This is a genomic window from Rhodopirellula sp. SH410, from assembly GCF_055811895.1.
On sequence record NZ_CM147949.1, the window covers coordinates 804,053 to 861,723 of the forward strand.

The 57,671-nt window shown below is 55.3% G+C and carries 42 protein-coding genes (2 of these 42 running past the window's edge); 35 read left to right on the forward strand and 7 right to left on the reverse strand.

The annotated features are described in order from the left end of the window. The 3 genes from SH410x_RS03235 to SH410x_RS03245 form a co-directional block, all read right to left on the reverse strand. A protein-coding gene (locus tag SH410x_RS03235; RefSeq protein ID WP_473674561.1) for a TolC family protein crosses the window boundary here: on the reverse strand, window positions 1-648 show its 5' portion. The gene continues 1,335 nt to the left of window position 1, outside the view; the window shows 648 of its 1,983 coding nt (coding positions 1-648); the start codon lies at window positions 646-648; its stop codon lies beyond the left edge, outside the window. Window positions 649-1,237: 589 nt separating this feature from the next. Beyond that, window positions 1,238-4,705 carry an efflux RND transporter permease subunit gene (locus SH410x_RS03240; RefSeq protein WP_473674563.1) on the reverse strand — a complete coding sequence of 1,156 codons (3,468 nt, stop codon included), beginning with the start codon at window positions 4,703-4,705 and terminating at the stop codon, window positions 1,238-1,240. Window positions 4,706-4,798: 93 nt separating this feature from the next. Next, window positions 4,799-5,965, reverse strand: coding sequence for an efflux RND transporter periplasmic adaptor subunit (locus tag SH410x_RS03245; protein WP_473674565.1), 1,167 nt, complete (start codon window positions 5,963-5,965; stop codon window positions 4,799-4,801). 667 nt (window positions 5,966-6,632) lie between these two features. Here SH410x_RS03245 and SH410x_RS03250 point away from each other — a divergent pair. After that, entirely contained in the window at window positions 6,633-7,733 is a 1,101-nt protein-coding gene (locus tag SH410x_RS03250; RefSeq protein ID WP_473674567.1) for a cellulase family glycosylhydrolase, read from the forward strand. A gap of 225 nt (window positions 7,734-7,958) precedes the next feature. On the opposite strand, the gene msrA is transcribed toward SH410x_RS03250, so the two are convergent. Beyond that, a complete protein-coding gene (gene msrA, locus SH410x_RS03255; protein WP_473674569.1) occupies window positions 7,959-8,456 on the reverse strand; it encodes a peptide-methionine (S)-S-oxide reductase MsrA in 498 nt (165 codons plus the stop codon). Window positions 8,457-8,684: 228 nt separating this feature from the next. On the opposite strand from msrA, the gene SH410x_RS03260 reads away from it, so the two are divergent. The 9 genes from SH410x_RS03260 (at window position 8,685) to SH410x_RS03300 (ending at window position 18,269) form a co-directional block, all read left to right on the forward strand. Continuing rightward, window positions 8,685-9,656, forward strand: coding sequence for an alpha/beta hydrolase (locus SH410x_RS03260; RefSeq protein ID WP_473674571.1), 972 nt, complete (start codon window positions 8,685-8,687; stop codon window positions 9,654-9,656). Between the two features lie 275 nt (window positions 9,657-9,931). Then, window positions 9,932-10,828: a universal stress protein gene (locus SH410x_RS03265; protein WP_473674573.1), complete on the forward strand. Its 897-nt coding sequence runs from the start codon at window positions 9,932-9,934 to the stop codon at window positions 10,826-10,828. Between the two features lie 259 nt (window positions 10,829-11,087). Then, the gene (locus SH410x_RS03270) at window positions 11,088-12,326 is read left to right on the forward strand and encodes a cofactor-independent phosphoglycerate mutase (RefSeq protein ID WP_473674575.1); all 1,239 of its coding nucleotides are present in this window, start codon (window positions 11,088-11,090) and stop codon (window positions 12,324-12,326) included. Window positions 12,327-12,616: 290 nt separating this feature from the next. Continuing rightward, on the forward strand, window positions 12,617-13,294 hold the full coding sequence (rplA, locus tag SH410x_RS03275; protein WP_473674577.1) for a 50S ribosomal protein L1: 678 nt from the start codon (window positions 12,617-12,619) through the stop codon (window positions 13,292-13,294). Window positions 13,295-13,387: 93 nt separating this feature from the next. Then, on the forward strand, window positions 13,388-13,915 hold the full coding sequence (gene rplJ, locus SH410x_RS03280; protein WP_473674579.1) for a 50S ribosomal protein L10: 528 nt from the start codon (window positions 13,388-13,390) through the stop codon (window positions 13,913-13,915). Window positions 13,916-13,992: 77 nt separating this feature from the next. Next, the gene (gene rplL / locus SH410x_RS03285; protein ID WP_473674581.1) at window positions 13,993-14,406 is read left to right on the forward strand and encodes a 50S ribosomal protein L7/L12; all 414 of its coding nucleotides are present in this window, start codon (window positions 13,993-13,995) and stop codon (window positions 14,404-14,406) included. Between the two features lie 346 nt (window positions 14,407-14,752). Next, window positions 14,753-15,763: an NADPH:quinone reductase gene (locus tag SH410x_RS03290; protein ID WP_473674582.1), complete on the forward strand. Its 1,011-nt coding sequence runs from the start codon at window positions 14,753-14,755 to the stop codon at window positions 15,761-15,763. Next, window positions 15,760-16,170 carry a phosphoribosyl-AMP cyclohydrolase gene (gene hisI / locus SH410x_RS03295; protein ID WP_473674584.1) on the forward strand — a complete coding sequence of 137 codons (411 nt, stop codon included), beginning with the start codon at window positions 15,760-15,762 and terminating at the stop codon, window positions 16,168-16,170. The genes SH410x_RS03290 and hisI overlap by 4 nt, the downstream gene beginning before the upstream one ends. An 863-nt stretch (window positions 16,171-17,033) precedes the next feature. Next, window positions 17,034-18,269, forward strand: coding sequence for an MFS transporter (locus SH410x_RS03300; RefSeq protein ID WP_473674586.1), 1,236 nt, complete (start codon window positions 17,034-17,036; stop codon window positions 18,267-18,269). Between the two features lie 164 nt (window positions 18,270-18,433). Here SH410x_RS03300 and rpoC read toward each other — a convergent pair whose 3' ends face one another. Together rpoC and rpoB are read right to left on the reverse strand one after the other, a co-directional pair. Beyond that, window positions 18,434-22,720, reverse strand: a complete 4,287-nt coding sequence (gene rpoC, locus SH410x_RS03305) for a DNA-directed RNA polymerase subunit beta' (RefSeq protein WP_473674588.1) — start codon at window positions 22,718-22,720, stop codon at window positions 18,434-18,436. Window positions 22,721-22,952: 232 nt separating this feature from the next. After that, window positions 22,953-26,672, reverse strand: coding sequence for a DNA-directed RNA polymerase subunit beta (gene rpoB / locus SH410x_RS03310; RefSeq protein ID WP_473674590.1), 3,720 nt, complete (start codon window positions 26,670-26,672; stop codon window positions 22,953-22,955). Window positions 26,673-27,231: 559 nt separating this feature from the next. Between rpoB and malQ the strand changes: the two genes are divergently transcribed. Next, on the forward strand, window positions 27,232-28,782 hold the full coding sequence (malQ, locus tag SH410x_RS03315) for a 4-alpha-glucanotransferase (RefSeq protein WP_473674592.1): 1,551 nt from the start codon (window positions 27,232-27,234) through the stop codon (window positions 28,780-28,782). Between the two features lie 182 nt (window positions 28,783-28,964). Here the strand turns inward: malQ and xylA are convergent, their stop codons facing one another. Continuing rightward, complete coding sequence (xylA, locus tag SH410x_RS03320) at window positions 28,965-30,284, reverse strand: xylose isomerase (RefSeq protein ID WP_473674594.1); 1,320 nt, start codon at window positions 30,282-30,284, stop codon at window positions 28,965-28,967. Between the two features lie 187 nt (window positions 30,285-30,471). On the opposite strand from xylA, the gene SH410x_RS03325 reads away from it, so the two are divergent. The 24 genes from SH410x_RS03325 to SH410x_RS03440 all read left to right on the forward strand — a co-directional run. Then, window positions 30,472-31,476 carry a GDP-mannose 4,6-dehydratase gene (locus SH410x_RS03325; RefSeq protein ID WP_473674596.1) on the forward strand — a complete coding sequence of 335 codons (1,005 nt, stop codon included), beginning with the start codon at window positions 30,472-30,474 and terminating at the stop codon, window positions 31,474-31,476. 55 nt (window positions 31,477-31,531) lie between these two features. Then, on the forward strand, window positions 31,532-32,488 hold the full coding sequence (locus SH410x_RS03330; RefSeq protein ID WP_473674599.1) for a GDP-L-fucose synthase family protein: 957 nt from the start codon (window positions 31,532-31,534) through the stop codon (window positions 32,486-32,488). A gap of 154 nt (window positions 32,489-32,642) precedes the next feature. Then, the gene (gene gmd / locus SH410x_RS03335; protein ID WP_473674601.1) at window positions 32,643-33,647 is read left to right on the forward strand and encodes a GDP-mannose 4,6-dehydratase; all 1,005 of its coding nucleotides are present in this window, start codon (window positions 32,643-32,645) and stop codon (window positions 33,645-33,647) included. 66 nt (window positions 33,648-33,713) lie between these two features. After that, window positions 33,714-34,301: a cupin domain-containing protein gene (locus SH410x_RS03340; protein ID WP_473674603.1), complete on the forward strand. Its 588-nt coding sequence runs from the start codon at window positions 33,714-33,716 to the stop codon at window positions 34,299-34,301. After that, entirely contained in the window at window positions 34,294-35,088 is a 795-nt protein-coding gene (locus SH410x_RS03345; protein ID WP_473674605.1) for a class I SAM-dependent DNA methyltransferase, read from the forward strand. Before SH410x_RS03340 ends, SH410x_RS03345 begins: the two co-directional genes overlap by 8 nt. Next, entirely contained in the window at window positions 35,085-36,203 is a 1,119-nt protein-coding gene (locus SH410x_RS03350) for a DegT/DnrJ/EryC1/StrS family aminotransferase (RefSeq protein ID WP_473674607.1), read from the forward strand. The genes SH410x_RS03345 and SH410x_RS03350 overlap by 4 nt, the downstream gene beginning before the upstream one ends. A 475-nt stretch (window positions 36,204-36,678) precedes the next feature. Beyond that, on the forward strand, window positions 36,679-37,584 hold the full coding sequence (locus SH410x_RS03355) for an ABC transporter permease (RefSeq protein ID WP_473674609.1): 906 nt from the start codon (window positions 36,679-36,681) through the stop codon (window positions 37,582-37,584). Between the two features lie 131 nt (window positions 37,585-37,715). Next, window positions 37,716-38,774, forward strand: coding sequence for an NAD-dependent epimerase/dehydratase family protein (locus SH410x_RS03360; RefSeq protein WP_473677233.1), 1,059 nt, complete (start codon window positions 37,716-37,718; stop codon window positions 38,772-38,774). 21 nt (window positions 38,775-38,795) lie between these two features. After that, window positions 38,796-39,851, forward strand: a complete 1,056-nt coding sequence (locus tag SH410x_RS03365; RefSeq protein ID WP_473674611.1) for an NAD-dependent epimerase/dehydratase family protein — start codon at window positions 38,796-38,798, stop codon at window positions 39,849-39,851. Window positions 39,852-39,920: 69 nt separating this feature from the next. After that, entirely contained in the window at window positions 39,921-40,892 is a 972-nt protein-coding gene (locus SH410x_RS03370; RefSeq protein ID WP_473674612.1) for a KpsF/GutQ family sugar-phosphate isomerase, read from the forward strand. A gap of 5 nt (window positions 40,893-40,897) precedes the next feature. Next, entirely contained in the window at window positions 40,898-42,043 is a 1,146-nt protein-coding gene (locus SH410x_RS03375; protein ID WP_473674614.1) for a polysaccharide pyruvyl transferase family protein, read from the forward strand. Then, the gene (locus SH410x_RS03380) at window positions 42,044-43,222 is read left to right on the forward strand and encodes a hypothetical protein (protein WP_473674615.1); all 1,179 of its coding nucleotides are present in this window, start codon (window positions 42,044-42,046) and stop codon (window positions 43,220-43,222) included. It begins immediately after the preceding gene. Window positions 43,223-43,224: 2 nt separating this feature from the next. Then, entirely contained in the window at window positions 43,225-44,025 is an 801-nt protein-coding gene (locus tag SH410x_RS03385; RefSeq protein WP_473674617.1) for an FkbM family methyltransferase, read from the forward strand. A gap of 6 nt (window positions 44,026-44,031) precedes the next feature. Then, window positions 44,032-45,246 carry a glycosyltransferase gene (locus tag SH410x_RS03390; protein ID WP_473674619.1) on the forward strand — a complete coding sequence of 405 codons (1,215 nt, stop codon included), beginning with the start codon at window positions 44,032-44,034 and terminating at the stop codon, window positions 45,244-45,246. After that, the gene (locus tag SH410x_RS03395; protein WP_473674621.1) at window positions 45,247-47,268 is read left to right on the forward strand and encodes an acyltransferase family protein; all 2,022 of its coding nucleotides are present in this window, start codon (window positions 45,247-45,249) and stop codon (window positions 47,266-47,268) included. It begins immediately after the preceding gene. Further along, the gene (locus SH410x_RS03400; RefSeq protein ID WP_473674623.1) at window positions 47,265-48,140 is read left to right on the forward strand and encodes an ABC transporter permease; all 876 of its coding nucleotides are present in this window, start codon (window positions 47,265-47,267) and stop codon (window positions 48,138-48,140) included. The genes SH410x_RS03395 and SH410x_RS03400 overlap by 4 nt, the downstream gene beginning before the upstream one ends. A 44-nt stretch (window positions 48,141-48,184) precedes the next feature. Beyond that, on the forward strand, window positions 48,185-49,480 hold the full coding sequence (locus SH410x_RS03405; RefSeq protein WP_473674625.1) for an ABC transporter ATP-binding protein: 1,296 nt from the start codon (window positions 48,185-48,187) through the stop codon (window positions 49,478-49,480). Beyond that, on the forward strand, window positions 49,477-51,450 hold the full coding sequence (locus tag SH410x_RS03410; protein WP_473674627.1) for an acyltransferase family protein: 1,974 nt from the start codon (window positions 49,477-49,479) through the stop codon (window positions 51,448-51,450). The genes SH410x_RS03405 and SH410x_RS03410 overlap by 4 nt, the downstream gene beginning before the upstream one ends. Before the next feature lie 59 nt (window positions 51,451-51,509). Continuing rightward, complete coding sequence (locus SH410x_RS03415; RefSeq protein ID WP_473674629.1) at window positions 51,510-52,448, forward strand: class I SAM-dependent methyltransferase; 939 nt, start codon at window positions 51,510-51,512, stop codon at window positions 52,446-52,448. Between the two features lie 138 nt (window positions 52,449-52,586). Continuing rightward, window positions 52,587-53,705: a glycosyltransferase gene (locus SH410x_RS03420; RefSeq protein ID WP_473674631.1), complete on the forward strand. Its 1,119-nt coding sequence runs from the start codon at window positions 52,587-52,589 to the stop codon at window positions 53,703-53,705. Between the two features lie 48 nt (window positions 53,706-53,753). Next, window positions 53,754-54,938 (forward strand): glycosyltransferase family 4 protein, encoded by a 1,185-nt coding sequence (locus SH410x_RS03425; RefSeq protein ID WP_473677234.1) that lies wholly within the window; start codon window positions 53,754-53,756, stop codon window positions 54,936-54,938. 11 nt (window positions 54,939-54,949) lie between these two features. Continuing rightward, complete coding sequence (locus tag SH410x_RS03430) at window positions 54,950-55,939, forward strand: glycosyltransferase family 2 protein (RefSeq protein WP_473674633.1); 990 nt, start codon at window positions 54,950-54,952, stop codon at window positions 55,937-55,939. 92 nt (window positions 55,940-56,031) lie between these two features. Further along, window positions 56,032-56,778 carry an FkbM family methyltransferase gene (locus tag SH410x_RS03435; protein ID WP_473674635.1) on the forward strand — a complete coding sequence of 249 codons (747 nt, stop codon included), beginning with the start codon at window positions 56,032-56,034 and terminating at the stop codon, window positions 56,776-56,778. Then, on the forward strand, window positions 56,775-57,671 hold the 5' portion of the coding sequence (locus SH410x_RS03440; protein WP_473674637.1) for a glycosyltransferase. The gene runs 312 nt beyond the window's last position; 897 of the gene's 1,209 nt are visible here — the first part of the coding sequence; the start codon lies at window positions 56,775-56,777; its stop codon lies off the right edge, out of view. Before SH410x_RS03435 ends, SH410x_RS03440 begins: the two co-directional genes overlap by 4 nt.

The following is a 57,671-nucleotide window of genomic DNA, read 5'->3' on the forward strand; positions in this document are numbered from 1 at the left end:
GCTCATCGAATCAAATTCCAGCTCGGTCGTCGTGCCATCTGCCGCGATCGGTGGCACCGTGGGATCGACGGTCCCGTTGTCGTCGTCGCTCAAGTCCAATGAGCTGTCGACCGCGTTGACTGCGGCGGTGGCATCACTGCTCGCCACGGCACCACTGCTCGCGGTGTTCAGGTTGATGATACCGTCGATGGGACTGATCGGTTCAGCGATGTCGACTGAGACCATCTCGCCGGTACGAGTGCTCAGATAGTTGTCATCCGATACCGCCGTGCCGACATCCGTACTCAGTTCCGCCGCGGTCCCGTCGTCTTTGATGTCGAGTTCGCCACTGCTCTTCAGGAAGCTGGCAAAGGTGACCGCGCCATCGGGGCTCTTTCCTGTGGCGGGGTGATCATCCGCTTGGCTGGTCATGCCCGTCGGCTCGAGCGTCTGGTCGGCGGGGTCGATCGGCACATCGTTCTTCTCGCCATCGTCGGTTTCGACGCTGATGACACCGTTGTTGCCGGCCGGGTAGGCTTGCGGCAACATCGCTTGCGCCTGCGGGCCGCGAAGAGACGGAATGTTGCACGAGGGCAGGACCAAGAGGGAGCCTGACACTATCGCAGCGGTAAGAGCGATATGTTTATGCTTCGTTAACGTAAATTTCATGAAGGGGTTCATCCTTGTACTCCTTGACGTCTTGACGCAGAAGCTTCAGCTCCTGGTTGCTCGGTCGCGTCTGGCGAAGCAAACGTGTAACTCATCGGATCACTAAATGTTACTCAGGTGTCCGTACCTGAACGATTGTTCCGAGCTGGTCGCTCCATGAAGGCCTGCCGGCAGTGGCCGGCAGCATGATATAAGCGATCGATACTGGTTTCTTCTATCGACCATACCGGTGATTCGTCTTTATCGGTCATGCCTGCGGTAAGGCTAATTTGCATGGAAACGAGCGAGTCGGAACGTCACAATCGGCACAACCGAAACGTGGAAAATAGTCCTGAGACGCTTCGCAATCTCGATAGAAAGAGAGGTCCTAAAGCTCCCTTTCAAGAGGATGGGTTAGGTGGATTGGAGCGAGTTTTTGGTCCGTCCGGTCCTATCCTGCGTTTCGCAGCGATGAACCAGCGAAGCGTGATTTTCAAGGCCTGGCGGCGGTATCCAGAATTTTGGTCCGTCGGATGTCACTGTGGAAGGATCGGTGCGTCGGGAGACGCGGTAGCGACGCTCTGGCGAGGGTCGCCATCCAAGCGTGGACTCATTCGTGTGGGCTTTCACTCGCCACGTGGGGTGTGCTTTCAAAAATCTCGCTTAATGGTCCGTCGTGTTCATCGCGAAGGAGGGTCTTTCCATCGGCCATCTTTGCGAAAATGTAATAGAGCCCAGGAATCAAGAAGACACCGATCACCGTACCCAGAAGCATCCCGCCTACGGCAGTGGTGCCAATCGTGCGGTTTCCAATCGCCCCTGGACCGGTGGCTCGGACCAAAGGGATCAGGCCCGCGATGAATGCGAACGAGGTCATCAGAATCGGTCGGAATCGCAATCGCCCACCTTCAATACCCGCCTCGATCAGCGACAGGCCATCTTGCCGGCGTTGGACGGCGAATTCAATAATCAAAATCGCGTTCTTGCCCAGCAAACCGACCAGCATGACCAAGCCGATCTGGCAGTAAACATCATTGGCGAGTCCCATCGCTTTGAGGAAGAGGAATGACCCGAACAGGCCCACCGGTAGTGATGTGATCACCGCCAGCGGCAGCAGGAAACTCTCGTACTGGCCCACGAGCACGAGGTACACAAAAATCACCACGATCAAGAAAATATAGATCGCCGTGTTGCCCTTGCTCGCCTCGTCATAGGACAAACCCTGCCAGCCGATGCCGTACCCGTTTGGCAGTGTCGCTTCGGCGACTTCTTTGATTGCCTCGATTGCTTGGCCGGTGCTGTAGCCTTTGGCGGGTGCACCTTGGATCATTGCGGTCAAGTACAGGTTGTATCGGTTGATCTCGTTGAGCCCCTGCATCTTCTCGATCTTCATAAACGCCGAGTACGGAACATTGTCGCCCTTATCGTTGATGACAAACAGATTTTCAAGATCTTCGGGGTACCGCCGGAACTCGGGCAAGGCCTGTACGTAGACCTTGTAGAACTGATTGAAGCGGACAAAGCCTTGCTCCCAGGTACTGCCTACGACGATCGAAAGGTTTTCCATCGCATCACCAATTGACACGCCTTTCTGCATCGCCTTGTCGTTGTCAATCTTGATCTCGTACTGTGGATAGTTACTTGCAAAGAATGTGAATAACCCTTTCATCTCTTTGCGTTTGCCCAATGCGGCCATGAAGTCATCGGTTATCTGGCCGAATCGCTCGTAGTCATCGCTGTTTGTTTTATCAAGCAAGCATAGCGAGAATCCACCGGCCGCACCAAAGCCTGGAACCGCAGGCGGCTCAAAGAACTCTAGCTTCACGTTAGAAATATCCGCTCCTTTTTCTTCGAGTTCTTCAATGATTTCCTTGGACGTCCGTTCGCGATCAGACCAGTTTTTCAAGTTGATAATACACGTTCCGGCATTGGACCCCCGCCCTTCGGTCAGAACCTCGTAGCCGGCCAGCGACGAGACCGACGTAACTTCTGGAATGGCTTTACAAATCTCTGCCAACTCGTGTGACTTTGAGTTCGTGTATTCGAGTGTCGAGCCGGGCGGTGTCTGAACAATTCCATAAATCATGCCCTGGTCTTCGAGCGGAATAAAACCGCTCGGCAACACTGTATTGACGAAGACGATCCCGTACGCGAAGGCACCGATGAGGATCATTGTCACCAGGCGTCGCGTCACGATCCGCCGCAGGATGGCGGCATAGCCTCCTGTCACCGCCTCGACGCCGCGGTCGAATGCGTGCAGGAAGATTCCCAGCGGTCCACGTTTCTTTTGCTCGCCCGGTTCACTGCCCGACAGCACTGATCGCACAGTGAAGGCGAACAGCACGCCGAAGACGGCCGCAATTACCATTTCCTTCGTCGGAGTAACTTCGATCTGCTCGGCGACCAATTCGTGCAAAAACTCTACATGCAGCAGATAGAAAAGTCCGATGCCCGCGGCCGCACCGAACAGCACGGCCAATATTCCCCGCATGACATCGGCGCCACTGCCAAACATCCTTTTGATTGAGCGGTTGGTGAATCCGACCAAACCGTGCTGTTCTTGGTGGCCGTGAGTATGCGGTTTGAGAATCATCGCGCAGAGCACGGGCGTGAGCGTGAGGGCTACCACACCGGAGAGCACGATGGACATGGCCATGGTCAGGCCGAACTGGCGATAGAACACGCCGACCGGACCGGGCATGAATGTCACGGGGATGAACACCGCTGTCATCGTCATCGTGATGGCGATAATGGCGCCGCTGATTTCGTGCATCACCTCTCTCGTTGCCGCATACGGCGACATATGCTTGGCAGCCATCTTCTCATGCACCGCTTCGACCACCACGATCGCGTCATCGACCACCACCCCGATCGCAAGCACCAATGCAAAGAGCGTGATCAGGTTGATCGACATGCCGAACATCAACATGAAGAAGAACGTTCCGATCAGCGAGACGGGAACGGCCAGTGTGGGAATCAGCGTGCTTCGGAAGTCTCCCAAGAATAGGTAGACGACCAACGACACGAGCACAAAGGCCTCTAGCAAAGTATGCAGCACCTTCTCGATCGATGCGTCGAGGAAGCGAGAAACATCATAGGTGACGGCATAGTCCATGCCCGGTGGAAATGATTTCTTCATCTCCTCGAGTTTCTCTTTGACCTTGTCAATGATCTCCGTGGCATTTGAACCCGGGGTCTGCTTGAGAACGATAGCTGCCGAGGGCAAGCCGTCTAGGTCGGAATAAAGGTCGTAAAACGATGAACCCAACGTGACTTTCGCGACGTCTCTTATCCGCAGAATCTCCCCTTTGGGATTGGACCGTAAGATGATATTCGCATACTGCTCCGGCTTGTTGTACCGGCCGATCCAGGTCAATACATACTCGACCGTTTGTGACGTGGTTCCTGTTGCTTGCCCCAGTCGTCCGGGCGAGCCAATCATGCTTTGTTCTTGAATCGCCTCCATGACATCTTTAGTAGAGATCTTATAGGCACGCATGCGTTCTAGGTTGAGTTCGACCCGCATCGCATAGGCGCGATTACCTAGGATTTTTGCGCTACCGATCCCAGGCGTTCGATACACCTCCGGCAGGATGTTGCTGGACGTGTAGTTGTAAAGGAAATTCTGATCGACGTTTTTATCCGAGCTGAAAATGTTCACATACATCAACATGCTCGTCATATTCTGCATAACGATGATGCCTTCACGCTCCACAATCGGCGGGAGTTGGTTCCGGATCATTTGAATCCGATTGTTGACGTTCAGCACCGCCACGTTCGGGTCCGTACCGGGCTCGAAAATGATCTGGATCGTTGCCTCTCCTGCACTGGTAGCAGCAGAACTCATGTAACGCATGTCTTGGACGCCGTTGATGGCTCGTTCCATGATCACCAGCGTCGAGTTCACCAAGATCTTTGCACTCGCTCCAGGATAGGAGACAGAGACGATGACACTTGGTGGCGCGACCGAGGGGAACTGAGAAATCGGCAGCGTTATGATCGCCAGACCTCCCAGAAACAGGATCACGAGCGAGATGACAATGGCCAAGGCTGGCCGGTGGAGAATGCGTGCAAACATGATGGAATGGTGGCGTGGTAGCCGGAGTCACGAGGCGATCAGGAAACGTTAAGTTCACTGGGCTCAGACGCGAGCCCAGTGCGGCAGCGGTGATTATTCAGCGTGGTATTTCAAGTGCTTCATCACGTCTTCAGGAGACTCGTATTCGTATTCAATCTTATCGCCGTCGCGAACCTGCCGAATCCCTTCCAGAATGATTCGGTCGTTAATATCGAGACCATCTTCGATCATGTAGATGTCATCTTTTTCACTCGCAATGGTGATGTCTCGTTGGCGTACGATGTTATCCTCACCAACGACGAATGCATATTTCTTGGCCAGGATTTCGTAGGTCGCCCGTTGCGGAATGACGAGGGCCTGCTTGACAACGTGGCTCAGTAGAATGGTGCCGGTCTGGCCATGACGCAGTAGACGGTCGGAATTCTGAAAGTCAGCACGAAAGGAAATGTTCCCTGTTTCGTTATTGAAGTCAGCCTCGATTGCACCGATTTCGCCGTCGTGTTCAAAAATATTGCCATCGGCAAGCCGAAGCTGAACAGTCAGTTCGTCATTTTTGGTGGTCGTCTGGTATTCCAGATATCGAGCCTCGGGAACGTTGAAGTACACCCACATCAAGGAATTGTCTGACAGAGTCGTCAATACATCTCCTTCCGAGATTAAGCTGCCCGGTTGGTGGTACTGACGATCGACGATGCCGTCAAACGGTGCCTTCACATTGGCGAAATTCAATTCAGCCTGCGATAATTTCACCTTGGCTTCCGCCTTGGCAAGCTCGGCATTGGCCAGTGCCACTTCGGGCTGAGCGACGATATTCTGCTTGAACAGCCGTTGGGTGTTGTCTCGCTTGATTCGCATCAGATCGGCGTCGGCAATATCCGCATCTAACTTGGCTTCATACAGAATCGGTAAGATTTTGAATAGCAGATCATCCTGCTTCACCAGCTCGCCTTCTTTCACCAAGATCTTTTCGAGATAGCCACCCTCGAGCGCGCGAACCTCGATATGTCGCCACGAGTGAATCTGGCAGACGTACTCTTGCGTGCTGACGACATCCTCACGCATCGGGCTGGTGACCACGATCTTATGTGCCAGCTCCTCTTCCTCTTCGCCTCCCTCGGCATGCTCGCCCTCGGCATGCTCGCCCTCGCCGCTCGAATGTCCCCCAGTGTATTGTTCCTTGAGCTGTTCGATCTTGTCACATGCAGGGAGGCAGAGGACTAAGGACAGGATGATGAATACTGGGAAGGGTGCGATTTTCATGATTGGATACTTGAGGGTTGCTGGCCGGGTCGCGGCCCGGGTCACTTGGCAGATCGGAGGGGGAGGGGCGAGGAGATCAGCTCGTGTCAGAGGTCCTCATAGCCCTTCGTGACACAGCGGGATGGACCCGTCTTCGGAATACTCCGCTGCGCTCTGATTGCGATCACTGCGAAATGTGTCCGGGCGAGGTCTGCAATCGAGTGACGGTTTTCACTGTGCAAGGAAGTGGTCTGCAAAAAAAAGGTAGGGTCTGCAAGCGATGGTTGAAGTGTGCAAGATCTTGCATGCAATGTTTGTGAGGCGGTCGGCATGCATCTGCCTGCGATTAACGGTTGTTACGGGGAATTCGCACGGAAAACGCATCATTTTTAAACAGAGATGCTATTTGCCGTTGAGATATCTCGGTCCATCGCATGGAAAGCAAATGATGGGCCAAACCGAAGTGGGGGTGTTTGGGTGGCCCGTTGGGTTCGCCCGTTGGGTTCGTGCTCGTTTTCCCCTCAGCGCGGCTGGGGGCCGCGATCGCCAAGTTGCCCCTCGATCTGTCCCTGGTCGCTACCTTTTTCGTCGTCCGAGGCGCCGGCGAAGTGATACGATAGGTGTCTGATCCGCACGGATGCGTTGGAGTGCCGCTCACCCAAACCCCAAAACCACGACCGAGAAACTCATGCGATTGATACTGCTCGCTATCGTGGGGTGCTTTACCTCGCCCCTCCTCGCTCAGATCTCTCAGCCCATTGGTGTCTCCTCCGACGGGACGCATTTCGTTCGCGGGGATGCAAACGAGCGTTTTGTGATCTGGGGAGTGAACTACGATCACAACTCGTCAGGAGAATTGCTCGATGAATACTGGATCGACCGCTGGGAAGAGGTGGTCGAGGACTTCGCCGAGATCAAATCGCTTGGCGCCAATTGCGTGCGTATCCATCTGCAGCTCGGCAAATTTGTAGAGGCACCCGGCCGAGCCAATCAAGCGGCACTGGATCAACTGAGCCAATTGCTGGCGCTTGCCGAACGCACCGGTTTGTACCTCGATATTACCGGATTAGCGTGCTACCACAAATCGAACGTCCCGGCGTGGTACGACCGCCAGAGCGAGCAGGAACGCTGGGGCACGCAAGCGTTCTTTTGGGAGTCGGTGGCAGCGGTTTGTCACGACAGCCCCGCGGTGTTCTGCTACGACCTGATGAATGAACCTATCTTGGCGGGCGGCCAACCGGAGACCGAATGGCTGGGGGGGGAACTGGGGGGCATGTTTTTCGTTCAGCGGTTGACACTCGATCTGGCCGGTCGGTCCCGCCAAGAGGTTGCCAAAGCGTGGGTCGACAGGATGGTCGACGCAATCGAAAAACACGACACCCAACACCTGGTGACCGTTGGTGTGATCCCATGGGTGTTTGTCTTCGGTGGTGGGAAACCGTTGTTTTACTCGCCCGAAGTCGGTGAGCGATTGGACTTTGCAGCAGTGCATTTCTATCCCGAGAAAGGCAAAGTCGAGGGGGCGATCGAAGCACTCCAGCAATACGACGTCGGCAAGCCGTTGGTGATTGAAGAAATGTTTCCGATGAAATGCTCGGAAGACGAACTCGCTGAATTTGTTTCACAGTCGGCAGCGATCGCCGACGGTTGGGTCAGTTTCTATTGGGGGCAAACCGCCCAGCAGTTGCGTGAATCATCCGACGTGACCATGGCCCAGGCGATCACAGCGTCATGGTTGGAGCGTTTTGAGTCGCTGTCGCCGCAAGTGACACGAGCGAATGGTCGGTAGTGGTGCTCCGCCTGGGACGCTTTCGAGCCGATCCGAAAACCGAAAAGCGATCGCAGCTGCCGTCGCCAGACAGCGGAATCGCTACGCTCTGGCGGGCGTAGCTAGTGGTTCTCGGATAGGAACCTAGGAGCGAGCGGGAAATTACTGTCTGAAATGGTGGTCGAACGCTCCGCGGTCGACTATTCCGACTGCGGAGCGTTCGGCCACTTATTTTCCGCTTGTCGCTTAGTCACGCTTGGGCAGGACCCAATCAGGGCGAGGGAAGTGGCAGGTGTAACCATTCGGGATGCGTTTTAGGTAGTCCTGGTGCTCTGGTTCCGCTTCCCAAAAATCGCTCACCGGCTCCACTTGCGTGACGACTTTGCCGGGCCAAACTCCGGCCTCGTTCACGTCGGCAATGGTATCGATGGCAACCTGACGCTGCGCATCGTCGACATAGTAGATCGCTGACCGGTAGGATGTGCCGCGGTCATTGCCTTGCCGGTTCAACGTGGTGGGGTCATGGATCTGGAAGAAAAGTTCCAGCACTTGGCGGTAGCTAACTTGCTCCGGATCAAACAGGATTTCGATGGCCTCGGCATGCGTGCCATGATTGGGATAGGTCGCATTGGGCACGTCACCGCCGGTGTAGCCGACACGGGTTTGTTTCACACCTGGCAGTTTGCCAATGAGGTCCTGCATGCCCCAAAAACAGCCGCCGGCGAGTACTGCACGCTGAGTCATCGTTTGATTCTCTCATTCAGATGGGTTTGTTCGACAAGCAATGATGGTCGCCGAGTTGACTCACGCGGGCAATCCCCATCGATCTGCTGATCCGCGCCCGTCGGGTGAATTGCCTGCAAACGGGAACGCAATGGGTTAGAATGTTAGCAGTCGCTCGTTCAGCGGTACGCAAGTACCCGTTTGGTGCCGCTCGACTCTCTTTCGCCTTTTTACTTGCCATTGATGATCATGTCGCATCGTTGTCGTTTTGATCGTGAGTCCTTTTTTCGAAGTCGCCGTTTCGTGTGGGCGGCAGGATTGTTGTTCGTCGTCGCCCTGGTTGGCCCGACGGATTGGGCTGTGGCGCAGCGTGCGGCCAAGTCTGGGGCGCAGAAGCCGAAGGACCCGGCATTGGAGCCGCGTCCTGAAATGTTGACCACCAAGGACGGCGTCAACATCACCGCGTATTACTTTCCTTCGGACCAAGCGAAGGATGCGATCCCTGTGATGATCGTGCATGAATGGAAAGGGCAGGCGGCGCCCTACTTGAAGTTGTGCAAGGCTCTTCGCAAGGCGGGTTTTGCGGCAATCGTGGTCGAGTACCGTGGCCACGGCAACAGCAAGTCCTATCGCGGTCTGACTGGGGCGGAACACGACTTCAATATCTCGACGATGGGGCGACGCGATGCGGATGCAATCATTCGCTATGACATCGAAGAAGTAAAACAGTTTCTCAAGGAGGAAAACGACGCTGGCCGCTTGAATCTGAATGCTTTGTGCATGATCGGCGTCGAGGAGGGTGCGATCCTGGCGGGGTTCTGGGCCGTGCGAGACTGGGGGATTCCGAGTGTCGGGCGGATGAAACAGGGGCAAGACGTGAAGGGGCTGATCTACGTTTCACCGGAGAAAAATCTTCACGGACTCGCGATGAGTACCCCGATCACCGAACCGATACTGTTAGGTCTACCGACCATGATCGTGGCGGGCTTGAGCAGTCCTCAGGGCAGCGAGGCTGAACGGATGGGGAGCCGGCTCGAGATAATGAAAAAACGATTCAATCGAGGCGTCGCAACCGGTTTCGAAATGCTCCTGCCAAAAACCAGTTTGAGTGGCGCCGCGCTCATCAATGACGACGCCACCGTGATCCCGGGGATCATCAAGTTCCTGCAAGAAAACGTCCGGGTGAGCGAGACGGAAAATCCTTGGATCGACCGTCCCTGAAACCGGCGTCGTTTGGCAACGATGCAAAATCGCCCGCGAGCGATTGATCTCCGCCGCAGCGGTAAGGAAACGAGTCTTCAAGCCAGGAAAACAGAACCGCCTGAGTGACAGGGGGCTCGGGCAGCCATTTGATGTTGCCATGCCGTTGCAAATCCGCAAACATATCCGTTGACGGAAACAGCAGCTCACAAGTAAGAAAACCGCGGTTTTTGCCACCTCAAAATGCTTTCCAGCGTTGCCCGTTGGGGCTATTCCGCTCAACAAGAGAAACTCCGATGAAAATTTTGCTTGCCGTCGATGGGTCGGCTCACTCGCTGGCGGCCTGCCGGTATTTGGCTGCTCTTCCGTTGCCGAAGTCGACCGAGGTGGAGATCTTGACGGTCGTCAATCCGCCGGACGTCGTGCTGACCGGGCAAACGGAATTGTGGTACCCGCAGTTCATTGAGCATCAAGAGGAGATCGCTCACCAAGCGATCGAATCGGCGCGTGGGGCGATTAGCCAGCTCGATGCCGCGGTCACCTCGCATCAGATGACCGGACACATTGGGCACTGTATCGTCGAGCGTGCCAAGGATCAGCAGGTCGACCTCATCGTGGTCGCCGCCAAAGGGCATTCCGCATTCGAGCGAGTCTTACTCGGCAGTGTCAGTGACTATGTCGCCACGCACGCCACTCGCAGCGTGCTGGTCGTCCGCGTCGCAACCACGCCCGACGGCGATCCTGTGCAGGGGGCGCCTGCCGGGAACATCGAACATGTGACGATCGCCGCCGACGAGCGAGAGGTCTCCGTCAAGCTGGTGGATAGGGTTTGCCAGTTCGCGTGGACCGCGGATCAGCATCTCAGTGTCGTCACCGCATCGTTGAAACTGGAAGTGTTTCGCGAAGATATACTCGCCACAACGATGGAAGAGGCGGCGCGGCGGCGAACCGAAGCCCGTCGCTGCGCCGATGCCGCCGCCGCTCGATTGTCGCAGTGCGGTGCGAATGCAGACGGCCACGGCATCGAAGTCGAGCATATTGGCAAGGGGCTGGTCGAGTACACCGTCCAGAATCGCAGCGACCTGATCGTGCTCGGCGACTCCGGCCGTGGGCCGATCTCGCGGATCTTCCTCGGCAGCACCTCCCGCTACGTCCTGCATCACGTCCACTGCAGCGTGCTGATCATTCGCTGAATTGCCAGCGTGGCAAGCAGGGAGTGAAAGTATCCGAAGGTGGGTTGGAAAGTGCGAACGTCCGGTGGAGCACCACCGGACCAATCCCTTGCGCTACTGAGTGCCTGCCCTTTCGCAACTTCCTCGCTTCCACGACACTTGACGTTTTACGTGGGAGCCTATCCGAAAACCTCGAGCAAACCCGCCGCTGGTGCCGTCGGCTCACGGTTTTCGGATGGGCTCTGAATGTCCGAACGAATGAACAGGCGGAGGAATCGCCATGAAGTATGTGATCATTATTCCCGATGGCTGTGCCGACGAACCGCTCGAATCCCTTGGTGGGAAGACGCCACTGCAGGCCGCCCGCTTGCCGGCCATGGACGCGGTCGCTGCGGCGGGATGTGTCGGGGTGACCGACAACACGCCTGCGGACTTTCCCGCCGGTAGTGAAGTCGCCAATTTGTGCTTGCTCGGCTACGACCCGAACGAGTTTTTTACGGGGCGGGCGCCGATCGAAGCGGCTGCAACCGGGATCCAGTTAGGGCCGCATGACTGTGCGATTCGCTGCAACCTCGTCACGGTCGATGATCAGGTCATGATGGATTTCACGGCGGGGCATATCGGTACCGAGGAAGCCAGCGAGCTGCTCGGTGAATTGAATGCGAAGCTACTCGGGGGTGAGCATCCGGCGATCTCCAGCGATCTGGCCGCGCGGTTGGAGTTCGTGAACGGAGTCAGTTACCGCAACCTGTTAATTTATCGCGGTGACGCAGATCATCCCTCGCCCTTCACGCCCGCGACACGTTCGTCGGCTCCCCATGATTTAACAGACCTGTCGATTTCGGATGATTTTCCGCGGGGGCCAGGCAGCGACATCTTGGTGGCGCTGATGACCGCATCGGCGGAGATTTTTGCCGATCATCCGGTCAATAAGGCTCGCGCGGCGGCCGGCAAATCCACAGCCACCAATGTGTGGTTATGGGGCAGTGGTGGTGCACCGGGGTTGCCGACGTTTGACGAACGATTTGGTTTGAAAGGCGTTATGATCACCGCCGTGGACCTGTTGCGTGGCCTGGCGGCGTTGGCGGGCTGGGATCGTATCGAAGTCGACGGGGCGACGGGCTACCTCGACACCAACTACGCAGGCAAGGGGCAGGCGGCCGTGGAGGCGTTGGATAAGTACGACCTTGTTTGCGTGCACATCGAGGCTCCCGACGAAGCTTCGCACGAAGGCCGAGCGGATGCCAAAGTTGAGGCGCTCGAGCAGATCGACCAACACATTGCTGCACCATTGTGGAAAGCGGTCAGGGAGCGCGACGATGCGCGAATCCTCATTCTGCCGGACCATCCAACATTTTGCCGTACCAAAAAGCACACTCACGGCCCCGTGCCGCTGGTGATGGCTGGTTGCGGTGTGAAGGCGGATGCGGCGCAGACCTACGACGAAATTACCGCAAACGAGTCGGGTTTTCGCTTTGATCCCGGCTGGACGATGATGGAGAAGTTCCTGCAGCGTTAAGCAGGTAAGCGACAGTGAATGAGCTCGAAAGGTGACCCGCTTTCGTGTCTTTGGTTCGCTAAGTTGAAAAAAATCCGGCCCGCAGGGCTGAGTTGAGGTTGACGATCAGCGGACGGTTCGCCAAACTTCGCCACTTCTCACGAGTCAATCATCTCATAGAGCTGGTTGGAATCTCGCGAGACCCCAAGTGGGAGAAGTGACCGCTCGCTCATTAGCAGCCATTTCCGGCTTCTGACGGAAGAGCCCGAGTTGTTTCGCCGAACCACCCGACACCAAGAGTCGTGACCAATATGCCAAAACAATCTAAGCGGTATCGCTCCGCGCTCGCTAAACAACCGAAAGAGCTTCAGCCGCTGCCCAAAGCGGTTGAGACGCTCAAGACCTATGACGCCACGAAGTTCGACCAAACCGTCGAAGTTCATATGCGTTTAGGCGTTGATCCCAATCAAGCGGATCAGATCATTCGCGGTTCGCTCGTCCTTCCCCACGGTATCGGCAAGACGCAACGCGTCGTCGTGTTCGCCAAGGGCGATCAAGCTAAGGCTGCCGAAGCCGCTGGTGCGGATGAAGTCGGTCAAGAAGACCTGGCTAAGAAAATCAAAGACGGTTTCACCGATTTTGACGTCTGTATCGCTGCCCCTGACATGATGGGTTTAGTCGGCCCACTCGGTCGCGTGCTCGGCCCTCGTGGCCTGATGCCCAGTCCGCGTGCGGGAACAGTGACCGCCGATGTCGGTAAAGTTGTTGGTGAATACAAAGCCGGTAAGGTTGAATTCCGCAATGACAAGGGCGGAAACGTCCATGCGATGGTCGGTAAAATGAGCTTCGAATCGCAAAAGCTCGAAGAGAATATCACCGCATTCGTCGACTATATCTCTGGAATGAAGCCCCAATCTATCAAGGGCACGTACATTAAAGGCGTTGCCATTTGTGCAACGATGACCCCCAGCGTCCGAGTCCTTACCTAAAACGCCGATTGCGATCGAGAAGGATCGGCGAATTAAAGTTTCAGCCCAGCCACGCGTTGTCGCGGTAATGAGTTTCGTCAGCGAAAAAATCAAATGAGTAAATACGTTAAAGAGCTGGTCACCCGTGACCTGAAGCGTCGATTCGATGGGGTCTCCGATGCCGTGTTGGTGACCTACACCGGCATGGACGCGAATACCACCAACGAATTGCGTGGCGAGCTCAGTGAGAAAAACATCCAGATGATGGTTGTTAAAAACTCTCTGGCCCGTCGAGCAACCGAAGGGTCCACACTCGCACCTGCATTCGATGACACACGTGGTCAAGTCGCAGTGATGTGGGGTGCGGATGACTTTGTCTCGCTCGTCAAAGAAGTCGTGCGGCTGGATAAAGACAGCGATAAATATGAGGATTTTACCGCCACTGGCGGTGTCATGGATGGCGAGCGTCTCGACTCCGATGGTGTCAAGGCAATCAGCAAGTGGCCTAGCCGCGAAGAGCAAGTCTCGATGCTGGTCGGCCAGATTCTCTCGCCGGGTGCCAACCTCAGTGGTGCGTTGCTCGGTCCTGGGCGTACGCTCAACAGCCAAATCAAGAGCAAGGGCGAAGGCGACGAGTCGTAACGACGCCTTCATTTCACCCGAGTTTTTCCCAATTCAACTTTTCCGAATCACCTTTTTCGTTTTTGAGGTAGTTTGACATGTCCGATGAAGCAACTGCGGTCGCCGAATACAGCGCCGAAGCCAAAGAACTAGGCGACAAGATCGCCAACATGACCCTGAAGCAAGCCAAAGAATTGAGCGACTACCTCAAGGATGAGCATGGCATCGAGCCAGCATCCGGCGGTGGCGCTGTAATGATGGCAGCCGCTGGAGACGGTGGCGCAGCCGAAGCGGTTGAGCAAACCGAATTTGATGTCATCCTGACCAGCTTCGGCGATAAGAAGCTGAACGTCGTCAAGGTTGTCAAGAACATCACTGGCGCTTCGTTGATGGAAGCCAAAAAGATGGTCGAATCCGCTCCTGCGACCCTCAAAGAAGCTGTCTCGAAAGAAGACGCAGCGAAGATCAAAGCCGAAGTCGAAGAAGCCGGCGGTTCTGTCGAACTCAAGTAGTTCCACAGGTGGTTTCGGAAACCCAATCGAACGTTCACCGAATCAATCGCATTCGGTGAGCGTTTTTTGCTGCGCTAGTGGTGCGGTGAGAGATTGTTCACTGCAGGCTGCGTTGTCTAGCTGTGCTCTCTTGTTTAGTCGCGGAGCGATTCCCGTATGCACTTGGGGCTTCAGCTCTGGGAATTCGAAGCCCAACGATCCGCGAGGCCTCGGAGACGCGTTGGCACGCAAGGCGTTCCGTTCCCTTGAGGTGGTCCGCTAGGACCAGGCCCCGCCCAAGACCGATTTGTTCGCTCGGGACAATCGCCCCAAGCGATGGACACTCATTTCCAAGGCATGACATCTTATGAAAGCCGCCTTCATCACCGCCACGGGATCACCCGATGCAATCCAATTCGGCGACGTTCCCGATCCACAGGTCTGCGGCGATCAAGTCCTGATCCGTGTTGAAGCGAGCTGTGTCAATCCGATTGATACCTACCTCCGCGGTGGCGTTATCGCGATGGACCTACCGTCACCGTATTTCCCCGGTTGCGATGCTGCGGGGGTTGTCGAAGCGGTCGGGAACGGGGTGAGGCGTTTTTCGGTTGGTGATCGTGTATGGACAACCAACCAGGGTTTGTTGGGACGCCAGGGTACCTTTGCCGAGAAGATCGCGGTCGATGAGAAGTGGGTGTACGGATTGCCAGAGGCAGTTTCATTTGAGGACGCCGCCGCGTGTGCGCTTGTGGGCGTGACAGCGCACCTCGGCCTATTTCGAGAAGCTGCGTTGGAGCCGGGCGAACGGGTCTTGGTGATTGGCGGTAGCGGTGGCGTTGGCTCGCTCGTCGTGCAGATGGCGGCCGCCCACGGCGCCCGCGTGATTGCGACCGCTGGCAGCGAAGAGAAAGCTGAATTGGTCCGCAGCTTCGGTGCCGAAGAGGTCATCTTGTACAAGACACAATCCATTGCCGAGCAGGTGCGGCGGTTTGATCCTCAGGGCGTGAATGTGCTCTGGGAAACCCGCCGTGAACCTGATTTCGCGTCAGCGATCGAGATGCTCGCTGAGCGGGGTCGGATGGTGCTGATGGCTGGACGTGATGCGCAGCCTCCGTTCCCGGTCGGCCCGTTCTATGTCAAAGAGTGTTCGCTGCACGGGTTTGTGATGTTCAAGGCGACGCCGATCGAAATGCGGACCGCTGCCGAAGAGCTTACCCGCATGCTCAAGACCGGAAAGATCCACTCGAATATCGGGGCTCGCTTCGCGCTCGATCAAACTGCCGAAGCGCATCGTTTACAAGAGGCCGCTACGCTCGGCGATAGCGATCGATTGTGTGGCAAGATTGTGGTTGTCAACAGCGAGAGTAGCAGATCATGAGCGAGTCACCTGCTTCCATACCGAACTTCGCCGCAGGAGTGTCCTGCGAAGCCAGCGGCGATCGACTGCTGCCAGCGATTGCCCAAGACGCAAGCTCGGGTCGGGTGTTGATGCTCGCGTGGATGAACGAGGCAGCGTGGACGGAGACGATCAGGACCGGCCGCGCGGTGTACTTCAGTCGCTCGCGCGGCAAGCTATGGCGTAAGGGGGAAACAAGTGGTCACCAACAGATCGTCCAGAAAGTCCAGGTCGACTGCGACGCCGACACCATCTTGCTGCACGTCGAGCAAACCGGCGCCGCCTGCCACGAAGGCTACGCGAGCTGCTTTTTCCGAAATGTTGAGGCGGACGAATCGATTCAGATTCAGGAACCGCGGCTGGTGAACCCCGCCGATGTGTACGGCTGAAAATGCCGGGCGCAGGAAAGGATGGCCGGTTCTACCGGCCATGCCCTCCCGCGTAACTGAGTGGAGTGGAGTGGAGTGGAGTAACCAACGCCTGTGGCCGGTGGGAACCGGCCCTACTTGATGGCAACGTCGCCAGCGGGTTGGTCCCGTAGGGCCGGTTCCTACCGGCCATCCCGTCCCGCGCGACCGAGCGGAGTGGAGTAACCAACGCCTGCGGCCGGTGGGAACCGGCCCTACTTGATGGCAACGTCGCCAGCGGGTTAGTTCCGTAGGGCCGGTTCCACCGGGCATGCCCTCCCGCGTAACTGGGCGGAGTGGAGTAACCAACGCCTGTGGCCGGTGGGAACCGGCCCTACTTGATGGCAACGTCGCCAGCGGGTTCTACCGGGCATGCCCTCCCGCGTAACTGAGTGGAGTGGAGTAACCAACGCCTGTGGCCGGTGGGAACCGGCCCTACTTGATGGCAACGTCGCCAGCGGGTTCTACCGGGCATGCCCTCCCGCGCGACCGAGCGGAGTGGAGTAACCAACGCCTGGGCCGGTGGGAACCGGCCCTACTTGATGGCAACGTCGCCAGCGGGGTCTACCGGGCATGCCCTCCCGCGCGACCGAGCGGAGTGGAGTAACCAACGCCTGCGGCCGGTGGGAACCGGCCCTACTTGATGGCAACGTCGCCAGCGGGTTCTACCGGGCATGCCCTCCCGCGTGACCGAGCGGAGTGGAGTAACCAACGCCTGTGGCCGGTGGGAAGCGGCTCTACTTGATGCGAACCTTCGGCGTGGGCAGGTGCTCAATCAAATCGTAGGATTCAATTTCTTACCAGGTATCCGTAAAGCTGCGACAGAATGCTGTCCCAATCCACGCATGAACACTTCCACCGCCGCAGTCGCGTCAAGCGATTCTCCCCAGTCCCCTCCGGCGATCGAGCAGACTGCTTTGACGGTGCTCGGGGCGATTAGCGTCGCTCACATGCTCAACGATATCATTCAGTCGTTGATTCCGGCAACCTATCCATTGTTGCGAGATTCGCTGCAACTGAGCTACGGCGACATTGGACTGATCACGTTCGCCTTCCAGCTCACCGCGTCATTACTGCAGCCTTTCGTGGGCATGTACACCGACCGCAAGCCCAAGCCATACTCGCTGGCGATCGGAATGGGATTGACGCTCATCGGCTTGCTCTTTTTTTCGCAGGCGAGATCGCTGATCACGTTGATGGCTTCAGCCTCACTGATCGGCATGGGGTCGAGCATTTTCCATCCCGAAGCCTCGCGGATGGCGCATCTGGCCGCGGGGGGACGGCATGGGTTCGCGCAGTCGTTGTTTCAAGTCGGCGGGAATTTCGGGACTTCGTTGGGGCCCCTGCTGGCCGCTGCGATCATTTTTCCATTTGGCCAAAGCTCGATCGCTTGGTTTGCACTGCTCGCGTTGGTGGGAATCATCGTCCTGACGAAGGTGGGCGCGTGGTATCACAGAAAGCTCGCCAGTCGCGCGGCAAATGGTATTTCGTCGAAACCGCAAAGACACAGCTATCTCACCGGCCGCCAGGTCACCGGCGCCATGGGGGTATTGGTCGCACTCGTTTTGTCGAAGTACATTTATCTGGTGAGTTTTACTAGCTACTACGCTCTCTACATGGAGGACAAGTTCGGCGTGACGAAGCAGCAGTCGCAGCTCTGTTCGTTTGCGTTCTTGTTCGCAGTGGCGGTGGGGACGTTCGCCGGTGGTCCGCTGGGAGACCGGTTTGGGCGAAAGGTCGTGATCTGGTTCTCGATTCTGGGTGTCGCTCCCTTTGCACTCGCTTTGCCCCATGCGGGATTGGTCGGAACGATTGTGCTGACGGTCTTCATTGGCGTGATCTTGGCATCGGCCTTCTCTGCGATTCTCGTGTTCGCACAAGAGTTGTTACCGGGGCGCGTGGGCGCGGTCGCAGGCTTGTTCTTTGGATTTGCATTCGGGATCAGTGCGATCGCAGCGGCGTTGCTCGGCGCGTGGGCAGATCACACGAGCCTCGCAAACGTTTTCCAGCTGTGTGCCTATTTACCATTGATGGGGATCATCACTGCGTTTTTGCCGAAGCTCGAGTCTCCAACCAGGTAGGTCCCGTTCCACCGGCCCTCCCCTCCCACGTGGCCGATCAAAACGAGCAACGAATGCATGTGGTCGGTAGGAACCGGCCCTACTCGCTGCTCGCGGCAGTGTAGCAAAACAAACCTCCCCCGACGCGATGCGGCGGGGGAGGCATGAAATACAGGGAACGTCGATCAGTTGTCGCTGCTCGATGCACCGGCTTCGGCTGTCTCGCCGCCGCCACCCAACAGTGGGAAGGATTCCTCGAGCGCCGACACGGGGGTCGCGGCGAGTTCTTCCAGGGCTTCGCGACGGTAGTTGACTTCCGACTCTTGGAAGATTCGGAAACCGGTACCGGCCGGGATCAGGTGACCGAGGATAACGTTTTCCTTCAGGCCAACGAGCTTGTCGACCTTGCCTGCCAGAGCAGCTTCGGTCAACACCTTGGTCGTTTCTTGGAACGACGCGGCACTGATGAAACTATTCGACTGCACGGCCGCCTTGGTGATCCCGAGTAGCTGGGTACTCGCGGTCGCGCTCTTGCAGCGTTTGCCCTTGGCGGTCACACCACCCATCGCTTCGACTTCCGCGTTGGTTTGCTCGAACGCTTCCTTCGGTACGATGGTGCCTTCGGTGTAATCGGTATCACCTGGGTTAGCGATCTTCACGCAGTTACGCATTTCTTGGTTGCCACGGCGGAAGTGGAACCTGTCCATCACGCTGCCGGGCAGCAAGTTGGTATCACCGGCCGATTCGATCTTCACCTTACGCAACATGCGGGCGATGATGATCTCGCCGTGCTTATCGTTGATCTCAACGCGTTGGCTACGATAGACCTGTTGGATTTCGTGCAGCAGGTACTGCTGCACGGCTTCTTCGCCGGTCACCCGCAGGATGTCGTGAGGAACCAAGGCTCCGTCGACGAGTGCTTGCCCGGCTTTGACGATGTCGCCCGTGTGGACGAGGAAGTGCTTACCGTGAGGCACGAGGTGTTCCCGTTCGATGCCCGAATCGCTGCGGACAATAATCGTACGTTTACCACGTTTACGTTCGCTCAAGATTTCGACTTCGCCGTCGACTTCCGCGATCACAGCAGGGTCTTTCGGCTTACGAGCTTCGAAAATCTCGGTCACTCGAGGCAGACCGCCCGTGATGTCGGACACACCGCCGGTCTCACGCGGCATTTCCGCGAGCACGGCACCCGGGATGACTTCCTCACCTTCCTTGACGGAGATCGTGGCTCGTTCGGGCAAGTACTGGGCGTGCAACGCCCGGCCATCGCCATCTTCGATGACGAGCTGCGGGTGCAGGTCGCCCTTGTGATCGATGATGACCATCCGCAGGTTACCGCTGGCCTCGCGGTCGACCCGCATCGTTTCGCCTTCGACAACGTCTTCAAAACGAATTCGACCGGTCACTTCCGAGAGAATTGGAATCGAGTACGGGTTCCACTCGCAGAGGACTTGGCCGGAGACGACCTGGTCGCCTTCCTTGACCATCAGCGTCGACCCGGTCGGAATGTCATACGACTCGATTTCACGACCACGATCGTCGACCAGCATGACTTGGCCATTACGCGTCAACACAACGTCGCGGCCTTCGGTATTCGTCACCGCTTTCATGCGTGTGAAGCGAACTTCCCCGTCGCGTGCCGACTTGATATCGGACTCTTCGACTTGCTTGGTCACACTACCACCGATGTGGAACGTCCGCATTGTCAACTGCGTGCCGGGTTCACCGATCGACTGGGCGGCGATGATACCAACGGCCATGCCTTCTTCGACCATCGATCCGGTTGCCATGTCCATGCCGTAGCATGAACGGCACACCCCGAGGGGTGCGTCGCAGGCCATCGGCGTGCGGACTTGGATTTTCTCCAGTCCCATCTGTTCGATCTTGCGAGCGATTTCGGGCGTGATCATTTGGGTCGCGTCGACGATGAGTTCATCGGTGACGGGGTTAACGATCGCCTTCAGGCTGACCCGACCATTGATCGAATCGGCCAGAGACACTTCGACTTTTTCACCGCGGTAGACAACACTCTTGGTGATGCCTTGGGTCGTCCCACAGTCGTGCATCGTGACGACGACGTTTTGCGCGACGTCAGCAAGTTTCCGGGTCAGGTAACCGCTGTCGGCCGTCTTCAACGCCGTGTCGGCCAAGCCCTTACGAGCACCGTGAGTGGACGAGAAGTACTCGAGCACCGAGAGGCCTTCGCGGAAGTTTGCCTTGATGGGCGTTTCGATAATTTCGCCGGTAGGCTTGGCCATCAAACCCCGCATCCCGGCAAGCTGCCGGATTTGCTCGATACCGCCCCGTGCACCCGAGTGCGACATCAAGAACACGGGGTTGATGTACCAACCGCCTTCGCGAATGTCGTTTTCCATGGCAGTCATCATGTCCGCCGTGATCGCTTCGCGAGCATGCGTCCAGGCATCGAGAACTTGGTTATAGCGTTCCTTACCAGTCATCAAACCACGGTCATAAGCCTTCTTGTGCTTCATGACCGTCTTTTCAGCGTCCTTGATGAATTTCAGCTTGGTGTCGGGCGTGACGAGGTCATCCGTTGCAAACGACAAACCGCTGCAGGTGGATTCGCGGAAGCCCATCTGCATCATATCATCGAGCAGGTGAATGGTCGGTTTGCGGCCGAGACGCTGGTAGCAATCGCTGATCGATTTCGCCAGGTCACCGCTACGCATTGCACGGTTGTAGAAATCCATCCCGTCGGGAAGCATTTCGTTGAACCGGACGCGGCCTGGGGTGGTGTTGATGGTCGCCCCGTAGACCCCCGATTCGTCATCGGTCTTGAGTTTTTGGAACTTCGGCAAACGCATCTTGATCTTGGTATGCAGCTCCACCTTGCCTTGGGAAAGTGCGTAATCGACTTCGTTGTAACCGCTGAAGGTCATCCCTTCGCCTCTGCGGCCGGGCAGCTCCACGGTCATGTAGTAGCAACCCATGACGATGTCCTGGGAAGGACTCATGATCGGCTTACCATTGGACGGTGCAAACACGTTGTTGGTACTGAGCATCAACGTGTGAGCTTCGACTTGAGCTTCGATTGAAAGCGGCAAGTGGACGGCCATTTGGTCACCGTCGAAGTCGGCGTTGAAGCCCTTGCAAACCAATGGATGCAAGTGAATCGCGTTCCCTTCGACAAGGGTGGGCTCGAATGCCTGGATCCCCATCCGGTGCAGCGTCGGAGCACGGTTGAGCATCACAGGGTGATTCTTGATGACCTGTTCGAGGATATCCCACACCTCTTCGTCTTTGCGCTCGAGCATCTTCTTGGCCGACTTGATGGTGTCGGCGTGACCGAGTTCTTTCAAGCGACGGATGATGAAGGGCTGATACAGTTCGAGCGCGATCTTCTTGGGCAAACCGCACTGGTGCAGTTTCAGTCGCGGGCCGACCACGATCACGCTACGTGCGGAGTAATCGACGCGTTTGCCGAGCAGGTTTTCCCGGAAACGACCTTGTTTCCCCTTGATCATATCGGTCAAGGACTTCAATGGCCGGTTCGATGAACCGAGCACCGGACGCTTGCAACGGTTGTTGTCGAACAACGCGTCGACGGACTGTTGCAGCATCCGCTTTTCGTTGCGGATGATGACTTCCGGAGCGTTCAGATCGACGAGCTTACGCAAACGGTTGTTGCGGTTGATGATCCGGCGATACAGGTCATTGAGATCGCTGGTGGCAAAGTTGCCGCTATCGAGCAACACGAGTGGGCGCAGGTCGGGCGGAATCACGGGGATCACGTCGAGCACCATCCACTCCGGACGGTTGTCACTGTCACGGATCGACTCGACGATTTTGAGTCGGTTGATCAGGTCCTTTTTCTTCTGCTTGCTACCCGTTTCGGCGAGGTCGATACGGAGCTGCTCGGAGAGCGGAACGAGGTCAAGTTTGTTGAGCAGTTTGCGAACCGCTTCGGCACCCATGTCGGCTTCAAACGAGCCGTGCCCGTACTGCTGGCGGGCGGCGCGGTACTCTTCTTCAGTGAGCAGTTGTAGCGATTCCAGGTCGGTTTCGCCTGGATCGATGACGACGTAGTCTTGGAAGTAGATCACCTTTTCGAGCGAGCTGGTCTTCATCGCCAGCAGGTTGCCCAGTCGCGAGGGCATCGCTTTGAAGAACCAGATGTGCACGACGGGAGCGGCCAGCTCGATGTGACCCATCCGTTTACGGCGAACGCGTGAGTGCGTGACCTTGACGCCGCAACGGTCGCAGATCATGCCCTTGTACTTCATGCCGCGATATTTGCCGCAGGCACATTCCCAGTCCTTCTCAGGGCCAAAAATACGTTCGCAGAACAGGCCGTCTTTCTCAGGACGGTAGGTACGGTAGTTGATGGTTTCAGGTTTCTTGACTTCGCCGAACGACCAACTCTTGATGTCCTGAGGACGGGCCAAAGAGATGCGTACCGACGCGTAATCGTTGATGCGATCGTAGTTACTGGTTTCGCCAACTGACATGAAAGAAGCCCTTAGCTATTAGCTTTTAGCTCTTCGCCATTTCTCCGGTCATTGCCGGGTGTGAAAAGCGTTGAGCGATTTGGAGTGGAAGGTTTCAAGCGATCTTGGTCGCGATAGAGTCAGGCGAAGCCCGACGTCAAACTGTTTTAAGTGAAGATGCAATCTCACCGGATAGCCCACGCGGATCGCAAGCAGCGAAACGCGTGTGGCCGGGAACTGGCCGCGGACGCGGCTAGATCGGTCTCTTCTCGAGTTGCATGTTCAGGGCCAAACCGCGAATTTCGTTGGTCAACACGTCGAAACTGGCGGGCGTGCCAGCTTCGAGGGTGTTCTCACCCTTGACCATCGACTCGTAGATCTTGGTACGTCCTTCGACGTCATCGCTCTTGACCGTGAGCAGTTCCTGCAGGATGTATGCGGCACCGTATGCTTCAAGTGCCCAAACTTCCATTTCACCGAAACGCTGACCGCCGAAGCGTGCCTTACCACCGAGTGGCTGTTGAGTGATGAGCGAGTAAGGTCCGGTACTGCGAGCGTGGACCTTGTCGTCGACAAGGTGGTGCAGTTTCAGCATGTAGATGTAACCCACGGTCGTTTCCTGCTCCATCGGTTCGCCCGTCCGACCATCGGTCAAGCGAATCTTGCCGTGGGCGGGCAAGCCCGCTTCGGCCAAGCAGTCGTTGATCTCCGCTTCGACCGCACCGTCGAAAATCGGGGTGATCGATTGGAAACCGAGTTTAGCTCCCGCCCAACCGAGGTGCGTTTCCAAAATCTGTCCCACGTTCATCCGCGAAGGCACGCCGAGCGGATTGAGCATGATTTGGATCGGCGTCCCATCCGGCAGGAAGGGCATGTCTTCAATCGGTAGGATCTTGGCGATCACACCTTTGTTACCGTGACGACCGGCCATCTTGTCACCGACACTGATCGTCCGCTTGGTCGCGATGTAGACCTTGACCATCTGCAGCACGCCGCTGCGAAGTTCATCACCACGCTTCATGGCGTTGAGTTTGCGGTCGCGCTCGTCGATTTCGTTTTCGACATTCTGCCATTGGGCCGCATAGACCTTCTCGACATCGGGTCTTTTCGACCCGGGGACTTGGTCGAGGACCTGGTCGAAGCGGAAACTCGTGGCACGTTCGGCGACGAACTTGGGATCTTGACCATCGGCCAAAGGAGTCCCGGTGGCGTCCTTGAGTTTCGTCCCAGCGGCTTCTTCGAGGTCGCGTACCAACGATTCAAACGTGCTTGCGATCGCCTCGTTGCCTTCGGTCTCGTGCTGTTTCAGCTCTTTCTCGAACGCCTTTCGCTCGTCGTCACCAAGGCTCATCCGCCGCGAGAACTTGTGCGTGTCGATCACGATGCCTTCGATTCCCGATGGAACCTCCAGCGAATCATTCTTAACATCCTCACCCGCGCGACCAAAGATCGCGTGCAGCAACTTCTCTTCGGGCGTGAGTTCTGTTTTGCTCTTGGGGCTGACTTTGCCGACGAGAATATCGCCGGGTTTGACATAGGTCCCCGTTTGCACGATCCCACTGTCGTCGAGATTGCGAAGTGCTTTCTCGGAAACGTTCGGAATGTCGCGAGTGAACTCTTCGCGACCGAGCTTGGTTTCGCGAATTTCGACGTCGAAGTCCTCGATGTGAATCGAGGTATAGGTGTCGTTGCGAACCAGTTCTTCGCTAATGATGATCGCGTCTTCGTAATTGAACCCGTCAAAGGACATGAAGCCGACCAGGACATTGCGTCCGAGGGCGAGTTCGCCGAGTCGGGTAGCAGCACCGTCAGCGATGATCTGCCCCTTCTCAACCTTGTCACCAACCGTCACGAGTGGCTTTTGGTTTTGACAGGTGCGTTCGTTCAGCCCTTGGTACTTCTTCATTGTGTAGTGATCGCTACCGACTTCGATGCGGGTCGCATCGGCGTACGTCACTTTGCCGGCTCGGCGAGCACGCACGACCATGGCACTGTTCTTCGCGACCTCGCGTTCCATGCCAGTCGCAACGATCGGAGGTTCGGCCACCAGCAGCGGCACGGCTTGCCGCTGCATGTTCGAACCCATCAATGCGCGGTTTGCATCATCGTGCTCGAGGAACGGGATCAATCCAGCCGACACACCGACCATTTGGGCCGGTGCAACGTCCATATAGCTGACCTGATCGGGCAGCACGATTGCGAAGTCACTACGGAACCGAGCGATCAAGTTAGGCCCGGGAACGAGGGCCCCGTCCTTCACCTCGGTATCGGCCGGAGCGACGTACGATTCGCCTTCTTCGTCCGCACGCAACCACACGGTTTGGTCGCTGATTTTGCCGTCGATGACTTTGCGGAATGGAGTGATCAAGAATCCGTAATCATCAACACCCGCGAAAATGGCGAGCGAGCTGATCAGACCAATGTTCGTACCTTCGGGCGTCTCAATCGGGCAGATCCGACCGTAGTGCGAAATGTGAACGTCACGCACTTCGAAGCCGGCACGCTTGCGGTTCAGGCCGCCTGGGCCGAGTGCCGACAAGCGGCGTTCGTGAGCGAGTTGGCTGAGTGGGTTCGTCTGGTCAACGACCTGAGACAGTTCGCCGCGACCGAAGAAGTAATCGATCGCCGCCGAAACGCTCTTGGGATTGATCAGGCTGCGGGGCGTCATGTCCTGAGCATCTTTGACACTCATACGCTCCTGCACGGTGCGCCGCAGTTTCAAGAAGCCCTTGCGGAGTTCTTCGCTGGCGAGCTCGTCGATGGTCCGCAACCGGCGATTGCCCAAGTGGTCAATGTCGTCGATCTCCGCATCGCTGTCGGCGTCGAACAGGTCGATCAGGTAACGGATTGCCGAAATCATGTCGTCCGGACGCAGCGTCATCACGTCTTCGCTGACGTTCTGGCCGAGTTTACGGTTAAGCCGGAAACGCCCGACCTTACCCAGGCGATAACGATTCGCGTCGTAGAATTTCTCTTGGAACAGCGTGCGAGCTTTTTCCAATTGCGGCGGGTTGCCCGGGCGCAGACGTTGGTAAATCCGCAGCAATGCTTCCTCGTGACTCGCCGTCGTGTCTTCGGCGAGTGTGTGGAAGATCAATGGGACCTTCGGTAGGTCCATCGCCTCGACGCTTTTGACATCGGCGGCGCAGATGATCTCCGCCAGCTCGGCACTGATCTTGTGGCCGGGCTCGACAATGATTTCACCAGCCCGTTCGTGACCGCTGGGATACACGACGTCGTCGACACAGATTTTATTCTCGAGCAGGCTCGCATCGCTGCCGCCGGAGATCTTAATGGTCTTGGTTTCGTAGAATGCTTCGAGCAACTCCGCGTCCGTGCTGTACTTCGGATCCATTGCTCGCAGCAGCATCGTGGCGGGGAACTTACCGCTCTGGTCAATGCGGACCGTCAAGGAGTCTTTCTTCGTAACGTTCACCTCGATCCACGAACCCCGTTCGGGGATCACGCGACAGGAGGGCAGTTTGCGGTCGGTCGTCGTGTCTTGCTCCAGCACGAAGTCGACACCAGGACTGCGGTGCAGCTGGCTGACGACGACGCGTTCGGCACCGTTGATCACGAATTCTCCGCCACCGAGCATGATCGGTAGGTCGCCGAGATAGACTTCTTCCTCGATCGGCTCTTCCCGGTTCAATCGCAACCAAACCCGCAGAGGACGTCCATAGGTCAAGCGGAGTTGACGACACTCTTGTATGGTATAGCGAGGCTTGCCGAGGTCGTAACGGAGATACTCCAGCGTCGTATTGCCGTCATAGCTGCTGATCGGGAAAATTTCCTTCAGCACCGACTCCAGCCCTTGATTCTTTCGCTCTGTGCTGGCCGCATCGGCTTGCAGGAACGAAGAATAGGATTCGGTTTGCAGGGCAGTGAGGTCCGGCAATTCGAACTGGCCAAGGCCGGTTCCAAATTTACGGATACTGGTGGGCTCGAGTCGACGCTGAGTGGTGGTTGCCATCGAGAGGGAAGCTCCTTCGCGGGGAAGAACAAAATCACCACGCGTCCGAGCCAGGAGCTGCCACCATTTGGTTGCGGCCAGTTCCATTCAACGTCGGAAACGAGTGAGATGACTAAACTTAAGTTTGGCTATCGAAACCGGCGATAATCTTGTGCGGGGAGTCACACTGCGGGTCAAACTCTACAAAAATAGCCGAATCGGTCCCATGACGGCCAACTTACCAAGCGGTAATTGGCGGGAAATGGAAACGAAAACCTCTCACGAAATGAATCAGGCTTGCCGTGGAGGGCACAATTCCACGAGAAGTTTGCATCCGGAGAGAAAAGGCAGCAGAGGTCGGGGCGCGCGTTGTGGGATACCGGGTGGCGATAGTCGAAACTGAAATGTAACCCTATTTTCCAGTTTCGCAAAGGGCAACACGCTGATTTTGGTCCCGTTTGTGCTCTAGTCGACCGCGATGCTCTCTCCGCGAGAGCTGACCATGGCCTGATATCGCGTTCTTTCATGTCAAGTTGCTTCCGTTTTTATCGTCCGTGTTCATTCATCTTGATACCCCGCCATGAAATTTACTCGATCTTCCGGTGTTCTCCTGCATATCACCAGTTTGCCTGGAGATTATGGGACGGGCGATCTTGGGGACCCGGCCTACCGCTTTGTTGATTTTCTGGCCGCGGCAGGCCAGAAAGTATGGCAAATTCTACCGCTTTCACCGCCTGCGGAGGGCAATTCACCCTACAGTGCGTACTCCGCGTTCGCTAGCAATCCGTTGATGATCAGTGTGCCTCGGCTGGTTCACGATGGGCTGCTCACGGACGCGGACCTGGCGCAGATGCCCCCTGCCCCGGTCCCCCATGACGCTGCTGCAGGCGAGTCGAAGTCGGCGTCCTCGGCTCCCCAACGGCATTGCGACTTTCCCGCCGTCGCCGTGCACAAAGAAGTCGCACTGAGCCTCGCGTTCGAGCGATTCCAGAACACCGCGTCGCATCCGCTGCGTGCGCCCCTGCTAGCGTTTAGCAAAAAACACGCCAAATGGTTGGACGAGTTTTCGCGTTTTGAAGCTTTGATGCGGCGACTCGGGGATGCGGATTGGTCTCAGTGGCCCCACGAACTTGTCACGCGGCAGGTGTCTGCCCTGGCGCACTGGGACGAGGAACTCGCCGAAGCGATTCATTTCTCGAAGTTCAAGCAGTTTGTGTTTGATCGCCAGTGGCACGCGTTGAAGCAGTACGCGGGCGAACGGAATATTCAAATTTGTGGCGATATGCCGATCTTTGTCGCCCATGAGAGCGCCGACGTGTGGGCGAACCAGTCTCTGTTCGCGGTTGACGAGGCCGGCAAACCGACACTGGTGGCTGGGGTGCCCCCGGATTACTTCAGCAAGACCGGGCAGTTGTGGGGCAACCCGCAATACAATTGGGACGCCCTGGAGGCGACGCACTATCGTTGGTGGACCGAGCGTTTTAGTGAAGCAATGCGGCAGTTCGATCTACTGCGAGTGGATCATTTTCGTGGTTTCGAAGCCTATTGGGCAGTGCCCGCGACGGCCCGGACGGCGGTCTCGGGGACTTGGGTGAAAGGCCCCGGTGCCAAGCCGTTTGACGCCGCCCGGGAGGCGCTCGGCGAACTGCCGTTTATCGCTGAAGACTTGGGGCTGATCACGGAACAGGTGCACCAGCTTCGCGGACAGCTCGGTTTCCCCGGGATGCGAGTGCTGCAGTTCGGGTTCGACCGAATCGAAGACGACTTTCATCGACCGAATACCTTCCCGGAAGATTCGGTTGCCTATACCGGCACGCATGACAACGACACGCTCGTCGGCTGGCTGAAGAAGCGAAAGCCATCGTCGCCGGATCCGCTCGATCAGTGGATTGCAACCCACGAGCATCCGCCCGGAGAGCCAGTGCATTGGCAATTGATCGACGCGGTGCTGCAGTCACACAGCAGCATTGCGATCATTCCGATGCAGGACTTGCTCGGACTCGACAACGCTGCACGGATGAACATTCCCGGCCAGGCGGCTGGGAACTGGACGTGGCGGATGGGTGAAGACGCCATCAGCGCGGACCTGGCCGACAAGTTGAAAACGCTCACCCAGCGAGCAGGCCGGTAAGCGGGGCGATTTGCAGCTTTACCCCCTGCTGGAAAAGCGAGGGGGATCGAAGGGCCCGCGGATAAGTTGGTATCCGAAAACGGTGTGAGTATCGCCCGTGAGCCCGGCGCGCCAACGAGGCGCGGCCCGGTGTGGGCACGCGTTTCGACGCGGCGTCGCCATGTCACTTCATGCTAGGCGGCTCATATTCGATCGATGTACTTGTTGAACATGTTTTCGAGCATTTCTTGGCGTCCGCTGGTGTTGGCGGTCACTTCACCCTTGTCGAGCATGTACTTCTCCAGCTCAGCGAAGCCGACTTCGCCGCTTTCGATTTTAGCGCCGATGCCCTCGTCCCAGCTCGCGTAGCGATTTTTGACGAAGTCGCAGAGTTCGCCGCTCTCGCGAATGGCAGCAGCGATCTTCAGGCCCTTCGCGTACGCGTCCATGCTGCCGATGTGGGCGTAGAACAGATCGATCGGCTCGTGCGATTCACGCCGTACCTTGGCGTCGAAGTTCACGCCGCCACTACCGATTCCGCCATGTTTGAGGATCATCAGCATCGTTTGAGCGGTCAGGTAATAGTCGGTGCCGAATTGATCGGTGTCCCATCCCAGCAGCATGTCACCTGTGTTCGCGTCGATGCTGCCCAAGGCGCCCTGCATCCCCGCATAATCCAGCTCGTGCATCATCGTATGCCCGGCGAGCGTCGCGTGGTTGGTCTCAAGGTTGAGCTTGAAGTGATCTTGCAGGTCGTAGCTGCGGAGGAAATTCATGCATGCCGCGGCATCACTGTCGTATTGATGCTTGGTCGGCTCTTTGGGCTTCGGCTCGATCAGGAACTGGCCGGTGAAACCAATCTGTTTGGCATAGTCGACCGCCATATGGAGGAACTTGGCGAGATGGTCGAGCTCCCGTTTCATGTCGGTGTTGTAGAGGTTCTGGTAGCCCTCCCGGCCTCCCCAGAACACGTAGTTCTCGCCACCGAGGCGATGTGTCACCTCCAACGCCTTTTTGACCTGGCCGGCGCCATAGGCAAACACATCGGCGTTGCATGATGTCGCCGCACCATGCATGAATCGGGGATTGCTGAACATGTTCGCGGTGCCCCAGAGCAGTTTGACGCCCGTTGCTTTTTGCTGTTCGGCCAGCACGTCGGCGACCGCGTCCAGGTTCGCGTGCGTTTCTGCTAGCGAATCGCCTTCGGGAGCAACGTCGCGGTCATGGAAGGCGTAGTAAGGCGCCTGCAGCTTGGTGAACAGTTCGAAGGCGACGACAGCTCGCTTTTTCGCGTTGTCGACGCTCTCACTGCCATCGTCCCAGGGTCGCAGGGCGGTACCGGGGCCGAACGGGTCGCTGCCCGTGCCACGGAACGTGTGCCAGTAGACGATGCTGAATCGCAAATGTTCGCGCATCGTTTTGCCCTCGACCACTTCCTCGGGGTTGTACCAACGAAATGCAAGCGGATTGTCACTTTGGGGGCCTTCGTATTGAATGACAGGTACGTCGGGAAAAGCGGTCATCGCGATTTTCGGGGTTGTAAAGGTATTGAATGTGGAGCAGGCGGCGACTGCGTGCCGATCTGCTAAAAATGGTCATACGGCACAATCTCAGCCGTAGGCCGACTAATATCGGCCCAGTCCCCCCCTGCGACAAGGGGAGCGAATTAGCTGCCAACTCTCAACTCCGCGGCCCTGAATTCTGAATCCTATGCCCTCCCCCACTTCGAAAGTCGCTCTGATCACCGGCATCACCGGCCAGGATGGTTCGTACCTCACCGAGTGGCTGTTGGAAAAAGGCTATGTCGTCCATGGGCTGGTTCGCCGGACCAGTAACACGGTCCGCACCCGACTGGATTCGCTGTTTCGCAACAAGGACATCTACGAGCGTTCGCTGTTTCTGCACTACGGCGACCTTGACGACATCACCACCATCCGCCGGATCTTGGTGAAAACGCAACCGGACGAAATCTACCATTTGGCAGGTCAAAGCCACGTGGGACTGAGTTTCGAGATCCCTGAATCGACGTGTCAGTTCACGGCCATGGGCACGCTGCGGCTACTCGAGATGATTCGCGATCTGGATAAGCAGCCGAAGTTGTTGCACATCAGTAGCAGTGAAATCTTCGGACGCCCGGATATTTCGCCGCAGAATGAGCTGACGCCCATGCGTCCGGTCACACCTTATGGCGTCGCGAAAACGTTTGCGACGCAGATGGTCCAGGTCTATCGTCGCTCGTTTGGTTGCTTCGCGTGCAATGCGATTTGTTACAATCACGAGTCACCACGTCGGGGCGAATCCTTTGTCACTCGCAAGATCACACGCGCCGCTGCGGCGATTTCTCTGGGCAGACAATCTGAGCTACGGCTCGGTAGCCTCGATGCGCGGCGGGATTGGGGGGATGCTCAAAACTACGTCACGGCAATGTGGATGATGTTGCAGCAGGACACGCCGGACGACTACGTGATCGCGACCGGTCGTACGCACTCGGTCGCGGACTTCTTGCAATTTGCATTTGCTCACGTCGATCTGGATTGGCGGGATTACGTGGTCGCGGACTCCAAGTTCATCCGGCCGACGGATGTGGCGGATTTGTGCGGGGACCCGTCGAAAGCGATTGAAAAGCTCGGCTGGCAGCCACCCAACAGCTGTCGAGAGCTCGCCGAGCGAATGGTCGATTTCGATCGTAGGCAGCTATTAGCGACCAGCGACTAGCTTCTCTGAATCCCGAGCCCTCCCTTTTCCCTCTTCTTCCTTCTCGCTCTCATTCATGTCTTTTCAAAAAATCTTCGTTGCGGGGCATCGTGGTATGGTTGGCAGCGCCGTCCTGCGCCAACTCGCTGCGGTCGCTGCGACGGCGGAGTCGCCGCCGCAGGTTGTCACGCGTACTCACGCCGAACTCGACCTTTGTGACCAGGCTGCGGTGAACGCATTTTTTGCTGCGGAGAAGCCTGATTGTGTGCTGTTTGCTGCCGCGAAAGTCGGTGGGATTCACGCCAATGCGACCTACCCGGCCGCGTTCGGTTTCCAAAATACCACGATGGCGACCAATGCCATCGACGCCGCATACCGCCACGGGGTCCAGCGATTCCTGTTCCTGGGCAGTACCTGCATCTATCCTCGCAACGCTCCCCAGCCGATTGCGGAGTCCAGTCTTCTGTCGAGTCCGCTCGAGCCGACCAATGAAGCGTACGCGCTGGCCAAGATTATGGGGCTGAAGCTTTGTCAGTACTATCGCCAGCAATACGGGGTGCTGTTTCATTCTGCGATGCCCACCAATCTCTACGGGCCCGGGGACAACTACCATCCTGAAAACTCGCATGTGATTCCCGGCTTGATCCGCCGTATTGATGCCGCCAAACGCGATGGCGATCCTCTGGTCAGTGTGTGGGGATCGGGCACTCCGCGGCGCGAGTTCCTCCATGTCGACGACCTGGCCCGGGCGATTGTGCACTTGATCGGCTTGCCAGAGCCACCGGATTGGGTCAACGTCGGTAGCGGCACCGATCTGACGATTACCGAGTTGGCAACGAAGATCGCCGGCGTGGTGGGGTACCAGGGCCGAATCGTTCAAGATCCCTCCAAGCCCGACGGCACCCCCGTCAAACGCACCGACACGACACTCATCAACTCCACCGGTTGGTACGCCCGTATCGACCTCGACGAAGGTCTGCACGCCACCTACCAATCGTTTCTGGCGTCTCGCAACCTGAACCCTGAACCCTGAACCCTGAACCCTGAACCCTGAACCCTGAACCCTGAACCCTGAACCCTGAACCCTGAACCCTGAACCCTGAACCCTGAACCCTGAACCCTGAACCCTGAACCCTGAACCCTGAACCCTGAACCCTCCTGTTCCTCCTCTTTGAACCCTTTCTCTCATGTCTTCCAAAGTTGCGTTAATCACTGGCATCACCGGTCAAGATGGCTCGTACCTCGCAGAGTTGCTGCTTGAAAAGGGCTACACCGTGCACGGCGTCGTGCGCCGCTCGAGCACCTTCAATACCGACCGTATCGACCACATCTATCGCGACCCTCACGAAGCCGGCACGCGGATGTTTCTGCATTATGGGGATCTCACCGACGGTCAAAACCTGACGAATCTGGTGCTCGATGTGCAACCTGACGAGATCTACAATCTCGGTGCTCAGTCGCACGTGCGGGTCTCGTTTGATGCGCCCGCCTACACCGTCCAAACCACTGGTGTGGGCGCACTGAACGTGCTCGAAGCCGCCCGGCAGCTCAATAAATCCAAGCCGACACGGGTGTACCAGGCCAGCAGTAGTGAGATGTTTGGCGACGTCGTCGAGACACCCCAGACAGAAACGACCCCCTTCAGCCCGCAGAGCCCGTACGCGTGTGCCAAGGTCTACGCGTTTCACCAGACCGTGAATTACCGTAAGTCATACGATTTATTCGCCAGCAACGGGATTCTGTTCAATCATGAGTCGCCACGCCGGGGCGAAACCTTCGTGACTCGTAAGATCACACGTGCGGCAACGCGGATCAAACTCGGCCTGCAAGATAAACTGTTTCTTGGCAACCTCGACGCCAAGCGGGACTGGGGCTACGCCAAAGATTACGTCGACGGCATGTGGCGGATGCTCCAGCACGATGAACCCGACGATTTTGTCCTCGCCACGGGCGAAACCCAGACCATTCGCACCTTCCTCGACTATGCCTTCGAATCGCTCGATTTGGATTGGCAGAAACACGTCGAGATCGACCCACGCTACTTCCGCCCCGCCGAAGTCGATTTGTTGCTCGGAGATTATTCCAAAGCCAAGGCGAAGCTGGGGTGGGAACCGACGACGAGCTGCCGTCAACTCGCCGAGTTGATGATCCAGAGTGATATGGAGCTCGCCAAGCAGGAAGCAGCCAAGTAGCCAAAAAAACGAGTCGTCCCGCCGAAACTCGGGGGGCATTTCGATCGTACTGAACCAGCAATCTAGTTGGATCGTAACGATGTTCGCCAGGACGTGGGTTCCGCTGTCCGGCGACGGTTAGCCACGTCTGGCGACGGTAGCCACCTTGGGCTCGGTACGCTTTATTGCCTCGCGGTCGCATCTTTTGATCCATTTCCGAACTTCGCGTCCCCGCAGCATTTTATGATTGAAACCATCAAGCATATCGACCAAACGATTGGGATCATTATTCGGTCGAGCTTTCAGAAGGAAGGTATCGAGTTCTTCACGCCGGATATGTTTTCGCAGCAGCTCGGTTATATGAATCGACCGGCTGGCTACACGATCGAACCCCATGTTCATAATCCGGTAGAGCGAGCCGTTGTGTGGACGCAAGAAGTCTTGTTCATCAAATCAGGCAAGGTTCGCGTCGACTTTTTCACCGATGGACGCCACTATCTCGAAAGCCGCGTGGTCACCACCGGCGATGTGCTCTTGTTGGCGGCCGGTGGACATGGTTTTGAAATGCTCGAGCCTACTGAGATGATTGAAGTCAAACAGGGACCCTACTGCGGTGACCAGGACAAGACGCGATTCGAGCCCATCGCCGCCGACAAGATCAAACTCAATGGCTGAGCTTTTCGATAATTACAGCCGCTATTACGATCTGCTCTACCAGGATAAGGATTACCAGGGCGAAGCGGATTACGTCGGTGAGCTACTGCGGCGGTTTCACCCCGCGGCAAAGTCGCTTCTCGAACTGGGCTCGGGGACGGGCCGCCATGCCGAATTGCTGGCGGCCAGCGGTTTGCAGGTGACGGGCGTGGAATTGAGCCCGCGGATGTTGGAGATCGCTCGGCAACGGGCGCAGCAGATTGCCTCCGCTGGAATCCCATTGGGGTTTGCCGTTCATCAGGGGGACGCTCGGAACTTTCGCATCGACCGGCAGTTTGATGCGGTCATCTCGCTGTTTCACGTAGCCAGCTACCAAGTCAGCAACGCGGATATCCTGAACATGTTTCAGACCGCCAGCCACCATTTGGGGGCCGGCGGCTGCTTTGTGTTTGATGTCTGGTACGGGCCCGCCGTGCTTGCGCAGCAACCCGCCGTGCGAGTCAAAAGACTCGAAGATGAGTCCATTGGTGTGCTGCGGATCGCCGAGCCCACCATCGACACCTATGCCAACCGTGTCGACGTTCACTACACGATGCTCGTCACGGACAAGGCCTCCGGCACGGTCGAGCAATTTGCTGAGCATCATCCCATGCGGTATTACTTTCCGCTCGAACTCGAACTGATCGCCGAACAGTCAGGGTTGGAGATGATTCACAGCGAAGAGTGGATGACCGGCAAAGCTCCGTCGGAGCATACTTGGGGCGTGACTTTCATCGCCCGCAAAAACATTCCGAAAGGTTCCCTGTGATTCCCGTCAACACGCCTTTGCTCGACGGCAACGAACGAGATTATCTGCTTGAGTGCATCGACAGTGGATGGATCAGCAGCGAAGGGCCGTTTGTGGCGCGGTTCGAGCAAGCCTTCGCCGAGACGGTGGGGCGCAAGCACGGTATCGCGTGCGCAAACGGATCGGGGGCACTCGATATCGCTGTGGCCGCCGCAGGGATTGGTCCTGGTGACGAAGTCATCATGCCGACCTTCACGATCATCTCGCCCGCCGCGTCGGTGGTCAGGGCGGGAGGCGTCCCCGTGCTAGTCGATAGCGAACCTCGTTCCTGGAACATGGATGTTGGCCAGATCGAAGCCAGGATCACGCCGCATACCAAAGCGATCCTTGTCGTCCATCTCTACGGCCTGCCCGTCGACATGACTCCGTTATTGGAAATTGCCGAGCGTCACGGATTGATCGTGATCGAAGATGCCGCGGAGATGCACGGTCAAACCTATCGCGGTCGCCCGTGCGGTAGTTTCGGGGCGATGAGCACGTTCAGTTTCTATCCGAACAAACACGTCACCTGCGGCGAAGGCGGCATGGTCGTGACGGATGACGACGACGTCGCCGAGCATTGTCGCCGTTTGCGAAACCTCTGCTTCCAGCCTGGACGACGCTTTGTCCATGAGGAACTCGGCTGGAACTACCGGATGACCAACATGCAAGCAGCCGTCGGGCTGGCTCAGCTCGAACGCCTGGACGAGCACGTCCGTCGCAAACGAGCGATGGGCACTGCCTACCAGGATGCCCTATGCGACATCGCCGGCATCGAATTGCCGCTGGCGACGACCGACTACGCTGAGAATATCTATTGGGTATTCGGCATCGTGCTCGGCACAACCATAGCGGGGGATGCGGCGCACCTCATGCAGCAATTGGCAAACCAAGGCATCGGCACTCGCCCCTTCTTCTGGCCCGTTCACGAACAACCCGTGTTCAGCAAGCTGAACCTGTTCGCGGGCGAGTCCTATCCGGTCGCTGAGTCACTCGCCCGGCGAGGTTTCTATATCCCCAGCGGTCTGGGACTGTCGGCAAATGATCAAAGGGATGTCGCCGCGGCCCTGCATGATTGCCTTAGCCAATCCATGTAACCTGACGGCTCCGCCCGCCTGGGTTGTCAGACGCTCCCTTGCCTCCCGGCGGTCGGAGCCGTCGGTTGACAATCGGCGCCTCTCAAACCGCAAAACCCATAGATTTGGTCTGGCAGGGGTATACCTCGATGGGCTACCCATGATTTTGCCCGCGAAACCTTGCCGATAGGGTAGTCTTTGACTGTCGCGAGGGTTCTTTCGATGCTGGTTCTGCGTTTATCGCATGAATGGCGTCGGAAATGCGAGGGCGAGGGCGAGCAAAGCGAGCGAGCTTGTTTGGCTCTCTGAGCCGGAAGCGTCGACGCATCGATTGCCGGTGTGAGCGATGGCAGGGTACGAAATTCGGTAGCGAATGTCACCCAAGTGGACGAAGTCTGCGCGAATCGAACGCCGTCTGCCCCTCGTTAAATTCCGTGCGTTTGCCTCACGTGAAAATGATCTGTCCAAACGTCGCCGTTAACCGCGGCTCATCTATTTGAATATTTTGGCAACTGATACCTCACGAAACGAAAACCCCCAGAACCCCAGTGAACTGGCGCAGGGGGATGATGACTGGGATCTCATCATCGAACCTCATTCTTCTCTGCTATCACTGCAGTTGGGGGAAGTGTGGCGGTACCGGGATTTGCTGTACCTGTTCACTCGCCGTGACATCGTTTCGTTCTACAAGCAAACGATTCTCGGCCCGATCTGGTTTTTCATTCAGCCGATCTTCACCACGCTCGTCTACATGTTAGTGTTCGGCAAGATCGCCGGCCTTTCGACCGATGGGCTGCCTCAGATCTTGTTTTACCTTTGTGGAATCACATTCTGGAATTACTTTTCAGAGTGCTTCAACAAGACCGCGACCGTGTTCAAAGACAACGCGGCGTTGTTCGGAAAAGTCTACTTTCCGCGGATCATTTCACCGCTTTCGATCGTGATGTCGAATCTAATGCGATTTGGAATCCAGTTCGCACTCTTTATCGTCGTGATGATTTGGTATTGGTGGCGTGGAGAGATCCAGCCCAATTCGGTCGCGTTACTGTTTCCACTGACCGTCTTCTCAATGGCGATGATGGGCCTTGGTTTTGGGATGCTATTTTCGGCCATGACAACCAAATACCGGGACATGGTGTTTTTGCTTCAGTTTGGCGTCCAGCTACTGATGTACGCCACCCCGGTGATCTACCCCGCGTCGCAGATGCCTGCCAGCGTCGCGAAATATCTTGCCTGGAACCCGCTCTCACCACTCTTCGAGGCAACCCGCTACGGGTTTTTAGGTGCGGGGAACTTCACGATTTCAGGAGTGGCCTACTCTGTGGTTTTTTCCGTCATCCTATTTTTGTGTTCGACTGCCGTGTTTAATCGAGTCGAGCGAACGTTCATGGACACCGTATGACTGCACTAACTGGCTTCGTCTGAGTTGTCAGTGAAAGTCGTCAGTTGGCAGCAAACCTCGCGTATCGGTCCTCTGTCCCTCCTTCCCTATTCCTGCCAACTGCTAGCTTAAAACTGCCCACTCGCATTCTCATTACCGGTATCTGCGGTTTCGTTGGCTCGACGCTCGCGAAAGCGATCATGTCTTCGGGGATCGCCCGCGAGATTGTTGGGATGGATAACTTCAGTCGTGCCGGTAGCGAAATAAATCGCCGTCCGCTGGCCGATTTAGGCATTCGAGTCGTTCACGGTGACATTCGAATTGCCAGCGATGTGGAATCACTGCCAGCGGTCGACTGGGTCATCGACGCGGCTGCGAACCCCAGTGTCCTGGCGGGAATCGATGGCAAAACCAGCAGCCGGCAATTGATCGAACACAACCTCGCCGGCACAATCAATTTGCTCGAATACTGCAAACAACACGGGGCCGGATTCAACTTGCTGTCGACCAGCCGAGTCTATTCGATTCCTGGACTTGCCGAATTGTCGATGGATGTCGTGGAGGATGCCTACGAACCGAGACTCGACCAGTCCTTCCCATTTGGCATCACGGCGGCCGGCGTCAACGAACGATACACAACGGCACCACCGGTCTCCCTGTACGGCAGCACCAAGGTCACCAGCGAGCATTTAGCATTAGAGTATGGGGAAACGTTTGGGTTCCCGGTTTGGATCAACCGTTGCGGCGTGATGGCGGGGGCAGGTCAATTCGGACACCCCGCACAAGGCATCTTCGCGTACTGGATCCACAGCTACCATGAAAAATCACCCCTGAAATACATCGGCTTCGGCGGCCAGGGGCATCAAGTCCGCGATTGCCTGCATCCCAACGATCTTGTGCCGCTCCTGAAACAGCAGTTCTCCGAACCGCTGAAAACGCACAAGTCTCGAACGGTCAACGTCAGCGGTGGAGTCGTCAATAGCCGATCACTGAAGCAGCTTTCGAACTGGTGCGACACGCACATCGGCCCACAGTCCATTGAGCAAACTCCCGAAGTGCGTCCCTTCGACATCCCTTGGATGGTCCTTGATCCGACCCAGTGCCAACAATTATGGGGCTGGCATCCCATTACCCCCGTCGAATCTGTCCTTGAAGAAATCAGCGACTTTGCTACCCAAAACCCAAATTGGTTGGCCCTTTCGTGCAGTTAGTCTCATCGTCATAAATTTACCATGAAATCCATTCTCGTCACCGGTTCCTCTGGTCTTATTGGATCCGAAGTTTGCATGCACTTCGCCGCGCAGGGTTGGAGGATCCATGGCGTTGATAACAATCAGCGTGCCGTCTTCTTCGGTCCCAGCGGAGACACCCGGTGGAATCAACAGCGACTTACCGAGGCCATTGGCGAATTTGAGCACCACGAGCTTGATATTCGTGATCGCCAGCAAGTACTCAACCTTCTGAAAACTCTCAAACCAAACGCGGTCGTTCACACCGCAGCCCAGCCGAGCCACGATCGCGCGGCCGCGATCCCATTCGACGACTTTGACACCAACGCAGTCGGCACCTTGAATTTGCTCGAAGCGGTCCGACAAGCCTGTCCGGAATCGCCTTTTGCTCATATGTCGACCAACAAAGTCTACGGCGATCGCCCCAATACCATTGCGTTGAAGGAGCTTGATTCCCGCTGGGACTACGACGATGCTGAATATGCCAGGGGCATCCCAGAGACTTTCCCTATCGACCAATCAAAGCACTCGCTCTTTGGTGCGTCCAAAGTCGCTGCCGATGTGATGGTCCAGGAATATGGTCGCTACTTTGATATGCCAACTTGCTGCCTCCGCGGCGGTTGCCTGACCGGCCCCAATCACAGCGGAGTCGAGCTGCATGGCTTCCTGAGCTATCTCGTGAAATGCAACCTCGAAGGTCGCCAATACAACGTCTTCGGTTACAAAGGCAAGCAGGTTCGCGACAACATTCACAGCGAAGACGTTGCCCGCTTCATTGCTGCATTCATCGACGCGCCTCGTGTTGCTGAGGTCTATAACATCGGTGGCGGCAAGGCTAACAGTTGTTCAATTCTCGAAGCCTTTGAAATCACCCAGTCAATCACTCAACGAGAAATGAAGCACTCCTACGTCAACGAACACAGAATTGGCGATCATATCTGCTACTACAGTGACCTGACTAAAATGCGAGCACACTACCCCGAGTGGGACATTCGCATTTCACTCGAAGACACGATCCGCCAGATTGTCGAAGCAAACCTAGCTGCATCAACCAATTAAAAACGTAAGTTGCGTTTTTGAGCGACGTGCCAAGAAAACTTTCGCAATCATACTGATCTGATTAGAAACTTGAAAGCCGAAGGGACTCTTGAGGAACTGCGTCGCATTTTTGAAATGCAGAGCGCTGCTTTGGAGACGGTTGCGTTGCGACTAGGGCATGACGCGGTGAACCTCGTTGACAAACTATTGACGCTAAAAGGGAAGCTGATCCTTACCGGGGTCGGGAAATCAGGATTGGTGGGGCAGAAGCTCGCTGCAACCTTTGCCAGCACAGGGACCAGTTCTTTTTTTATGAATGGATCCGAAGCATTGCATGGTGATCTCGGGATGGTTAGCGCTGATGATGCGGTATTGATGATTTCAAATAGCGGGGCAACACCTGAGTTAGTGCGACTGATTCCATCGCTTCGGCACATCGGCGTGCCGATCTACGCCATTTTTGGAAATGTATCAACCGTTCTTGCAAAAGAATGCGATATCGTGCTGGATGCTAGCGTTGCCGAGGAGGCCTGTTATTTGGGTCTTGCCCCCACGTGCAGCAGTACGGTTTCGTTGGTGCTAGGCGATGCGATTGCGTGTACGCTGATGCGGCAACGTGGATTTACGTCAGATGACTTCGCAGTCAATCACCCCGGCGGTACCATTGGACGTCGTTTATTACTACGCGCAAAAGATATAATGCACCTTGGGCATGCGATTCCGACAGTGCTGCCTGACGCCAAGTTGCGTGATGCGGCTATCGAGATGACGCGTTCCCCATTGGGAGCAGTCTGTGTTTGCAACGCTCAGGGGCAGTTACTTGGGCTTTTGACCGATGGCGATTTTCGTCGACAGCTAATCGTATCGGATGACCTGACTGTTTCCGTTGAGTACTGCATGACCGCAGATCCTACTTGTGCCAGCCCCGAAGACACGCTCGATCGATTGATCAGGCTTATGGAAGACCCGATGCATCAAGTTTATAGTTTGCCCATAGTGGATGACAGCCAGCGATTGGTTGGATTTGTGCGGATGCATGACGTATTGTCTGGTGATCAATAACGATCGTGACGAAAGCAATCTTCCTAAACGACACCAGCGGCACCAGCAATCCGGGTTGCCAGGGGACAGTGGCCTGTCTGCTGCAACTACTGGCCCAAAGGGGCGTTGACATCGTATCGCGGTCTCCGGTTGGTTACGGATATCACGAGTTCTGGCATTGCGACGTGCCCATTCCCAGGTTGGGATTGGCACACCGAATCGTGCGGCGTATCGCCGGCGTTGGCTCGATCTCACGACCAATGGAAACTGCTGCACCCGAGCTTTGTTCGCGACTTTGGAATCAGGCGATTGACCAATTTGCGTCACGCGTCGAGCCGATTTGGGCCGACGCGGATCAGCTGATTGTCAACGGCGAAGGCACTATCCACCACGATACGATCGGTGCCCGTAATTTGATTGGGTTGTGCGTTGTTGGAAAAAAACTAGGTAAACGCGTTTCGATTTTGAACTGCTCGATAAATGCCTTGGGTGACACCTTGCTGGCGGCTATTCGTGACTCTGTCGACCAGATAATCGTCCGTGAACCGATTTCGCAACGGTATCTCGATGATCAAGGCATCAAGGCATCGCTAGCCGCCGATTGTCTTTTTTTGGCACGGAAGCGATTGGAAGCGGAGAATAGTATACCCAAGGCCTTTACGGATTGGTTCGTAAATGGCGATGAAATTGCCATCTACACACCGGGAGTACTGAGCGGAACCGGACAGGTTGCGGATTCGCTGGTCGGCAGAGATGTCAAGCAATTGATCAATTCCGGGTACTCCGTGCTCTATTATGTGGTGGAGGCTGAGGACGAAGAACTGGCGTCTGCAGCCAAGCGAGCTGGCGCGGCAATCATTCCACTGGGTGCCCTGAACTGGTTGGAGGTTATCTCGTTGATGAATTCGGTATCGCTTGTCGTTTCGGGACGATATCACATCAACATCTTCGCATCGATCTGCAGCGTCCCGTTTGTTCCAATGCGAACCAATACTTCGAAAATGGAGGGCTTGTTGGAGTTGGTTGGCTGTCCGGACCGACCGCTACGTGACTTCAGTTCCGGTATCGACACATTGGATTTAGAGCATGCGATCGTGGTGCCGATCCACGTTGTTCAGCGGATTATCGATCAGTTTCAAGCGACTTCGGTTCAATACGGAATTCCTGTTTAAGTGATTCGCCTAGCAACGACTGAGAATCAGGCGCGGTACCATCACTATCGAGCGGTCGCTGAGAAGTTTGATTTTCAAGATGAGCTCGCGCCACCGTTCGACGAGTCGCTCCAAGGCGTCGATGGCTTGATTGTCAGCTGCGACCAGCATTCTCCGAGCAGACTGGCAATCGCTGCTTGCAAAGCGCGAGGCGTTCCAACGTTTCATATCCTCGATGGAGTGATCGATTGGCGCACAACCTTTAAAAATCCAGCGTTCGATATTGATTCTGGTGAGGCTCCACTCTTCCAGCCGCTGCTATCTGATTATGTGTTCGCGATGGGGGACTTGCAGAAACGCCAGCTCGCTTGGCTGGGAAATGAGAATGTGTACGCGACCGGATTCCCGCGACTCGATGAGCTGCAGGTGCGGCCTTGTCGTTCGGAGCCTGTTGAGCATCAACCCCGGTTGCTCATTGCAACCGCAAGCACACCCTGGGTCACGGCGGAGCAGCAGCACGTCGTGACTTCGCAGTTTCGTGGTTTGATGAGAGGACTCGATGGATCCATTCCCCGAATCGAGCCGACTTGGCGGATTGCAAACGCGTTAGGGGAGACGCTCGGTTTGAATGTCAACGCGAAGGGGACAGCTTCTCAAGCTTTGGACGACGCCGATGCAGTGATTACCACCCCTTCAACATTTGCGGTTGAATCGGTACTGAAAGGCGTTCCAACGCTAATCTTTGATCCCTTTGCTCTTCCAGTTCTCACTCCATCTGCTTGGCATGCGACACATTGGGAATCTGTATTGTTGCAGTTGCCAAGTTTGATCGCCCCGTCTCCCAGCCAGGCTCAGTACCAGGATTGGCTGGCACAAACGTCGTATCGTGCCGATGGCCACGCAGCCAGTCGCATTGTCGAGGCGATCAACTATGTGATCAACGGACAGCCCCTGACTGGAAATGATACGAATCCAACCCAAAGCCCACCGACCTTTGAAGTCTTCAAAGGCAAGAAGTTCACACCCGAGCAAGTCGCCGCGTTGGAAGCGTCGATAGGCAAATTTGATCGAACGATCGACGAACTTCATCGGCAGTTGAAGGTTTTAGACGATCATCGGGATCGACCTACAGCACGCTACGCGTTTGGGACGCTCGTTCGATATGGCAAGCGATGGCTTACTTCATCAAAGACGAGATAGCTATGTTGACAAAGCTAAAGTCGATTGTCCGGAGCAGGATCTCTGCTGCTGGGTACTCCCTGTCGAAAGATTCGGCGGAAGCGTTTCCAGGATTGGTTGGCCTTCCTCGGTATCAATCATGCCTCGTCCGCCTGGAAGGTCAGGATTTCAAAGTCGCCGATGCCCTGTCATTTCGGCACAGTTACAAAGAAATATTTGAACAACGTATTTACGAATTCAGGACGACCAAGACGAACCCGCGAATCGTCGACTGTGGATCGAACTATGGAACCAGCGTTGTCTATTTCAAGACACGATACCCTGGTGCTGTGATCACCGCAGTCGAATGCGACCCCGAGATTCACAAGCTATTGATGTGGAATCTTGGTCAACGAAAGTACGACAACGTCGATGTGTTGAACAAAGCCGTATCGACGTCAGTTCAACCGGTCACGTTCTCGCGAGAAGGCGCTGATGCGGGACGCGTTGGTAAAGTTAAGGGAAGCCAAGAAGTGTTGCAGATCGAAACGATCTCGCTGGATTCTCTTATCGGCGAGCCTGTGGATTTTCTAAAGATGGACATTGAAGGGGAAGAGGCGAGCGTCCTGTGCGACAGTGATTTACAGCACGTGTCGGCCATGTTTATTGAGTATCATTCGTTCAAGGATCGACCGCAATCGCTCAGTTCGCTTCTGGCGAAGTTGACTGATTCTGGCTTTCGTTACTACATTCAGACTCAGTTCTGTAGTTTGCGACCACTGATGGAAAAGCAAGACTACCTGGGCATGGATCTTCAGCTGAACCTTTTTGCGACACGGGATTGATTCGTGATGCGTGTCACACATGTTTCTTCTGCTCCGGTTACCGGCGGTGCTGCTCGGGCGGGCCTTCGATTGCACGAAGGATTGCTCGCCGAAGGCGACGTAGAATCCACTTGGTTGGACGCGAGCAACTCGCCATCAATCGTTAAATTTCTGCCGGCACTATCTAGGCGTTCTCCCACAGAGCGAATTCGTCGTAGGCTTTGGCCAACACTTTTTGAAAAACTGCCCTCATCATCTGACACGCCGTTTAGCGATCCTGATGGCTGGGCGACGATTGAAATGTTTTGTGATTCGGTCCCTGATGTTTGGAATCTGCATTGGGTGTCCTGGTTTATGAACTGGGAAACCATCTTGCCTTGGATGGCCCAACAAGCACCGATTGTGTGGACGCTGCATGATTTGAATCCGCTTCGCGGGATATGGCACTATGAACCAACGGGCGTTGAGCTACGCGAACCCTGGTTGTCGATGGAACATCAAGCCATCCAGCAGAAACGTCGCGTTCTTTCTGCGATACCTGAAAACCGCATCACGTTCGTGGGGCCATCACGCTGGATGGCGGACGAGGTTGCTCGCAGTGAAGTAACGTCAGGATTCTCGGCTGAATGCATTCCCTACGGCATCGATACCGAAGTGTTTTATCCGTCCAATCGGCAAACGCTCCGAGACATTTGTGACGTCACCGACGAATCGTTGGTGATTGGATTCCTTGCAGATTCCATCAATGATCGTCGAAAGGGAATGTCCCAGCTAGCCCAGGCCATCACGCAAGTGAAACAATCGCTTGCAATCCACGTCGTGACAGTGGGGAGAGGTGAGATCGAATTACGAGGTGATTGTGTACACACACACCTCGGTCCACTTCGAAGTGATCGCTTGTTGCGAAACTTCTACTCCGGTTGCGATCTGTTTGTCTGTCCTTCGCTGCAAGATAACCTACCCTGCACAGTATTGGAATCTTTGGCATGCGGAACGCCGGTTCTAGCGTTCAGTGTCGGCGGTCTTCCCGATATGGTTCGCGAGGGAGTTTCCGGTATGGCAGTTTCACCCGTTGGTGATCCAAAAGCGTTGGCTGATGCGATGCTTCGGCTGCTTAAGGATCGAAACAGTCTGAGAGAAATGCAAGGCAGTTCTCGACGACTTGCGAAAGCTGAATTCAGCTTATCGATCCAAGCCAAACGCTATCGTGTCATGTACGCCAACCAATGCGGGTCAAGCTAGGTGACAGACATCGGTAACTCCAACAACCACAGCGATCCGCTCGCTCGGATGATTGATGGTTTTTCCTATCGGCCAGATATTGACGGCCTGCGCGCGGTTGCAGTCGTCGCTGTGGTTCTATTCCACGCCGGGATCGGCTTTCCCGGCGGTTATGTTGGCGTGGACGTGTTCTTTGTGATCTCTGGTTTCCTGATCACGTCGTTGATCATTAAAGATTTAGAACGAGGCGTTTTCTCGTTGGTGAGTTTTTGGGAACGCCGGGTGCGGCGAATTTGGCCGCCGTTAGTCGCCGTCGTTGCTGCCTCGCTCGTGGCCGGATGGTTTCTATTGCTTCCCGATGACTTTGCTGAATTGGGGCGTTCAAGTATTTGGCAAACATTCTTAAGTGCGAATGTCTATTTCTGGCAGGACAGTGGCTACTTTGCTGGCGCCGCCGAGCAGAAGCCGTTGCTGCACACATGGTCCTTGGCCGTGGAGGAACAGTTCTACTTGGTGCTCCCGTTGGCATTGATGGCAATCACTTGGTCAGGAAGGCTTACACGCAAGGCATTGACCGGCGTATTCGGTTTCGTTGTCGTTGGCGGCCTCGTGGTCAGTGGATACGGAGCGTTTTATCATCCTTCAGCAACATTCTTTTTGTTGCCAACACGGGCTTGGGAGCTTGCGCTCGGCTCATTGCTCGCTGTCATGCCGCCCACGCCAGTGTTGCATTCCCGCACAAGAGACATTGTGAGTGTCGTGGGTGTCTTGGGAATACTGATTCCTTGTTTTGCATACGGGCGAACAACCGTTTTTCCCGGACTGGCTGCCGCGCCGCCCTGCTTTGGGGCAGCGGCTTTGATTTGGGTGAATCAAAACGTGGATTCGCTACCCGCGGGCCGGGTTGCGTCCCTTCTTTCGTTGCCATCGGTTGTCTTTGTCGGGCTCATCTCCTACTCGCTCTACTTATGGCACTGGCCAATCCTTGCCTTCACCCACTACTGGAGCTTTGGCGAGCTGGATCTGCTAACCCGCCTGACGTGCGTGGCAGCATCGTTGGCGATGGCGATCATTTCGTTCTACTTGGTAGAAGGCCCGGCTCGCAGTAAACAGGTGTTGGCAGCACGTGGGCCACTGTTTGCGGCAGCCTTGGCCAGCAGTGTCTTGGTGTTGGGAGCGTCCTATGCCATCAACACAAGCAAGGGGTTTCCCGATCGCCTGCCAGATCAGGCGCAGGCCGTACTGGCGAAAGCCTATGAACGCACAGTGAACCGTCGAAACATGCAGGTCACGGGAGCGTCAATGCATCCAACATCGATCCAGGACATCGAAGCTGGGACATTGCCGACACTCGGTGACGACCAGGCACATCCCAACTTTATCCTCTGGGGCGATAGCCATGCCAAAGTCGCAATGCCAGCTTTTGATGCATTTGCGCGACAGCAGGGGATTTCGGGGCGAGCTGCGATCCTGTATTCCACTGCTCCGTTTGTCGACTTCGATTCTGGATTGGCCACCGGAGAGCCCAATGTCGTCGAGTATTCAGGACGATTGTTGCAGATGATTCGCGAGCAGAAAGTAAAAGACGTTTATCTGAGCGCCTATTGGAGCTTGTACGTAAGGACAATGGGCACGGAAAAGTTCTGTGAGGTCTTTCGCGAAACGGTGGATCAAATCATAGCGACCGGTGCGACAGTCTGGATTTTGCTAGACGTGCCTACGCACGAAGTTGATGTGCCAAAAGCGATGGTTGGCACGTACATGTTGCCATTTATGAAATGGCGAGTTGAAGGCTGTACATTAGAAGAGCATCGCAACAAGAACCAAATTATGTTTGAGCTAAGAGAGCAGAATCTCGCTGCGAAGTTCATTGACCCAGCTGCATCGCTGATGGACGAATCGACGGGGCGCTACGACGTGGTGCGAGATGGCACGCCCTTATATTATGATGACAATCACCTGACCGAAGAGGGCTCATTGCACGTGATTGAACCGGCGCTGTTCTCTGCGTCGGCATCAGTTCAATTGGAGCATAAGCCATGAATGGACACGACCAACCAGGATCCATCACTGTATATTCTGCTGAATCGTCATTGCGAGACCCGGCGAGGTTTCTTCGTGAATTGATGGCGGATACTTTGGCGTCGGGCGAACTCGCGATGGCGTTGGCGCGACGCGACATCAGCAGCTTGTACCGTCAGAGCTTGCTGGGCTATTTGTGGGCATTCTTGCCACCCCTGGGGACCACTGCCGTGTTTTTGTTTTTGCGGGCCGGTGGTGCCTTTTCAACCGGTTCATCCGGAATTGCGTATCCCGTTTTCGTGCTTGTCGGGACGTTGCTATGGCAGGTTTTTGTGGACAGCGTCAACGGGCCGCTGAAAGCAGTCAACAATGCCCGAGCGATGTTGACCAAAATCCGCTTTCCACGTGAGGCTTTGATTTTGTCGGGGTTGTTGGTGACGCTGTTTAACTTTGTCGTCCGATTGATTATTCTCGTTCCCGCGTTGTGTTGGTTTGCCTGGAGTGGTGACTACGAATTCACGCCATCGGCTCTCTTTCTGTTTCCTTTGGGTGTGTTCGGGATCATGTTGCTGGGTTATGCCATCGGCATCCTGATTACTCCTGCTGGAATGTTCTACAGTGATGTGTCGATGGCGTTGCAAACGATCATGATGTTTTGGATGCTGGTGTCGCCAGTCGTATTTGCGCGTCCCAGTCAAGGACGCGTGGCCCAGGTGATGAATTTGAATCCGGTGACGCACGTCCTCGAGTTCACTCGCAACGGCTTGGTGGGCCTCCCGTGCGACTGGCTCGCTTTTCTCTTCATCTCAATACTTAGTGTGTTGGGACTGTTTGTTGGTGTTGCGATCTACCGAGTTGCTCTTCCCCATACAATCGCTCGGATGGGGATGTAGGTGAGTAGCGTTACTCGAGATTACTGTCTCTCCAGGAACTGCACATGGTGTATAGCGTGAACGATCATGCCACCCACGATCCACCGACGGTCGCGGTTGATCAAGTCAGTAAACGATTTTGTCGCGGCTTGAAACGTTCGTTGTTGTACGGCGTACAAGATACGATCTGCGATTTAAGCGGGAGGAGTTTAGCGACGATTGGACTTCGCAAGGATGAGTTTTGGGCGAATCACGACGTCTCATTCGACGTGAATCGAGGTGAGTGCGTTGGATTGATTGGCCACAACGGGGCTGGCAAGACCACTGTCCTGAAAATGCTCAACGGGTTGATCAAACCCGATGGTGGAAGTATCACGCTGCGAGGGCGCGTCGGAGCGCTGATCGCGTTGGGCGCCGGGTTCAATCCGGTCTTGAGCGGCCGTGAAAACATATTTATCAACGGCGCGGTGTTGGGGTTGTCGCGACGCGAAATCTCTTCGCAATTAGACGAGATTATTGATTTCGCCGAAATTCGCGAGTTCATTGACGCACCTGTTCGATCGTATAGCTCGGGAATGCAAGTCCGCTTGGGCTTTGCAGTCGCAACTGCAATGAAGCCAGATATCTTGTTGATCGATGAGGTGCTGGCCGTGGGCGATCTGGACTTTCGAATGAAATGCATCTCACGGATTACGGAGCTGGTTCGTTCTGATACTGCCGTCGTGTTGGTATCTCACTCTATGACCGATATTCAGCGTGTTTGCAATCGAACGATTGTGATGGACCACGGTGTAGTTGCGTTCGATGGCGACGCTAGCAAAGGTATCGCAATTTACGAGTCAATTGGCCAGAGCAATCAATCCTTGACTCGACAAGAGGATGGCATTGACTCGAGGCGTTTGGTTCATTTAGATGGATTGCAAGTGGATGTAAATGGCACGCGGGCTTGCGACTTAGCCGGCATCTCCGCGGAAACTGGAGACGAACTCCGATTTCACTTGCGTTTCCGGTCCCATCGTTCGGGCCGTGGAGTTCGCGTGCGACTGTATTTTGATTCGAAAAAAGCGGGGATAATTGCGTCCCTCTCTTCTGTGACTGCGTGCGGCGAAATCGAGTTTGCCAATGGACTTAATCAAGTCGTATTGACGATTCCACGATTGCCGTTTCATGTGGGTGCCTACTCGATTGGAGTCAGTGTCCACTCAGGGGAATGCGATGTCCAGGTTCCCCAAACCGTAGTAGCGATGTTGCATGTCGTCGGGCCGCCAATCAAGATGGCGGCGCATGGCGATGCTGGATTGATCGAATTGGCGTCGCGTTGGTCGCTGTCATCCGCTGGCGAATTAAGCTCACAGAATTGAGATATCGTCCCGAAATCGATGGTCTGCGCGCAATCGCGGTTCTTTCTGTCGTGTTCTATCATGCTGGGCTGGGATGCCAGGGCGGGTTTGTTGGGGTTGACGTTTTCTTTGTCATTTCAGGCTATTTGATCTCCGGAATCATCATAAGGGATCTCAGAGCCGAGCAGTTTTCACTGGGAAACTTTTGGGAGCGACGAGTTCGTCGCATCTTTCCAGCTCTTTTTGTGTGTGTTTCAGTCACACTTGTGGCAGCATATTTTCTGCAGTTGCCCAAGCATCTTATCGCAACGAGCAAAGCGGCTTTTGCTCAGACGTTGTTCTCCTCGAATATCTACTTTTGGCGAACAACAAACTATTTTGATGGCGGCAATGAAGACAAGCCGCTGCTACACACTTGGTCTCTTTCGGTCGAGGAACAGTTTTACGTAGTTGTACCGTTGGCACTAATCTTACTGTTCAGATTCCGATTGCTACGCAGAACCCGGGGCCTAGTTGCCGTTGCTGGGCTTGCCGCCCTCGCTAGTTTCACGCTTTCGGTTTGGGGCGTGATTCATCAGCCTTATGCAACATTCTTTCTGTTGCCCACACGAGCATGGGAGTTGTTATGTGGCTCAATGGTAGCGTTGTTAGCGGCGCAAACATCGCCCATGCATGCATGGGGGCGGGAAACAGTCTCCGTATTGTCATTAGCCGCAATCATCGCTCCGGTCATTTGGTATGACGATAGCACACCGTTTCCAGGGGGTGCAGCGACTGCGCCTTGCTTGGGGACTGCTTTCTTGATCTGGGCGAATTCCCCGAGGATTGAATCAAAATCTTTCAAGATATCTGTCACCGGTCGTATACTCTCGACTCGAATCTTGAGGTTTTTTGGGCTGATTTCATACTCACTGTACCTCTGGCATTGGCCAGTAATATCACTGTCTTCGTATTGGCAAATCGCAGCGTTCTCCACTGTCGAAAAGTGGTCTCTTGTGATCGTCTCGTTTGTGCTGGCTGTTGCATCATGGTGGGCAGTAGAGACACCGTTTCGTAAGAAACGCATTTGCAGTAGCAGGAAGCAGGTGTTCGGCGCAACGCTACTGGCGACGCTTGTACTTTGTGTTTTCTCAATGACCCTTGTTGCGACAGAGGGTGCGCCTGGTCGAATTCCTGATAAGGCAAAGCAAATATTGCGAATGTCGGAAAAGGACGAAGCTCAGCGTTCTCGGTATAAGCATCTGATGCGAAACGTTGATGCGGAGCAGGACAACTGGAGCGAACATCTTCCTGTTCTGGGTTCGCCGAACACAGCAAGAGTCGATTTTATTGTGCTTGGTGATAGTCATGCTCAGTTTGCGCTGCCTACGTTTGACGCGATTGGCAAAGAATACGGTGTCTCAGGTGTTGCTGTTACTCACCAGGGCACGCCGCCTATTCTCGAGTGGCCATATCGATACAAGCATGCATCATCCGATCCGGAGGTGCTTTGGGAGGAGTCGCTCGAGTTCGTAGCTGAGCACGATGTCAAAATGACATTCTTGATTGCCTACTGGGGTAGTTATGAAAGAGAGATTGGTGATGCTGAGAAGCTCGCACTTGCGCTAGAGAAGACTGTGAGAAGGTTTGAGGAAGCAGGATCAGATGTCTATTTGATCGCGGATGTCCCGACCTATGAATTTGATGTGCTCCGCTGGCACGTTCGCGAACAGCTGTTCCCTTTTCTCCAAGGCAGCTTCACATCCATGCGAGTTCAAGACCATCGTAGAATGAATAAGGCGGTCTATCGACTGATGGAGCGATCCCTAACCGTATTTGATCCGTCAACTCAATTTCTGGACAAATCGGGAGAACGATATCGGGTTTCCGTGGGCGGGGTTCCACTGTATCTCGACAGTAATCATCTTACACAAGATGGCATTAAGCTTGCGTTAGAGGCGATGATTGTCGACGTATTTGTCGCCGTAGCTCAAGATCAATCCTCTGAGTAAGATAATGCTGATGCAAACTTTTCTGACCTGTATATTCGAAATCAAGAGATGAGCCTTCGATGATCAAGCAAATGTTGCGGGACGGGATATCAAAAATTCTTGCACGTGTTATGGCGCGTTTTGCATACGATCCAAGGTACTTTGAGCTTTGGCAGTCAAATGGATTTCACGTTGTTCCTGTGAGCTTCTATAGCGCAATTCCGGACACGTCTGATCTTGGTCACGCCTGGGGTTCCCAGGAATCAAGGATGTCGGGCATCGAATTCAACGAAGAGGGGCAGCTCGAGCTTCTTGCTGAAGTTGTTGAGGGTTTTCGAGACGAATACGAAGAGATCAAAGATCTGACGTCTGACGATACGCCGCGATTTCAGTTCGGTAACACGAGTTTTGAGTCCGTCGATGCGGAGATGCTCTATTGTATGGTTCGGAAGTTTAGGCCCAAGCGATTTGTGGAAATTGGCTCCGGATACTCGACGCTGATCGCTGCCCGTGCGATGGCAAAGAATAAGTCTGAGGGAGCCGGTGGTGTGTTGACAGCAATTGAGCCATATCCGCCAAGTTTTCTGAACAAATCACTGGAGTATCCAGTTGACCTAAGGGTGGAAAAGGTCCAGGAGGTGCCGCTCGAGTTCTTCAAGACCCTTCAGGCAGGAGATGTCCTGTTTATCGACTCATCGCATGTGTGTAAAGCAGGAAGCGACGTTCACTACGAGTTTTTAGAGGTGCTTCCCGAGCTCGCAGTGGGAGTGCAGGTTCATGTGCATGATGTTTTTCTTCCACTCGACTATCCACACTCATGGGTTATCGACCATCATCGTTTTTGGAATGAGCAGTACTTGCTGCAGGCTTTGCTAATCGAAAGCCGGGGATTTCAGGTGCGCTGGGGGGGATCATGGATGCATCGGACTCATCCCAAGCAGTTGGCTGAGGCCTTTTCTACTTACGACCCGCAGAGTGTACACCCAGCAAGTTTTTGGATGGAACGTGTTTCTCGTTAGATTGCCTGTCGATACCTGCTCGGTGGGTCTTGAGCAAGAAGGTAGCTTCATAGGAGGGCGTTTGTGAGTGAGGTTCGAGTAAGACCGAGAATCCTTATTGCGTCACATACGATTCCGTCTCAGACAATGGGGGGGGGATTGCTTCTGTATCGTCATTTCGTTGAACGCGACGATTTTGAGATCGGGATTGCGACGACCAATCCTGTGGATCGACCTGTTGATGTTTTCCATCGGTTTATTCCGGAGCACCGTCTCGTAAGTCGTGCTAAACGGACCCGTTTCGCTAACTGGGCAAACGATTTTACTCATTTGGCCCAGCCCTTCCTCGGAAATGATCATCTGGAGAAGGCGGCGCGAGAGTTTAATCCGGATTTAGTTTTCACTGTTGCTGAAACGCATTTGGCCTCCAATGCGCTTCGTTTGGCTCGGGAGCTTGGTGTTCCGTTCGTGTGTTACTTCATGGATTGGGCTAACTACGCGTCATCGCAACATGGATGGGCGGTGCCGCTCATGGATCGGATTTATAGGCGACTTTACCAGAAATCAGATTTGGCGATTTGTATTTCGCAAGGAATGAAAGAAGAGCTCGGGGAGCATCCGAATGTACGGGTTGTTTACCCTATTGCTTCCTCGGATACTGCCTCCCCAAGTGCCGCAGAGCGATCACGAAAAGGCTATTCCTTCTGTTTTGCGGGCAACCTCGCTCATTGGTACGGTGGCCAAGTTGGCGCGATAATGGACCTGCTTGCAGATGATCCGAGAGTACGAATTGACGTCTACGGAGCATTTCATGATTGGTCTCCGGAGTTCGAACAAAGGCACAGGCAAGACGGAACGTTTCATGGGTTCCGCGAATTTGCGAGGCTGAAGGCTGAGTTTGGGCGAACAGATGCGTTTCTCTTGCCAATGGGGTTTGGTGAGGATTCCAGATTGATTGAGAGCACGAGCTTCAAGACAAAATTTCTGGACTACATTCAATATGAGAAGCCAGTGCTCGTATGGGGGCCGGAGTATTGCACTGCCGTCAAAGTGGCCCGGGAATTCGGCTCGGGGATCTGTGTGACAGATCCCTCACCGGAGGCTGCTGTGAGCGCCATGCGTGAATTGGCAGTTGATGCGACATTGCAACGAGAACTTGTCAGCAATGCAGCAACGATGCGAGCGACGCACTTCAACCCTGACCAGGTCTACGCTACTCTCAAACGCGGATTGGATGAACTTCTATTGCCGAATAGTCAACGCGTCGAACCTCACTGATAGATAATGAACCACGACCGACCATTGAAGATCGCAATCAGCATCTGGATGTTCAAGCCTGGAACAGGTGGGCTACAGGCACATGCGCAGTCACTTGCGAAACACCTAGTATCGTGCGGACATGAAGTTACGGTGATTACCCGTGCATTCACGGAGGTTCCAAAGACGCTCGCGCAGTGTGTCTATTTCAATGAAGCAGACGCGAGTGGGGTCGTCGAGGGCATCCCGGTAAGGACACTACGATTTCAGCGATGGCTAAGGCCCATTCAATGGCTTGCATTAAAGCTTTCGGTGCGAAAGAAGTTCGAAAAACTTGCAATGCGATTGTTCATATGGCAGGGGCGTTTTGGGAACCGAAACTGCTTTCGAGGATTTGACGTGATTCACCACGTCGGTCAATCGACAGCGTTTATAGGATATCTTGCGGCAGATGCGGCATCTCGGCACGAGGTGCCGTTTGTTGTGCAGCCAACGTGTCATCCGAACGATGTCGGTGACGCCTCGCTTGACATCGCGATGTACCGTCGCGCGTGTCGGATTCTTGTTCATACGGAGTATGAATGTCGGCATCTGAAAGCGTTTTTGCCTCAGGCGAACTTTGACGTTGTCGGTAATGGGATTGAAGATCGTTCCAATGGTGATTCGAAGACGTTTCGCGATCACTACGAAATAGACAGGAGGATGATCCTGTTTATTGGGAGGCACGATCGAAATAAGGGGTATGATGTCACGATAAAGGCATTTGAGATTCTGTCACAGCAGAGAAGCGACGTTTGCCTTGTGTGTATCGGCCCACCTGGCGACACGCCATTGGCTGAGGGGCCACTAATCCTGGATTTAGGCTTTTCCGACGAGAGTGAGAAACACAATGCACTCGCTGCATGTGACGTTCTATGTGTGCCATCAGAGGGTGAGTCATTTGGGCTCGTCTACATGGAAGCCGGTCGTTACGGGAAACCGGTCTTGGCTCGTCGTCTGCCCGTGTTGATCGAGCTACTCGCCAATGGCAATGCAGGCCTTCTTGTTGGAACGATGGACGAACAGGAGAATTTTAACATTCTCGCTCCATCAGAATTGGCAGAGGCGTTGGGAGCGTTGCTCTCTGATCCAGAAAGATGCGCCCGGATCGGTGAAAGATGTCGCGACGTTTCTTCGGAATTCATTTGGCCGTGCATCGTGAAGCGATTTGAACGTTCCTATCGATTGGCTTTAGGGGAGAGTGAATCTTGTTAGGGAGCTCCTCCGTGGAGGAATTGCGATGCAACAACGAAGTTGCAGTGACCGTCGTGGTGACTTTGCATAATAAGGGACCCTACGTACGTGATGCGTTAGAATCTTTGACCGCGCAGACTCTGTCGGCCTGGGAAGCGATTGTTGTTGAAAACAATTCCTGCGACGAAGGTCCAGGCATTGCTCGGTCGTTGACATCGGATCGAAGGATCCAGTTTTTTGATGCATCCGATTGCGTTGCTGGTCCTGGAGCAGCCAGGAACTTTGGGATTGAAAAAGCCAATGGTCGGTGGGTTTTGTTCCTTGATGCAGATGATGCTATCAAGCCTGAGTACTTAGAACGAATGCTTCTGGTTGCTGAAACGCAATCTGATTGTGTGATTGTTGCGTCGCCATGGTTGCAGTATCCGAGCAGCGGTTTCGCGGGCGATGACTTTCAGTTGATGTTGCCCGCTGGCTTCGATCAGCCAGACAAGACAGTTGATTCCGCGGTCGCGTTTACCTGCTGGGCAATACACTCGGCAATCATTCGTCGGGACTGGCTGGACGCACGCAGATGGAATGAAGAACTAGATGGCTTTTTGGCTGAAGATACTGCATTCTGGTTTCAGTTGATCCAGGGTGCAAGCATTGCGTATTCAGACTTCGCCGGTGCGATGTACCGCACGCAGGTTGAAGGCTGTCGTTCGAACTTCACACCCGATGTTTGGTTTCGTGGTAACCACAAGGCGGTGCAAGCAAATCTGGATTTTCTGCGGCAGCAAAATCAGCAGATTTCAGCTGGTCAAATCGAGTCCATTATTCGGCTTTACAGCGACCTCTACAGGCGTGCTCAATTGGGATCTGACCAAGAAACGGCCGATCAGGCTTTGGTCGAGGCCGGAAACTGGCTCAAGATGCGCCGTGCGCATGGGCCCGAAATTGGTCTGTCAATGTATCTTCGGTCGATCGTTGGCATAGCGCGTTTTGAACAATTTAGACGGCTGTTTTCGCACCGCCCGTAGGTGTCAGTCGCTGAGTGGGACGATGCTTCTGTCGAAACGGAGCCCAATGATATACGGGCCTGCTCAAAACTCAAACACAGGACGACTCAAATATGAGCGCAGCTATTCGGGATTTCTTGTTTAGCCTTTTGTATGGCAACAAAGGTTACCCAGTTGATATTGGCGGTAAGCAGTTTCGTGTAGATACCACGCTTCGTCGCTGGGATTTTGGTGCAGAGCTCACGCTGTTGAAGACGCTCCATGATCACTTAGGTCAAGGTGCAGTGTTTGTAGATGTCGGCGCAAATTTTGGTATACACACTCTGTTTTCTGCTGAAACTGTTGGGAAGCAGGGGAGGGTTTTCGCGTTTGAGCCGGTTCCGGGTAACTTGGAGCTATTGCGAAGACATGTTGATTTCAATCAGCTCAATGAAGTCGTGCAGGTTATCGAAGGGGCCGTTTCCAATAGCACTGCTGAGTCGATAGCGTTTGAAATTCCTGACGATGGTCTGTCCGTTACGGCCTCTTTAGCAAGTGGCAATAGCACGTGCCAAGTTCCGAATTATAGGTTAGACGACTTCAACTTTGGCGCCAACAAAATCAAGGTTCTCAAGATTGATGTAGAGGGAGCCGAACTGGAGGTTTTGCGAGGTGGCAAGGAACTTCTGCGACGTGATCAACCCTATATCGCTTTGGAAGTACATCCCACAGATCTTCTTCGCTTCGGTGACAGCCGAGAAGACGTGATGAGATTTTTGTCTGATGAGGGATATGTCTGTGAAGTCATTAGTGAGGGATCTATTGGAGATACATTTCACTTGCTCTGCGAGTCAGCGGCATTGCAGGAAGCAAATCAATGAGGTGGTTGATTGTCGAAGACGCGCTGAAAAACCGAAAAGGCCACTGGTCGGAGTACGTTGAAACGTTCCGCGTTGGCCTACATTCGCTGGGTCATGACGTGACGATCTTGGCTGACCATTCCGCAGAAGATTTCATTGCCAATCAACCTGAAGTGCACTGTGTACTACCGGATTCAATTTGGAATCGCTTGGGAGACGATGCGGGACGGTTGACACGCTACTGGCGAGTGCCGATGCATGGCTGGAGCACGATGCGAGCAATGAAACGTTGGTTCAAATGCAATCCCGATGCTGACATTGTCTTTGTCCCGACGGTTTTGGTGCACCACTTGATTGGATGGTGGCGACTATACCAATCTACCTTACGGTATACCGATACCCGGTTATTGCTGTTCTTTCCGAACACCCCGCTGACACATAACGATCAAACGGGCGAGGCGATGCTGGGCGGCGATCCGACGGCGCGTCTGTTCGGATGGTTGATCGGCCAATTGGCTGATGGCGTGAAGTCAGGGCAAGTGGTTCTGGGCGTCGAGACACATAGCATGCGAGACGCAATGACCAGGGCTACGGGCGTTCCCTTCACCTACTTGCCTCATCCGGTGGAAATGGAAGCTAACGCCAATAAGCTGACCACCAACGAGCAATCGCTGCACTTTGGATGTTACGGTGCAGCAAGACATGAAAAGGGGAGCGATCTTTTGCAGGCTGCAATTCGCAAACACTTGTACGCGCACCCTGAAACCAAGTCACGGTTCTCGATTCAGTGGCTCGGTGACTTCCAGGACAAGGAAGGCAAGCTGATCTCACCAGACCCAAACTTGGTTGCCGATGATCGTGTGACCTACATTCGCGAGTACTTTGGCGAGGGCGGCTACGACGAGCAGTTGGCC

What these genes read in the sequence shown, in the direction of transcription:
- hisI (WP_473674584.1), top strand. Translation starts at nt 15,760, where the DNA reads ATGAGCGAGTCACCTGCTTCCATACCGAACTTCGCCGCAGGAGTGTCC.
- SH410x_RS03435 (WP_473674635.1), top strand. Translation starts at nt 56,032, where the DNA reads ATGAGCGCAGCTATTCGGGATTTCTTGTTTAGCCTTTTGTATGGCAAC.
- msrA (WP_473674569.1), bottom strand. Translation starts at nt 8,456, where the DNA reads ATGACTCAGCGTGCAGTACTCGCCGGCGGCTGTTTTTGGGGCATGCAG.
- rpoC (WP_473674588.1), bottom strand. Translation starts at nt 22,720, where the DNA reads ATGTCAGTTGGCGAAACCAGTAACTACGATCGCATCAACGATTACGCG.
- SH410x_RS03345 (WP_473674605.1), top strand. Translation starts at nt 34,294, where the DNA reads ATGGCTGAGCTTTTCGATAATTACAGCCGCTATTACGATCTGCTCTAC.
- SH410x_RS03245 (WP_473674565.1), bottom strand. Translation starts at nt 5,965, where the DNA reads ATGAAAATCGCACCCTTCCCAGTATTCATCATCCTGTCCTTAGTCCTC.
- SH410x_RS03290 (WP_473674582.1), top strand. Translation starts at nt 14,753, where the DNA reads ATGAAAGCCGCCTTCATCACCGCCACGGGATCACCCGATGCAATCCAA.
- rplJ (WP_473674579.1), top strand. Translation starts at nt 13,388, where the DNA reads ATGAGTAAATACGTTAAAGAGCTGGTCACCCGTGACCTGAAGCGTCGA.
- SH410x_RS03300 (WP_473674586.1), top strand. Translation starts at nt 17,034, where the DNA reads ATGAACACTTCCACCGCCGCAGTCGCGTCAAGCGATTCTCCCCAGTCC.
- SH410x_RS03325 (WP_473674596.1), top strand. Translation starts at nt 30,472, where the DNA reads ATGCCCTCCCCCACTTCGAAAGTCGCTCTGATCACCGGCATCACCGGC.
- SH410x_RS03260 (WP_473674571.1), top strand. Translation starts at nt 8,685, where the DNA reads ATGTCGCATCGTTGTCGTTTTGATCGTGAGTCCTTTTTTCGAAGTCGC.
- rplA (WP_473674577.1), top strand. Translation starts at nt 12,617, where the DNA reads ATGCCAAAACAATCTAAGCGGTATCGCTCCGCGCTCGCTAAACAACCG.
- SH410x_RS03390 (WP_473674619.1), top strand. Translation starts at nt 44,032, where the DNA reads ATGCGTGTCACACATGTTTCTTCTGCTCCGGTTACCGGCGGTGCTGCT.
- SH410x_RS03405 (WP_473674625.1), top strand. Translation starts at nt 48,185, where the DNA reads ATGGTGTATAGCGTGAACGATCATGCCACCCACGATCCACCGACGGTC.
- SH410x_RS03415 (WP_473674629.1), top strand. Translation starts at nt 51,510, where the DNA reads ATGATCAAGCAAATGTTGCGGGACGGGATATCAAAAATTCTTGCACGT.
- SH410x_RS03270 (WP_473674575.1), top strand. Translation starts at nt 11,088, where the DNA reads ATGAAGTATGTGATCATTATTCCCGATGGCTGTGCCGACGAACCGCTC.
- SH410x_RS03365 (WP_473674611.1), top strand. Translation starts at nt 38,796, where the DNA reads ATGAAATCCATTCTCGTCACCGGTTCCTCTGGTCTTATTGGATCCGAA.
- SH410x_RS03425 (WP_473677234.1), top strand. Translation starts at nt 53,754, where the DNA reads ATGTTCAAGCCTGGAACAGGTGGGCTACAGGCACATGCGCAGTCACTT.
- xylA (WP_473674594.1), bottom strand. Translation starts at nt 30,284, where the DNA reads ATGACCGCTTTTCCCGACGTACCTGTCATTCAATACGAAGGCCCCCAA.
- SH410x_RS03240 (WP_473674563.1), bottom strand. Translation starts at nt 4,705, where the DNA reads ATGTTTGCACGCATTCTCCACCGGCCAGCCTTGGCCATTGTCATCTCG.
- SH410x_RS03400 (WP_473674623.1), top strand. Translation starts at nt 47,265, where the DNA reads ATGAATGGACACGACCAACCAGGATCCATCACTGTATATTCTGCTGAA.
- SH410x_RS03250 (WP_473674567.1), top strand. Translation starts at nt 6,633, where the DNA reads ATGCGATTGATACTGCTCGCTATCGTGGGGTGCTTTACCTCGCCCCTC.
- gmd (WP_473674601.1), top strand. Translation starts at nt 32,643, where the DNA reads ATGTCTTCCAAAGTTGCGTTAATCACTGGCATCACCGGTCAAGATGGC.
- SH410x_RS03385 (WP_473674617.1), top strand. Translation starts at nt 43,225, where the DNA reads ATGTTGACAAAGCTAAAGTCGATTGTCCGGAGCAGGATCTCTGCTGCT.
- rplL (WP_473674581.1), top strand. Translation starts at nt 13,993, where the DNA reads ATGTCCGATGAAGCAACTGCGGTCGCCGAATACAGCGCCGAAGCCAAA.
- malQ (WP_473674592.1), top strand. Translation starts at nt 27,232, where the DNA reads ATGAAATTTACTCGATCTTCCGGTGTTCTCCTGCATATCACCAGTTTG.
- rpoB (WP_473674590.1), bottom strand. Translation starts at nt 26,672, where the DNA reads ATGGCAACCACCACTCAGCGTCGACTCGAGCCCACCAGTATCCGTAAA.
- SH410x_RS03330 (WP_473674599.1), top strand. Translation starts at nt 31,532, where the DNA reads ATGTCTTTTCAAAAAATCTTCGTTGCGGGGCATCGTGGTATGGTTGGC.
- SH410x_RS03265 (WP_473674573.1), top strand. Translation starts at nt 9,932, where the DNA reads ATGAAAATTTTGCTTGCCGTCGATGGGTCGGCTCACTCGCTGGCGGCC.